50 protein-coding genes and 2 tRNA genes are annotated in these 48,501 nt (G+C 36.0%); 51 read left to right on the forward strand and 1 reads right to left on the reverse strand.

Annotation, left to right across the window (positions count from 1 at the left end):
• Positions 1-256: 256 nt before the first annotated feature.
• The 9 genes from G9F74_RS24565 to rsmI all read left to right on the forward strand — a co-directional run bounded on the left by G9F74_RS24565 (position 257) and on the right by rsmI (position 6,764).
• Positions 257-436 carry a sigma factor G inhibitor Gin gene (locus tag G9F74_RS24565; protein WP_000776275.1) on the forward strand — a complete coding sequence of 60 codons (180 nt, stop codon included), beginning with the start codon at positions 257-259 and terminating at the stop codon, positions 434-436.
• A 78-nt stretch (positions 437-514) separates the two neighbouring features.
• Positions 515-1,936, forward strand: coding sequence for an aminotransferase class I/II-fold pyridoxal phosphate-dependent enzyme (locus tag G9F74_RS24570; protein WP_001072284.1), 1,422 nt, complete (start codon positions 515-517; stop codon positions 1,934-1,936).
• A gap of 1 nt (position 1,937) precedes the next feature.
• Positions 1,938-2,564, forward strand: coding sequence for a dTMP kinase (tmk, locus tag G9F74_RS24575; protein ID WP_000677211.1), 627 nt, complete (start codon positions 1,938-1,940; stop codon positions 2,562-2,564).
• 35 nt (positions 2,565-2,599) lie between these two features.
• On the forward strand, positions 2,600-3,583 hold the full coding sequence (gene holB / locus G9F74_RS24580) for a DNA polymerase III subunit delta' (RefSeq protein ID WP_000754512.1): 984 nt from the start codon (positions 2,600-2,602) through the stop codon (positions 3,581-3,583).
• Positions 3,584-3,588: 5 nt separating this feature from the next.
• Positions 3,589-4,416, forward strand: a complete 828-nt coding sequence (locus tag G9F74_RS24585) for a PSP1 domain-containing protein (protein ID WP_000272428.1) — start codon at positions 3,589-3,591, stop codon at positions 4,414-4,416.
• 14 nt (positions 4,417-4,430) lie between these two features.
• Positions 4,431-4,781 (forward strand): DNA replication initiation control protein YabA, encoded by a 351-nt coding sequence (gene yabA, locus G9F74_RS24590; protein ID WP_016106828.1) that lies wholly within the window; start codon positions 4,431-4,433, stop codon positions 4,779-4,781.
• Between the two features lie 121 nt (positions 4,782-4,902).
• Positions 4,903-5,643, forward strand: a complete 741-nt coding sequence (locus tag G9F74_RS24595) for a tRNA1(Val) (adenine(37)-N6)-methyltransferase (protein ID WP_001055365.1) — start codon at positions 4,903-4,905, stop codon at positions 5,641-5,643.
• Positions 5,630-5,920: a GIY-YIG nuclease family protein gene (locus G9F74_RS24600; protein ID WP_000414346.1), complete on the forward strand. Its 291-nt coding sequence runs from the start codon at positions 5,630-5,632 to the stop codon at positions 5,918-5,920. Before G9F74_RS24595 ends, G9F74_RS24600 begins: the two co-directional genes overlap by 14 nt.
• A complete protein-coding gene (gene rsmI, locus G9F74_RS24605) occupies positions 5,889-6,764 on the forward strand; it encodes a 16S rRNA (cytidine(1402)-2'-O)-methyltransferase (RefSeq protein ID WP_016106829.1) in 876 nt (291 codons plus the stop codon). The genes G9F74_RS24600 and rsmI overlap by 32 nt, the downstream gene beginning before the upstream one ends.
• Positions 6,765-6,784: 20 nt before the next feature.
• Here rsmI and G9F74_RS24610 read toward each other — a convergent pair whose 3' ends face one another.
• Positions 6,785-7,069, reverse strand: a complete 285-nt coding sequence (locus tag G9F74_RS24610) for a transition state genes transcriptional regulator AbrB (RefSeq protein ID WP_000843036.1) — start codon at positions 7,067-7,069, stop codon at positions 6,785-6,787.
• Between the two features lie 507 nt (positions 7,070-7,576).
• Here G9F74_RS24610 and metG point away from each other — a divergent pair.
• The 42 genes from metG to lysS all read left to right on the forward strand — a co-directional run bounded on the left by metG (position 7,577) and on the right by lysS (position 48,123).
• A complete protein-coding gene (metG, locus tag G9F74_RS24615) occupies positions 7,577-9,559 on the forward strand; it encodes a methionine--tRNA ligase (protein WP_000159673.1) in 1,983 nt (660 codons plus the stop codon).
• A gap of 168 nt (positions 9,560-9,727) precedes the next feature.
• Positions 9,728-10,495: a TatD family hydrolase gene (locus G9F74_RS24620; protein WP_016106830.1), complete on the forward strand. Its 768-nt coding sequence runs from the start codon at positions 9,728-9,730 to the stop codon at positions 10,493-10,495.
• Between the two features lie 219 nt (positions 10,496-10,714).
• Entirely contained in the window at positions 10,715-11,272 is a 558-nt protein-coding gene (gene rnmV, locus G9F74_RS24625; RefSeq protein ID WP_000692838.1) for a ribonuclease M5, read from the forward strand.
• Positions 11,269-12,147 carry a 16S rRNA (adenine(1518)-N(6)/adenine(1519)-N(6))-dimethyltransferase RsmA gene (rsmA, locus tag G9F74_RS24630; RefSeq protein WP_000651557.1) on the forward strand — a complete coding sequence of 293 codons (879 nt, stop codon included), beginning with the start codon at positions 11,269-11,271 and terminating at the stop codon, positions 12,145-12,147. The genes rnmV and rsmA overlap by 4 nt, the downstream gene beginning before the upstream one ends.
• A gap of 110 nt (positions 12,148-12,257) precedes the next feature.
• The gene (yabG, locus tag G9F74_RS24635) at positions 12,258-13,121 is read left to right on the forward strand and encodes a sporulation peptidase YabG (protein WP_001173740.1); all 864 of its coding nucleotides are present in this window, start codon (positions 12,258-12,260) and stop codon (positions 13,119-13,121) included.
• Between the two features lie 238 nt (positions 13,122-13,359).
• Entirely contained in the window at positions 13,360-13,620 is a 261-nt protein-coding gene (gene veg, locus G9F74_RS24640) for a biofilm formation stimulator Veg (protein ID WP_000044348.1), read from the forward strand.
• A gap of 91 nt (positions 13,621-13,711) precedes the next feature.
• Positions 13,712-13,891: an acid-soluble spore protein SspF gene (sspF, locus tag G9F74_RS24645; protein WP_001985066.1), complete on the forward strand. Its 180-nt coding sequence runs from the start codon at positions 13,712-13,714 to the stop codon at positions 13,889-13,891.
• 197 nt (positions 13,892-14,088) lie between these two features.
• Positions 14,089-14,958: a 4-(cytidine 5'-diphospho)-2-C-methyl-D-erythritol kinase gene (ispE, locus tag G9F74_RS24650; RefSeq protein WP_000772089.1), complete on the forward strand. Its 870-nt coding sequence runs from the start codon at positions 14,089-14,091 to the stop codon at positions 14,956-14,958.
• Positions 14,959-15,012: 54 nt separating this feature from the next.
• Positions 15,013-15,861, forward strand: a complete 849-nt coding sequence (gene purR / locus G9F74_RS24655; RefSeq protein WP_000702479.1) for a pur operon repressor — start codon at positions 15,013-15,015, stop codon at positions 15,859-15,861.
• A 125-nt stretch (positions 15,862-15,986) separates the two neighbouring features.
• Positions 15,987-16,361 carry a RidA family protein gene (locus G9F74_RS24660; protein ID WP_000869820.1) on the forward strand — a complete coding sequence of 125 codons (375 nt, stop codon included), beginning with the start codon at positions 15,987-15,989 and terminating at the stop codon, positions 16,359-16,361.
• Positions 16,362-16,513: 152 nt separating this feature from the next.
• Positions 16,514-16,807, forward strand: a complete 294-nt coding sequence (gene spoVG / locus G9F74_RS24665; protein ID WP_000454042.1) for a septation regulator SpoVG — start codon at positions 16,514-16,516, stop codon at positions 16,805-16,807.
• Between the two features lie 323 nt (positions 16,808-17,130).
• Positions 17,131-18,510, forward strand: a complete 1,380-nt coding sequence (gene glmU / locus G9F74_RS24670) for a bifunctional UDP-N-acetylglucosamine diphosphorylase/glucosamine-1-phosphate N-acetyltransferase GlmU (RefSeq protein ID WP_000071045.1) — start codon at positions 17,131-17,133, stop codon at positions 18,508-18,510.
• A gap of 18 nt (positions 18,511-18,528) precedes the next feature.
• Positions 18,529-19,482 (forward strand): ribose-phosphate diphosphokinase, encoded by a 954-nt coding sequence (locus tag G9F74_RS24675; protein WP_000107420.1) that lies wholly within the window; start codon positions 18,529-18,531, stop codon positions 19,480-19,482.
• A gap of 72 nt (positions 19,483-19,554) precedes the next feature.
• A complete protein-coding gene (gene pth, locus G9F74_RS24680; protein ID WP_080119586.1) occupies positions 19,555-20,115 on the forward strand; it encodes an aminoacyl-tRNA hydrolase in 561 nt (186 codons plus the stop codon).
• Positions 20,116-20,185: 70 nt separating this feature from the next.
• Positions 20,186-20,410 (forward strand): anti-sigma-F factor Fin, encoded by a 225-nt coding sequence (locus G9F74_RS24685; RefSeq protein WP_000399440.1) that lies wholly within the window; start codon positions 20,186-20,188, stop codon positions 20,408-20,410.
• A 105-nt stretch (positions 20,411-20,515) separates the two neighbouring features.
• Positions 20,516-24,046, forward strand: a complete 3,531-nt coding sequence (gene mfd / locus G9F74_RS24690) for a transcription-repair coupling factor (RefSeq protein ID WP_000579697.1) — start codon at positions 20,516-20,518, stop codon at positions 24,044-24,046.
• 136 nt (positions 24,047-24,182) lie between these two features.
• On the forward strand, positions 24,183-24,719 hold the full coding sequence (gene spoVT, locus G9F74_RS24695; RefSeq protein WP_000648310.1) for a stage V sporulation protein T: 537 nt from the start codon (positions 24,183-24,185) through the stop codon (positions 24,717-24,719).
• Between the two features lie 228 nt (positions 24,720-24,947).
• Complete coding sequence (locus G9F74_RS24700) at positions 24,948-26,549, forward strand: putative polysaccharide biosynthesis protein (protein WP_016106832.1); 1,602 nt, start codon at positions 24,948-24,950, stop codon at positions 26,547-26,549.
• Positions 26,550-26,561: 12 nt separating this feature from the next.
• Positions 26,562-28,022 (forward strand): bifunctional methyltransferase/pyrophosphohydrolase YabN, encoded by a 1,461-nt coding sequence (gene yabN / locus G9F74_RS24705; protein ID WP_000014272.1) that lies wholly within the window; start codon positions 26,562-26,564, stop codon positions 28,020-28,022.
• Positions 28,023-28,036: 14 nt separating this feature from the next.
• Positions 28,037-28,312: an RNA-binding S4 domain-containing protein gene (locus G9F74_RS24710; RefSeq protein WP_001234879.1), complete on the forward strand. Its 276-nt coding sequence runs from the start codon at positions 28,037-28,039 to the stop codon at positions 28,310-28,312.
• 58 nt (positions 28,313-28,370) lie between these two features.
• Positions 28,371-28,679, forward strand: a complete 309-nt coding sequence (yabP, locus tag G9F74_RS24715) for a sporulation protein YabP (protein ID WP_001059100.1) — start codon at positions 28,371-28,373, stop codon at positions 28,677-28,679.
• The gene (gene yabQ / locus G9F74_RS24720; protein ID WP_016106833.1) at positions 28,676-29,329 is read left to right on the forward strand and encodes a spore cortex biosynthesis protein YabQ; all 654 of its coding nucleotides are present in this window, start codon (positions 28,676-28,678) and stop codon (positions 29,327-29,329) included. Before yabP ends, yabQ begins: the two co-directional genes overlap by 4 nt.
• On the forward strand, positions 29,326-29,685 hold the full coding sequence (divIC, locus tag G9F74_RS24725) for a cell division protein DivIC (protein ID WP_001208736.1): 360 nt from the start codon (positions 29,326-29,328) through the stop codon (positions 29,683-29,685). Before yabQ ends, divIC begins: the two co-directional genes overlap by 4 nt.
• A gap of 87 nt (positions 29,686-29,772) precedes the next feature.
• Positions 29,773-30,258, forward strand: coding sequence for a S1 domain-containing RNA-binding protein (locus G9F74_RS24730; protein ID WP_000021451.1), 486 nt, complete (start codon positions 29,773-29,775; stop codon positions 30,256-30,258).
• Positions 30,259-30,419: 161 nt separating this feature from the next.
• A tRNA-Met gene (locus G9F74_RS24735) sits at positions 30,420-30,493 on the forward strand.
• A gap of 13 nt (positions 30,494-30,506) precedes the next feature.
• Positions 30,507-30,578, forward strand: a tRNA-Glu gene (locus G9F74_RS24740).
• 262 nt (positions 30,579-30,840) lie between these two features.
• Entirely contained in the window at positions 30,841-33,312 is a 2,472-nt protein-coding gene (spoIIE, locus tag G9F74_RS24745) for a stage II sporulation protein E (protein ID WP_001123547.1), read from the forward strand.
• Positions 33,313-33,605: 293 nt separating this feature from the next.
• Positions 33,606-35,036, forward strand: coding sequence for a tRNA lysidine(34) synthetase TilS (gene tilS, locus G9F74_RS24750; RefSeq protein WP_000655437.1), 1,431 nt, complete (start codon positions 33,606-33,608; stop codon positions 35,034-35,036).
• Complete coding sequence (gene hpt, locus G9F74_RS24755; protein WP_016106834.1) at positions 35,033-35,575, forward strand: hypoxanthine phosphoribosyltransferase; 543 nt, start codon at positions 35,033-35,035, stop codon at positions 35,573-35,575. The genes tilS and hpt overlap by 4 nt, the downstream gene beginning before the upstream one ends.
• An 85-nt stretch (positions 35,576-35,660) precedes the next feature.
• Positions 35,661-37,562 (forward strand): ATP-dependent zinc metalloprotease FtsH, encoded by a 1,902-nt coding sequence (ftsH, locus tag G9F74_RS24760; protein ID WP_001079666.1) that lies wholly within the window; start codon positions 35,661-35,663, stop codon positions 37,560-37,562.
• 223 nt (positions 37,563-37,785) lie between these two features.
• Positions 37,786-38,574 carry a type III pantothenate kinase gene (locus tag G9F74_RS24765; RefSeq protein ID WP_000578374.1) on the forward strand — a complete coding sequence of 263 codons (789 nt, stop codon included), beginning with the start codon at positions 37,786-37,788 and terminating at the stop codon, positions 38,572-38,574.
• 6 nt (positions 38,575-38,580) lie between these two features.
• Complete coding sequence (hslO, locus tag G9F74_RS24770) at positions 38,581-39,456, forward strand: redox-regulated molecular chaperone HslO (protein WP_000656375.1); 876 nt, start codon at positions 38,581-38,583, stop codon at positions 39,454-39,456.
• A 117-nt stretch (positions 39,457-39,573) separates the two neighbouring features.
• Positions 39,574-40,497, forward strand: coding sequence for a cysteine synthase A (gene cysK, locus G9F74_RS24775; protein WP_001261721.1), 924 nt, complete (start codon positions 39,574-39,576; stop codon positions 40,495-40,497).
• A 222-nt stretch (positions 40,498-40,719) separates the two neighbouring features.
• On the forward strand, positions 40,720-42,117 hold the full coding sequence (gene pabB / locus G9F74_RS24780; RefSeq protein ID WP_016106835.1) for an aminodeoxychorismate synthase component I: 1,398 nt from the start codon (positions 40,720-40,722) through the stop codon (positions 42,115-42,117).
• Between the two features lie 5 nt (positions 42,118-42,122).
• Complete coding sequence (pabA, locus tag G9F74_RS24785) at positions 42,123-42,710, forward strand: aminodeoxychorismate/anthranilate synthase component II (protein ID WP_000602280.1); 588 nt, start codon at positions 42,123-42,125, stop codon at positions 42,708-42,710.
• Entirely contained in the window at positions 42,704-43,576 is an 873-nt protein-coding gene (gene pabC / locus G9F74_RS24790; RefSeq protein ID WP_016106836.1) for an aminodeoxychorismate lyase, read from the forward strand. The genes pabA and pabC overlap by 7 nt, the downstream gene beginning before the upstream one ends.
• Entirely contained in the window at positions 43,551-44,411 is an 861-nt protein-coding gene (gene folP, locus G9F74_RS24795; RefSeq protein WP_002176114.1) for a dihydropteroate synthase, read from the forward strand. The genes pabC and folP overlap by 26 nt, the downstream gene beginning before the upstream one ends.
• Positions 44,412-44,774: a dihydroneopterin aldolase gene (folB, locus tag G9F74_RS24800; RefSeq protein ID WP_000358065.1), complete on the forward strand. Its 363-nt coding sequence runs from the start codon at positions 44,412-44,414 to the stop codon at positions 44,772-44,774.
• On the forward strand, positions 44,771-45,286 hold the full coding sequence (gene folK / locus G9F74_RS24805; protein ID WP_001059455.1) for a 2-amino-4-hydroxy-6-hydroxymethyldihydropteridine diphosphokinase: 516 nt from the start codon (positions 44,771-44,773) through the stop codon (positions 45,284-45,286). The genes folB and folK overlap by 4 nt, the downstream gene beginning before the upstream one ends.
• Entirely contained in the window at positions 45,238-45,441 is a 204-nt protein-coding gene (locus G9F74_RS24810) for a helix-turn-helix domain-containing protein (protein WP_000387028.1), read from the forward strand. The genes folK and G9F74_RS24810 overlap by 49 nt, the downstream gene beginning before the upstream one ends.
• A gap of 23 nt (positions 45,442-45,464) precedes the next feature.
• Complete coding sequence (gene dusB, locus G9F74_RS24815) at positions 45,465-46,463, forward strand: tRNA dihydrouridine synthase DusB (protein ID WP_000912241.1); 999 nt, start codon at positions 45,465-45,467, stop codon at positions 46,461-46,463.
• Positions 46,464-46,623: 160 nt separating this feature from the next.
• Positions 46,624-48,123: a lysine--tRNA ligase gene (gene lysS / locus G9F74_RS24820; RefSeq protein ID WP_000369685.1), complete on the forward strand. Its 1,500-nt coding sequence runs from the start codon at positions 46,624-46,626 to the stop codon at positions 48,121-48,123.
• Positions 48,124-48,501: the final 378 nt, after the last annotated feature.

The following is a 48,501-nucleotide window of genomic DNA, read 5'->3' on the forward strand; positions in this document are numbered from 1 at the left end:
AGTTAAGCTCTCTAGCGCCGATGGTAGTTGGGACCTTGTCCCTGTGAGAGTAGGACGTCGCCAAGCAACTAAAACACAAGTCTTTTGACTTGTGTTTTTTTGTATTGTTAAACAGTGCATAAAAGAAGTAATGGCAATACAAACACGTTGCCCAAGAGTAAATCATATTATATAAGAGATGGATGTATATTTTTCTGTAAATTGTTAAGGAATAGAGGTATCAAATATGTTTATTTAAATACAGGGAGGGAAGGTTATGAAATTACAAAGTGAAATTTGCATTGTTTGTGAGACAAAAAGAGAAGAAGGTATATATGTTTATAATAATTTGATATGTCATGAATGTGAAAAAGATATGGTGAGTACTGAGACAGATGATCCAAAATATATACATTATTTAAAACAGCTTCGGAAGTTAGAAGTATCATATTTATAAATAGGCATCTGCCTATTATTTTTTTTGCCTTAATATCTGTATAATAGATACAGAATGAATAATAAGGAAGAGATAGATATGAATCAAAAGCGTATGCCTTTATATGAGGCGTTAATAGAGTTTAAAGAAAGAGAACCACTGTCCTTTCATGTTCCAGGTCATAAGAATGGTGTAAACTTCCCTCAGGAAGCCATTGGGGAGTTTAAAGATATACTATCCATTGATGTAACCGAACTAACAGGGTTAGACGATTTACATAGTCCGTTTGAATGTATAGATGAAGCACAAAAATTATTAGCTGATGTATATGGTGCGGAAAAAAGTTATTTTTTAATTAATGGTTCAACGGTCGGAAATCTAGCAATGATTTTATCTTGCTGCGGTGAGCGTGATATTGTCCTTGTACAAAGAAATTGTCATAAATCAATCATTAATGGATTAAAACTAGCGGGTGCGAATCCAATTTTTCTAGACCCATGGATTGATGAGGCATATAACGTACCAGTAGGAATTGGTGATGAAGTTATTAAAGGGGCAATTAAAAGATATCCTAATGCTAAAGCCCTCATTTTAACGCATCCTAATTATTATGGTATGGGGATAGATTTAGAAGCAAGTATTGCTTATGCACATGCACATAAAATCCCTGTTTTAGTAGACGAAGCTCATGGAGCACACTTTTGCTTAGGGGAACCATTTCCAAAGTCAGCATTAGCATATGGTGCAGATATTGTGGTTCATTCTGCACATAAAACATTACCTGCGATGACAATGGGATCTTATTTACATATAAATAGTCATTTAGTGAATGAAGAAAGAGTTTCTGCTTATTTGAGTATGCTACAATCTAGTAGTCCGTCATATCCAATTATGGCTTCACTTGATATAGCGCGCTTTACACTAGCAAGTATAAAGGAAAAAGGTCATGATGAAATTGTCGAGTTTTTATGGAGATTTAAAAAAGGATTGTGTTCCATTTCGCAAATAGCTGTTTTACAATATCCGTTGCAAGATGATTTAAAGATTACTGTACAAACTCGTTGTCAGTTATCAGGATATGAATTACAGTCTGTATTTGAAAGGGCCGGAATATATACAGAAATGGCAGATCCATATAATGTCCTACTTATTTTACCTCTACAAGCAAAAGAGGAGTACATGAGGGCTATAGAGATAATTCGAGTTGCGTTGGAACATTATGAGGTGAAAGACAAGAACGAATCTATTCGTTATACTTATAAAAGAGAATCCTCTCCTTTACCGTATACATATAAACAATTAGAAGGATACAAAACAAAAGTAGTACCTATAGAAGAAGCGGTAGGGATGATAGCGGCGGAAATGATAATTCCATATCCGCCTGGAATTCCATTGATTATGTATGGAGAGAGAATTACTTCAGAACATAAAGAACAAATTATGTATTTAGAGAAAACAGGAGCTCGTTTTCAAGGTAGCACGAAAGATATGAAAGTGTATGATATAGAAAGTAGGTTTTAGGATGAAGGGATTATTTGTAACAATTGAGGGGCCAGAAGGTTCGGGTAAAACAACGTTAATTAAAAAATTATTACCATACTTTGAGCAAAAAGAACAAAAGGTAATGGCGACGAGAGAACCAGGTGGTATAGCAATTTCTGAAGATATTAGAACAATTCTACATAAACAAGAATATACGATGATGGAAGCACGTACAGAGGCGCTTCTTTATGCTGCTGCACGTAGACAACATTTAGTAGAAAAAGTTATGCCAGCGCTTAATGAGAACTATCTTGTATTATGTGATCGTTTTATAGATAGCTCTTTAGCGTATCAAGGATATGCAAGAGGCTTAGGAATGGATAAAGTATTTGAAATAAATCGCTTCGCAACAGAAGACTGTATGCCTAGTGTAACGATTTACTTAGACATTGAACCAGAGATTGGTTTAGCTCGCATTGAAAAAGATGCGGGGCGCGAAGTGAATCGATTAGATATGGAAGATATCTCTTTCCATAAACGTGTACGTGAAGGGTATTTAGAAGTTGTAGAACGTTTTTCTGATCGTATTGTATTAGTAAATGCTGATCAACCAATGGAAAAACTTATAGAAGAAGTTGTTCAGATTATAGAAGATAAATTGTTATAATAGAAGGAAAGAATGAAATAAGTGAGGTATGCATTATGAAGAAGACGTGGGAGCAGCTTTCTGCTATACAGCCCATCGGTGTAAAAATGTTGATGAATAGCATTGCAAAAGAGCGTATATCCCACGCTTACTTGTTAGAAGGAGGGAAAGGAACAGGGAAGTTTGCAACAGCGATTCAAATGGCAAAGAGTTTCCTCTGCTCTCAAAGGAATGAGGTAGAACCATGTCATGTATGTACAAATTGTAAACGAATTGACTCAGGTAACCACCCTAACCTACATATTGTAAAACCAGATGGATTATCTATTAAAAAGCAACAAATTCATGATTTACAGGAAGAATTTTCAAAAACAGGATTAGAGGCAAATAAAAAAGTTTATATTATCGAGCATGCAGATCGTATGACAGCAAATGCGGCAAATACACTATTGAAATTTCTAGAGGAACCGAGTAGTGATACAACAGCTATTTTACTTACTGAACAAAGTCATCAAATTTTAAATACGATTTTATCTCGCTGTCAAGTTGTTACATTTAGACCGTTACCTACGGAGTCTTTAAGTAGAAGATTACAGGATGAAGGCATTACATCCTCTTTATCAACTCTAGCTGCACAGCTTACGAATAGTTTTGATGAAGCTTTAGCTTTATGTAATGATGAATGGTTTGCACAAGCACGAACTTTAGTGATAAAATTATGTGAAGCGCTCGAAAAAGATAAAGCCTCTATTTTTTTTGTACAAGAAAAATGGGGAAAACACTTTGGAGAGAAAGAACAGTTACAGCAAGGTTTAGATATGTTGCTCCTTATTTATAAGGATTTATTATATGTTCAACTTGGAGAAGAAGATCGTCTTGTTTTTCATGAGCAGAAAGAGATGTTTGAATCTTTTTCCTATGCTCAGAAGCGCATTGTATCAGCTCTCTTTAATATATTAGAGGCAAAAAATAGAATCAACGCTAATGTAAATGCGCAGCTTGTGTTCGAACAGTTAGTGTTGCGGTTGCAGGAGGGATGACCGTTTTGTATGATGTAGTAGGTGTTCGCTTTAAGAAGGCCGGCAAGGTATATTACTTTGATCCGAATCAGTTCGATATCTCTGAGAATGAGTTTGTAATTGTAGAAACGGTAAGAGGTATTGAATACGGAAAAGTAGTTATTACCAAAAAGCAAGTTGATGAAAACGATGTTGTGTTACCGTTAAAAAAGGTTATTCGTATCGCAAATGAAAATGATCGTACCATTGTTGACGAGAACAAACATGCTGCGAAAGAGGCATATCAAGTTTGTCAACAAAAGGTAGTAGAGCATAATCTAGATATGAAACTTGTAGATGTAGAGTATACGTTCGATCGTAATAAGATTATTTTCTACTTTACTGCAGATGGTCGGATTGATTTCCGCGAACTAGTGAAAGACTTAGCGGCAATTTTTAGGACGAGAATTGAACTAAGACAAATTGGTGTTCGTGATGAAGCGAAGATGCTTGGTGGTATTGGTCCATGTGGTCGTATGCTTTGTTGTTCTACTTTTTTAGGAGATTTTGAACCTGTATCCATTAAAATGGCAAAGGATCAAAATTTATCATTAAATCCTGCAAAAATTTCTGGTTTATGTGGTCGCTTAATGTGTTGCTTAAAATATGAGAATGATGAATATGAGGCAGCAAAGGAACAACTTCCTGATTTAGATCAACGTATACAAACACCACATGGTACTGGCCGTGTTATCGGATTAAATATTTTAGAAAGATTAATTCAAGTGGAGCTAGTAGACAAGGAACGGATAGTAGAATATACGTTAGATGAGTTAGTGAATAAAGGGGTCGTTTCGAGTCAAACCACAGATTAATGAGGTGGGTGCTTGTGGAGAAAAAAGATATTTTTGCATCGGTTTCTAGTATGGAAGAGCAAATTGGACATTTATATAAACAGTTGGGTGAATTAAAACAACATCTTGCAGAGTTGTTGGAAGAAAATCAACATATAAAAATGGAAAATGAAAATTTGCGACACCGTTTTGAAGAAGTGCAGAATAAAGAAAAACAAAAAGCTCAAAAACGTAAAGAAGTGAAGACGAAGACGGATATTGGTGAAGGCTATGACAATTTAGCAAGACTATATCAAGAAGGTTTCCATATTTGCAATCTACATTATGGAAGTGTACGTAAAGAGGGAGATTGTTTATTCTGTCTGTCATTTTTAAATAAAAAGTGAAATTACCTTTCCAATTATAATTGGAAAGGTAATTTTTTATACATGAGAATAGAACAAAATGTATTTGTATATTAGTAGAAGATGAAATAGGGTAGGTTAAGTGTAAGAAAAGGAGTAATATATGAATTTATACGAAGATGAACGTTTAGATTATTTATTAGCGCAAGATATGAAGATTATACAAAGTCCATCGGTGTTTAATTTCTCTTTAGATGCCGTTTTACTTGCAGATTTTGCTTGGGTGCCAATTCAAAAAGGAAATTTACTTGATTTGTGCACAGGTAATGCGGTTGTGCCCCTTCTATTAAGCACGAGAACAAAAGGGAATATTACAGGTGTGGAAATTCAAGAACGTTTATATGATATGGGAATAAGAAGTGTTCAATACAATAAGTTAGAAGAAAGAATTCAACTCATACATGGAGATTTGAAAGATATGCCAGAGAAACTTGGGCGCCATCAATATGATGTTGTTACATGTAACCCTCCTTATTTTCAAACACCTCAAACGTCTGAGAAAAATATGAATGAACATTTAGCAATAGCTCGTCATGAAATTATGTGTACGTTAGAAGATGTTGTATCTGCAAGTAGTCAGCTAGTAAAACAAGGTGGGAAAGTAGCGTTTGTACATCGCCCAGGTCGTTTACTCGACATTGTTACATTAATGCGTAAATACAAAATTGAACCAAAGCGTGTGCGATTTGTTTATCCTAAGGCAGGTAAAGAAGCAAATACATTGTTAATTGAAGGAATTAAGGATGGGAACGCAGATTTGAAAATCCTACCACCTCTTTTTGTATACGAAGAAAATAACGAATATACAAAGGAGATTCGTTCAATTTTATATGGAGAAGAATAAGCATTGTTTTTATGTGGTGGAATGTTCTGATGGAAGTTATTATGCTGGATATACAAATCATATAGAAAAACGGATTCAGACTCATAATAGTGGAAAAGGTGCTAGATATACACGTGCTAGACTTCCAGTTGTTTTAAGGTATGTAGAGAATCATGAGGATAAACGAACAGCTATGCAGGCTGAATATCATTTTAAGCAGTTAACGAGAAAACAAAAAGAAGAATATATGCAAAAAGGAGAACGCTATGTGGCAGCAAAAAAGCTTTCAACAAAATGAAAAGGGGATGTTATATCTAGTACCTACTCCAATTGGAAATTTAGAAGATATGACATTTCGTGCAATTCGGATTTTAAAAGAGGTAGATGTTATTGCAGCGGAAGATACAAGACAAACAAAAAAACTTTGTAATTATTTCGAAATTGAAACACCTGTCATGAGTTACCATGAGCATAATAAAGAAGTAAGTGGAAAGAAAATATTAGAGAAGCTAGAGGAAGGGAAGAATATAGCACTTGTTAGTGATGCTGGTATGCCGTGTATTTCCGATCCAGGCTACGATATTGTTGTCGAGGCCGTAGCTGAGCAATATCATGTGGTTCCGCTTCCTGGGGCAAATGCAGCCCTTACAGCGTTAATTGCATCCGGTCTTAAAACAAAGCAGTTTTATTTCTATGGATTTTTACAAAGAAATAAAAAGGAAAGAAAAATGGAATTAGAAAAACTTCGCTATGTGCAAACTACAATGATGTTTTATGAAGCACCTCATCGTCTAGATGACACTTTAATCTCGATGCAAGAAGTGTTAGGCAATAGAGAAATTGTATTATGTCGAGAGTTAACGAAAAAGTTTGAGGAATTTATTCGAGGAACAATCGAAGAAACAATTGAATGGACGAAGCAAAATGAAGTTCGTGGTGAGTTTTGCATTTTAGTAGCTGGTTCAACGGAAGAACCTGCTCCAGAAGAACAATGGTGGGAATCTATTTCAGTATATGATCATATTGAACATTATATAAATGAAAGAGGCATGAATTCAAAAGAGGCGATAAAAACAGTCGCTAAAGATCGGGATTTGTCGAAACGCGATGTATATCAAATCTATCATGTCGATAAAAAATAAGCTTCTCATAATTGAGAAGCTTATTTTGCTGTTTCGATATAATCTTGAAGTTCGTTTAAGATTTGCTCAGCGCCTTCTTTGCTTAAGATAATTTTACCTTCAGCTAAAGATAGGTTACCATCAGATACTTCACCAGTTACTTGGCAAGTCATGTTTGGTTTATATTTTTTTAAGATGATTTTTTCGTCATCAACATAGATTTCAAGTGCATCCTTTTCTGCAATACCTAAAGTACGGCGTAATTCGATTGGAATTACAACACGACCTAATTCATCAACTTTACGAACAATACCAGTAGATTTCATAATTCTTTTCCTCCTAAATAAATAGTTTATAAGTTTCGAGTCTATTTTTTTGATTCGTCATTTTTCGACAAAATACCCTATGGACATATGATACCAATCATTTACATTTCCGTCAATTCTTAAATTCTATATTTTTTAAAAAGATTTATAGATTTCTTACTTCTTATATATAATAGAATGGGAGTAATTTTTGCAATTATTTTCTGAAAAATATATTTATTTAAAAGTAGGGTTGTATATTTTGTTTGAATATGAGTAATAGATGATAAAGATATGTAGCATTAACTGGTGTTTATCCCGCGTTAACGAGCAATAAGATTCCCGCTTTAAAATGCGGTTGGAGCAAAGAAGTTAAGTTGGAGTCGGGCTGCTCGTAAAAGCTTGATTAGTGAGAGTTAATAATTTGTGGGGGATAAACACCCCTACGGATTAAAGTTTCACTTTATATATGAGTTTTTGATATACTATTTATAAATACATATGAGGTTATTCGGGAGGTCCAAAACAATGACAAAGGAAAATAAGTCCTTTTATATTACTACCCCAATTTATTATCCAAGTGGAAAGTTACACATTGGACATGCTTATACGACAGTAGCAGGAGATGCAATGGCACGATATAAGCGTATGCAAGGCTACAATGTTCATTATCTAACAGGAACTGATGAGCATGGGCAGAAGATCCAAAAGAAAGCAGAAGAGTTAAATGTGACACCACAAGCATACGTGGATAATATTGTTGCAGGAATTAAAGAGCTTTGGGAGAAAATGGATATCTCTTATGATGATTTTATTCGCACAACTGAAGATCGTCACAAAGATGTTGTCGAAAAGATCTTCAAGCAACTAGTAGACCAAGGTGATATTTATCTTGATGAATATGAAGGTTGGTATTCTGTACAAGATGAAACATTCTATACAGCGCATCAATTAGTAGATCCAATTATGGAAGGTGACAAAGTAGTTGGAGGAAAAAGTCCAGATAGTGGTCATGATGTAGAACTTGTTCGTGAAGAATCATATTTCTTTAGAATGGGTAAATATGTCGACAGACTATTAAAGTTCTATGAAGATAATCCACATTTTATTCAGCCAGAGTCTCGTAAAAATGAAATGATTAATAACTTCATTAAACCAGGATTAGAAGATTTAGCAGTTTCTCGTACTTCATTTGATTGGGGAGTTCGTGTTCCAGGCAACCCAAAACATGTTATTTACGTATGGGTTGATGCATTATCTAACTACATTACAGCATTAGGTTATGGAACAGAAAATGAAGAGATGTATAAGAAATTCTGGCCGGCAGATGTGCATTTAGTCGGAAAAGAAATTGTTCGTTTCCATACAATTTATTGGCCAATCATTTTAATGGCATTAGATTTACCTCTTCCGAAAAAGGTCTTTGCTCATGGCTGGATTTTAATGAAGGATGGAAAAATGAGTAAGTCAAAAGGAAACGTAGTAGATCCAGTTACATTAATTGATCGTTACGGATTAGATGCATTACGTTATTACTTACTTCGAGAAGTTCCGTTCGGATCTGATGGTGTATTCACACCAGAAGGATTTGTTGAACGTATCAACTTCGATTTAGCAAATGACTTAGGTAACTTATTAAATCGTACAGTAGCTATGATTGATAAGTACTTTAACGGAGAAATACCTGCATTTAAAGCAAATGTAACGGAATTCGATGAAACGTTAGTAACGTTTGCAAAAGATACATTGCAAAAAGTAGAAGACGCAATGGAAAATATGGAATTCTCTGTAGCGCTAAGCTCAATTTGGCAATTGGTTAGCCGTACGAATAAATATATTGATGAAACACAACCGTGGGTATTAGCGAAGGATGAAAATGATCGTGAAAAGTTAGCTTCTGTAATGGCTCATTTAGCAGAAGTACTTCGTCAAACAGGTATTATGCTTATGCCATTCTTAACAGTAGCACCAAGCAAGATGTTTGCTCAACTTGGTCTTACTGAAGAAGCACATAAATCTTGGGAAAGCCTATCTACAATTGGATGTATTCCAGGTGGAACAAAAGTAGAAAAAGGAAACCCAATTTTCCCTCGTTTGGAAATGGAAGTAGAAGTAGAGTATATTAAAGAACAAATGAAGAGCTCTGCGCCTAAAGTAGAAGAGAAAAAAGAAGAAGAACCGCAGGCAGAAGAAATTACAATTGATGATTTCTTTAAAGTAGAATTACGAGTAGCTGAAGTAATATCGGCTGAACCTGTAAAAAAAGCAGATAAGCTGTTAAAAATCCAGCTTGATTTAGGTACAGAAAAGCGCCAGGTTGTTTCAGGTATCGCAAAATTCTATTCTCCGGAAGACTTACAAGGTAAAAAAGTTATTTGTGTAACAAACTTAAAACCTGTAAAATTACGCGGTGAATTATCACAAGGTATGATTTTAGCGGGTGAAGAGAATGGAGTATTGTCATTAGCAACAATCGACCAAAATCTTCCGAATGGTACAAAAATCAAGTAATTAAGGCAAGAAAAGAGATGTTTCACGTGTAACATGTGTGAAGCGTCTTTTTTCTTTTTAAATTTCCTTTTTTTGCATTAAAATTGTAGTATTGTTATCGTTGAGTTAGAAAGAAAATCGTTTTTCTCTATGATAGAATTGATTTCAATATAAAAGGAGTTATTTATTATGTTGTTTGATACACATTCACATTTAAATGCAGAGCAGTTTGAAGAAGATTTACAAGAAGTTATTGCACGAATGAAAGAAGCTGGAGTTACATATACAGTTGTTGTTGGATTTGATGAAGTAACGATAAAAAAAGCGATTGAATTAGCTGAGGCTTATGATTTTATTTACGCTGCAGTTGGATGGCATCCTGTAGATGCTATCGACATGAAAGAAGGACATTTAGCTTGGTTAGAAGAATTAGCTTCACATCCTAAAGTCGTTGCAATTGGAGAAATGGGACTAGATTATCACTGGGATAAGTCTCCTAAAGAAATACAGAAGGAAGTATTCCGTAAACAAATTGCATTAGCTAAAAAAGTGAAATTACCAATCATTATACATAACCGTGATGCAACTCAAGATATTGTTGATATTCTAGAGGAAGAGAATGCGGCTGAAGTAGGAGGTATTATGCATTGCTTTAGTGGTAGTGTCGAAGTAGCACAGCGATGTGTTGATATGAACTTTTTAATTTCATTAGGTGGACCGGTTACATTTAAAAATGCTAAGAAACCGAAAGAAGTTGCAGTAGAGATTCCCTTAGAGAAATTGTTAATAGAGACGGATTGTCCATATTTAACACCACATCCATTTCGAGGGAAGCGAAATGAACCGAGTTATGTAAAGCTTGTAGCAGAAGAAATTGCGAATTTAAAAGGGATTTCTTATGAGGAAGTAGCAGAAGTTACAACAAAAAATGCAAAGGCTTTATTTGGTGTTGAATAAAAAAGGAATGGGAGAACCCATTCTTTTTTATTTTTTGAGAAAAGAAATAGTAGAAGCGAAAGAGAAGATAAGGGGAAATTAGGAAGTGTTACAATAAGGAGAGAGAACAAAGTTTGTACCAGTCTATTTTTTAAAATGTAAGAATGGGGAAAATAATAATGGAAAAGTCGTCATTTTTTTGTTTTACTAAGTAGAGACGAAATGAGTGTGGAGGCAAGCATGAAAATTAAAGAGATTATCGTTGTAGAAGGTAAAGATGATACAGTTGCAATTAAGCGTGCTGTTGATGCGGATACAATTGAAACGAACGGTTCAGCAATCGGTGATCATGTTATTGAGCAAGTTAAATTAGCGCAGCAAAAACGAGGCGTTATTATTTTTACAGATCCGGATTATCCAGGAGAGCGTATTCGAAAAATTATTTCTGACAAGGTACCTGGATGTAAGCATGCTTTCTTACCGAAGGAAGAAGCGCTTGCTAAAAGAAAAAAAGGTGTTGGAATTGAACACGCTTCTAATGAATCGATTCGCCGTGCTTTAGAGAATATACATGAAGAAATGGAAGCTTACACAAGTGAAATTAGTTGGAGTGATCTAGTCGATGCAGGCTTAGTGGGCGGAGAAATGGCAAAGAGTCGCAGAGAAAGAATGGGTAAGCTATTAAAGATTGGTTATACAAATGCAAAACAGTTACATAAACGTTTACAGATGTTTCAAGTTTCAAAAGAGACGTTTGCAGAAGCTTATAAACAAGTAATACAGGAGGAAAAGAAATGAAAGATATCGCAACGCCGAATCGTACGAAAGACATTGTTGAAAAGTATGGATTCTCATTCAAAAAAAGTTTAGGACAAAATTTCTTAATTGATACAAATGTATTAAATCGTATTGTTGATCACGCAGAAATCGGTTCAGAAAGTGGTGCAATTGAGATTGGACCAGGTATCGGTGCGTTAACAGAGCAGTTAGCGAAGCGTGCTAAAAAAGTGGTGGCTTTTGAAATTGATCAAAGATTATTACCAATTTTAGACGAGACGTTAGCTCCATATAGTAACGTTACAGTTATAAATAAAGATGTACTAAAGGCAGATGTACACGAAGTGTTTAGTGAGCAATTTGAAGAAGGACAAGATGTAATGGTAGTAGCTAATTTACCATACTATATTACAACGCCAATTTTATTTAAATTGCTTGAAGAAAAATTACCGGTTCGTGGATTTGTTGTTATGATGCAAAAAGAAGTTGGAGATCGTTTAGCTGCTAAACCTGGAACGAAAGAATATGGTTCTTTATCAATTGCTATTCAGTATTATACAGAGGTAGAAACAGTTATGACTGTACCGCGTACAGTGTTTGTACCACAACCAAATGTTGATTCTGCGATTATCCGTCTTCTAAAGCGTCCGAAACCAGTTGTAGAAGTGACAAATGAGACTTTCTTCTTTGAAGTAGTAAGAGCAAGTTTCGCACAGCGCCGTAAAACTTTAATGAATAATTTATCGAATAATTTAAATGGTTTCCCGAAAGATAAAGAGCTGTTGGATCGAATTTTAACAGAAGTAGGAATTGATCCAAAGCGAAGAGGCGAAACGCTATCTATCGAAGAGTTTGCAACATTAAGTAACGCATTAGTTCTTCATAAGTTATCATAAGGATATGAAAGGGACAGTTCAATTTGAGCTGTCCCTTTTGTCACCTTTCCTTTCCTAAATTCATACTTTAAAAACAGGTAAGATGGCCTAACGAGTTTGGAGGTAGGAGAATGGCTTTACATGTTGGAGAATTAGTGGAACGATATTCTCATAATAGGGATATCCTTTTTCGTATTATAGAAATAAAAGGCGAGATAGCTATATTGTTTGGGGAGGAAATTAGACTTGTGGCAGATGCGCCGCTTGAAGATTTAATTAGTATAGATCAACGAGAACATAAAAAAAGAGTGAAGCGTGAAAAAGAAACAATGGAGCGCACGTACCGTTTATTTCAACAAGATTATGTATTGATGAAACAAAGGCATGAACACACTTCAACTGGTGGATACACAAGTGAAGTGAATTACTTTCAAATGCCAGGACGCGTATTGCATATAGATGGGGACCCTTTGTATTTGCGCAAGTGTTTAGACCTATATAATAAAATTGGTGTTCCTGTACAAGGTGTTCATTGTAAGGAAACAGAGATGCACGAAAAGGTAGTAGACTTAATAGATCATTTCCGCCCAGACATTTTAGTTATTACAGGACACGATGCCTATACAAAATCCAAAGGGGTAAAGGGAGATTTAGCAGCATATAGGCATTCAAGGCATTTTGTACAGGCTGTCCGAGAAGTACGAAAAAAATATCCATCATTGGATCAACTCGTTATTTTTGCTGGGGCGTGTCAATCGCATTTCGAGGCGTTAATTCGAGCGGGTGCTAACTTTGCTAGTTCTCCGTCTAGGATTAACATTCATGCACTAGACCCTGTGTATGTGGTTGGTAAAATTAGCTTCACTTCATTTATGGAGAGAGTAAATGTATGGGATGTTGTACGTAATACGATTACTGGTGAAAAAGGACTGGGTGGAATTGAAACGAGAGGGATTTTACGAACAGGATTACCCTTCCAACATTATGAAGAATAAGCAAGGTACATACGTATCTTGCTTTTTTATGCGTAAGAGAATGAAATGAATTTGGATAAAAAGTGGTAAGAGCGTAAAGACTATACAATGATACTTTTACAATATAGTATTTCTTCTATCTATTCGAACGCATGATGCTTTTATAATGATATAGTCTGTGAATTGCGGTTAATAATTGGGATAGATATATCGTGTTTTAAGTGTTCAATCTAAATTACAGCGAGGTGTAGCAAGGTATATGTCAAAACGTTTAGATGAAATTAAAAGCGAATTAGATCACCATCTTGGACAGCGACTTATGTTAAAGGCGAATAGCGGAAGAAGAAAAACAGTGGAGCAATCAGGTGTACTTGCAGAAACTTATCGTTCTGTGTTTGTTGTACAGTTAGACCAACAAGAAGATGCATTGCAACGTGTATCTTATAGTTATGCAGATGTTTTAACAGAGACGGTAGAGTTAACATTTTATGGTGAACCCCATAATGAAATTATTTTATAACTCATGTGTCGTTACATATATTCCCACAAATGAAAAGTTATATTATTTTGCATACTAATTATACCGTAGCAAAATAAGGGGGGACTCTGCATTGAGTAGACGAAGAGGTGTCATGTCAAACCAGTTTAAAGAAGAGCTAGCAAAAGAGCTGGGCTTTTATGATGTTGTTCAGAAAGAAGGATGGGGCGGAATTCGTGCGAAAGATGCTGGTAATATGGTGAAACGCGCTATAGAAATTGCAGAACAGCAATTAATGAAACAAAACCAGTAGTTGTAAGATTACTTTCTATGCTACGGTAGCCGAGGAGAGATTCCTCGGCTTTTTGTACTCTGAAAGGTGCCATCATTTTACATAAGTAGTTTCATTCTGAATGCTTTTCGTTATAATTAGGGAAGTGTCATCGTCTTACTATAAATTTATGGTAAAATAAACGATAAAAGATTGAGTACATAGAGTGGGTGAATAGATTGAAGCTACTAGTGAAAGCACCAGCAAAGATTAATCTGTCGTTAGATGTACTGGGAAAAAGACAAGACGGATATCATGAAGTGAAAATGATTATGACAACAATTGATTTAGCGGATCGTTTAGAACTAATGGAATTAGCAGAAGACCGTATTGAAATTTTATCCCATAATCGGTATGTCCCAGACGACCAACGAAATTTAGCTTATCAAGCAGCGAAATTATTAAAAGAGAAGTTTAATGTGAAAAAAGGTGTATCTATTACTATTGAAAAAACGATTCCAGTAGCAGCTGGATTAGCAGGTGGAAGTAGTGATGCAGCAGCGACATTACGTGGTCTTAATAAATTATGGAATTTAGGGCTTACAATTGACGAATTAGCAGAGCTTGGCTCAGAAATTGGATCAGATGTATCGTTCTGTGTATATGGAGGGACAGCAATTGCCACTGGAAGAGGAGAGCGAATTGAGCATATAAAAACGCCACCTTCTTGTTGGGTTATTTTAGCGAAGCCACATATTGGTGTATCTACTGCTGACGTGTATGGAAATTTAAAACTAAATCGAGTTACACATCCAAATGTAGATAAAATGGTTGATGTCATCAATGCTGGGGATTACAAAGGGATTTGTGATACTGTTGGTAACGTCTTAGAAGATGTAACATTTAAGATGCATCCCGAAGTTGCTCGTATTAAAGCACAGATGAAACGATTTGGAGCAGATGCTGTATTAATGAGTGGAAGTGGTCCAACTGTATTCGGACTTGTACACCATGATTCGCGAATGCATCGCATTTATAACGGATTAAAAGGATTTTGTGAACAAGTATATGCGGTACGTTTATTAGGAGAGCGAGAAACGCTTGAATAAAGACGTATAATACGTTATGATTTGTTTAGAATATTCGTGATTTGAGGTGGGCGTATGAAAATTAGACGAAGTACAAGATTAGTCGATATGACATATTACTTGTTACAAAACCCTCGTCAGCTAGTTTCTCTCACTTTTTTTGCTGAAAGGTATCAATCGGCTAAATCCTCTATTAGTGAAGATTTAGTTATTATTAAGCAAACGTTTGAACAACAAGGGGTCGGCACATTGCAAACGGTACCAGGAGCAGCAGGAGGAGTGAAATATATACCATATATAAGTGAAGAAGAGGCAGATCTAATTATTGATGAGCTTTGTAGCTTATTTGAAAATCCAGATCGTATTTTGCCTGGCGGTTACTTATACATGACAGATCTTTTAAGTAACCCTCGTCATATTAATGGTGCAGGTCGTTTGTTTGCTTCTGTCTTTGCTAGGCAACCAATCGATGCAGTTATGACGGTAGCAACAAAAGGGATTCCACTTGCTTATGCAGTGGCAAACTACTTAGATGTACCGGTAGTAATTGCGAGGAAAGATAATAAGGTAACAGAAGGTCCAACTGTTAGTATTAACTATGTATCAGGTTCTTCTAAACGAATACAAACAATGACGTTGGCAAAGCGTAGTCTTCCAGAGGGATCAAACGTTTTAATTATTGATGATTTCATGAAAGCTGGCGGAACAATTCAAGGTATGATGAGTATGCTAGAAGAGTTTAAGGCTAATGTTGTTGGTATCGGTGTATTAGTAGAATCCACAGATATCGAAGAACGACTTATTAATAACTTTGTATCATTAATTCGCCTTTCAGAAGTTGATGTGAAAGAAAAATCGATTCAAGTGGAGAAGGGGAATTATTCACTTACACCATTTGATGAAGGACTTGTAGAGGTTGAATAAAAAAGGTAAAGCAAATGGCTTTATCTTTTTTTTATTCTATTTATAAATTATAAAATAGATGGACAAACTGCTTTTCGTGCACTATTTTTAAAGAGTAAAAATAAATAATAAAAGGGTGAAAAAATATGAAAGTTGTTCAAACAAGCAAGGCACCACAAGCAATTGGACCTTATTCACAAGGGATTATTGTAAATAATATGTTTTACAGTTCAGGACAAATTCCATTAACAGCAAGTGGAGAGCTTGTAACGGGAGATGTAACAGTACAAACAGAACAAGTATTTGAAAATTTACAAGCAGTATTAGAAGAAGCAGGTGCTTCATTTGATACGGTAATAAAAACAACAGTATTCTTAAAAGATATGGATGATTTTAATGCTGTTAATGAAGTATACGGTTCTTATTTCTCTACTCATAAACCAGCACGTTCTTGTGTACAGGTAGCAAAATTACCGAAAGATGTTTCAGTTGAAATCGAAGTAATCGCCCTAGTTAAGTAACCTTTTGTAAGCGATAACCTCTACTAATCCTTATATTCAATTGCAATAAAAATTTTTATCTTAAAAATTTTTAAAAAATTAAAGGGAAAATAGAAAATTTGTGGAATTTATACAAATATATCGCTTATTTAGAAAAGGGTGGTGAACACAAGATGGAAGTGACTGACGTAAGATTACGCCGCGTAAACACAGAAGGCCGCATGAGAGCAATTGCCTCTATTACTCTAGACCATGAATTTGTTGTTCATGATATTCGTGTAATTGATGGTAATAATGGATTATTTGTAGCAATGCCAAGTAAACGTACTCCAGATGGAGAATTCCGTGACATTGCACATCCGATTAATTCTAATACACGCTCTAAAATTCAAGATGCGGTTTTAACGGAGTATCATCGTTTAGGCGAGTTAGAAGAGGTTGAGTTTGAAGAAGCAGGTGCTTCGTAAAATTCGAATGAAAAGGCTTTTGAAAGAAAGTCTTATAATTTTGTAGCAAACTCCTGTAAGCATTTACAGGAGTTTGTTTTTTTTTTGACTTTATATAATTTATATTTAAAACATTCATCGTTTATTAAAATGAAGAGAAGAAACTACTAATTTTTTCAAAATCATTTTAAATAGTATAGCTTATTTCTTAAAAAAGATACTAAAGAGTAAAACATCTTATAAGAATTATGGTAAAATTTAATAGTTAAAATGTGTTTCTTGAAATATATGATGATTTAGGATAATATCGTTAATGGATAAATAGGTTGCGATGGAGGGTCTATATGTCAAACAGATTTGCAGTGATTCTAGCTGCAGGTAAAGGCACACGTATGAAGTCTAAGCTATACAAAGTGCTGCATCCTGTATGTGGAAAACCTATGGTACAACACGTAGTCGATCAAGTAACTCAATTAGGATTGCAGAAACTTGTAACGGTCGTTGGACATGGTGCTGAAATGGTACAAGAACAGCTAGGAAACGTAAGTGAGTTTGCATTACAAGCAGAACAACTTGGTACAGCGCATGCTGTAGATCAAGCTGCTAGCGTACTTGCAAATGAAGAAGGAACAACTTTAGTTATTTGTGGTGATACACCTTTAATAACTGCTGAAACGATGGAAGCATTACTTCAGCAACACAAAGAAGCAGGAGCAATGGCAACTGTGCTAACAGCATACATAGAAGAGCCTGCTGGATATGGTCGTATCGTTCGTAACGAAAATGGTCATGTTGAAAAGATCGTTGAGCATAAGGATGCAAATGAAAAAGAATTAGCTATTAAAGAAATCAATACAGGTACGTATTGTTTTGATAATAAAGCTTTATTCGCTTCACTTTCTAAAGTTTCAAATGATAACGTACAAGGTGAATATTACCTTCCAGATGTTATTGAGATTTTAAAAAATGAAGGTCATATCGTATCAGCTTATCAAACAGAGCACTTCGATGAAACGTTAGGTGTTAACGACAGAGTCGCTCTATCGCAAGCGGAAATTATTATGAAAAATCGTATCAACCGAAAGAACATGGTAAATGGTGTTACAATTATTGATCCAAGTAACACGTATATTTCTGCTGATGCAATTATCGGTAGTGATACAGTTCTTCATCCAGGAACAATTATTGAGGGAAACACTGTAATTGGTTCTGATTGTGAAATTGGACCGCATACAGTAATTCGCGATAGTGAAATTGGAGATCGTACGACAATTCGTCAATCTACTGTACATGATAGTAAGCTTGGTACAGAAGTATCGGTTGGTCCATTTGCACATATTCGCCCAGATTCAGTTATTGGAGACGAAGTACGCGTTGGAAACTTCGTGGAAATCAAAAAAACTGTTTTTGGTAATAGAAGTAAAGCTTCACACTTAAGTTATATCGGGGATGCACAAGTTGGAGAAGACGTGAATCTTGGTTGTGGTTCAATTACGGTGAACTATGACGGCAAGAATAAATTTAAAACTGTGATTGGTAACGGGGTATTTATTGGATGTAATTCAAATCTTGTTGCTCCTGTAACAGTTGAAGATGGTGCTTATGTGGCAGCAGGCTCTACAATTACAGAGAATGTCCCATCAAAAGCATTATCGGTAGCACGTGCACGTCAAGTTAACAAAGAAGACTATGTTGATCAATTGCTGAATAAGAAAAAATCATAATGTGGAGGGTTAATCTAGATGTCGACTCAATATCTAAATTCTAATTTGAAAGTATTCTCTTTAAACTCTAATAAGGAACTTGCTGAGCAAATCGCAAAGCATATTGGAGTAGGACTAGGAAAATGTTCTGTTGATCGTTTTAGTGATGGAGAAGTTCAAATTAACATTGAAGAAAGTATCCGTGGTTGCGATGTATTCATTATTCAATCTACAAGCTTCCCAGTAAACGAACATATCATGGAATTACTTATTATGATCGATGCATTAAAGCGTGCATCTGCAAAAACAATTAATATTGTTATTCCTTACTATGGTTATGCGCGTCAAGACCGTAAAGCGCGTTCTCGTGAACCAATTACATCGAAACTTGTAGCAAACTTGCTTGAAACAGCAGGTGCAACTCGTGTAATCACTCTAGATTTACATGCTCCACAAATTCAAGGATTCTTTGATATCCCAATCGACCACTTAATGGGTGTACCGATTCTTTCAGATTACTTTGAAACAAAAGGTCTTAAAGACATCGTAATCGTATCACCTGACCATGGTGGTGTAACTCGTGCTAGAAAAATGGCAGATCGCCTAAAAGCGCCAATCGCTATTATTGATAAACGTCGTCCTCGTCCGAATGTATCAGAGGTAATGAACATTATCGGTAACATCGAAGGCAAAACAGCAATTTTAATTGATGACATCATTGATACAGCTGGTACAATTACATTAGCAGCAAACGCTCTTGTTGAGAACGGTGCTTCTGAGGTATATGCTTGCTGTACACACCCAGTATTATCTGGCCCAGCAATTGAACGTATTCAAAATTCGAATATTAAAGAGTTAGTTGTAACGAACTCTATCGTATTACCAGAAGAAAAGAAAATCGACAAAGTACATGAACTTTCAGTTGCTCCATTAATTGGAGAAGCAATCATTCGTGTATACGAAGAAGAATCTGTAAGTGTATTATTCAATTAATTGGATAGAATGAGACGTAACCAAGCTTGGTTACGTCTTTTCGTATCGAAAAAAGAAAGTAGTGGTACAAGAATGAAATTGATAGTAGGACTTGGGAACCCAGGTAGAGAATATGAATTAACAAGGCATAATATTGGATTTATGGCAATTGATGAACTTGCAAAGCGTTGGAACATTTCTTTGAATGAACAGAAGTTTAAAGGAGTATTTGGTGCAGGATTTGTTAATGGAGAAAAAGTAATCTTATTAAAGCCACTTACATATATGAATTTATCTGGGGAAAGTATTCGTCCACTTATGGATTACTATAAAATTGATGTTGATGATTTCGTTGTTATGTATGATGATTTAGATATCCCGGTAGGTAAATTACGCCTTCGTATGAAAGGGAGTGCCGGTGGACATAATGGCGTGAAATCAACAATTTCGCATTTAGGAACGCAAGAGTTTCAACGTATCCGTATGGGAATTGATCGCCCGAAAAATGGGGTGAAGGTAGTAGATTACGTATTAGGACGTTTTACATCCGAAGAGATTCCTGATGTCAATCATTCCATTGAAAAAGCAGCGGATGCATGTGAAGAGTGGTTAAATAAGCCTTTTCTCCAAATCATGAATACTTTCAACAGTTAAGGTTATGATTGGGAATATTTTATTTTATTTTTACCCATACTAGTAGTAACTGGATATTTAGGAGGCTAGTATGGAAGGGTATTATTATTGTAGGCATTGCGGGAGTAATGTAGGCTCCGTTACCGCAGAAAAAGTATATAGCGACGTTTTATTTCAACTAACAGAGCAAGAGGTAGTAGAGATGATTCATTTTCATGAGAATGGAAATATATATATAAAAACGATTTGTGAATTGTGCCAAGAAACGCTCGCATCTTATCCTGAGTATTATGAATATGAAAAATTTCTACAATAAAATGTTGTCGCTTTGGCATGTCCAAAGCATTTTTCTGTTTTCTTTTTCCAAAATATTTGCATAAAATATGGTGACTTGCTCTTTATGTTGAGAGGAGTTTTGATAATGATAGGTTTATTAGAGCAATTTTATAAAAATGAAGAAATACAATCGGTTATTAATGGGTTAGAAGATGGTTTAAAAGAACAACTTATATCAGGTATGGCAACATCTTCTCGTTCATTATTAATGGCAGCTTTATATAAAAAAACAAAGAAATCGCAACTTATTGTCACACACAATCTATATCAAGCACAAAAGGTACATGAAGATTTAGTGGCATTACTTGGTGAAAAAGATGTATGGCTGTACCCAGTAAACGAATTAATTGCATCAGAAATCGGTGTTGCAAGTCCAGAATTAAAAGCGCAACGCATTGAGGTGCTAAATCGTTTAGCGGCAGGAGAGAATGGGGTTATTGTAGCGCCAGTCGCAGGATTACGTAGATTTTTACCGATAAAAGAATTATGGAAGCAAAAGCAAATTGAAATTAATCTAGGGCAAGAGATTGATTTAGAGGCGCTCTTGCATACATTACATCATATTGGCTACGAACGTAAGTCGATGGTAGAAGCTCCGGGGGAGTTCAGTTTGCGCGGGGGCATATTAGATATTTACCCATTAACTGAAGAATTACCATTCCGTATTGAATTCTTCGATACAGAAGTCGATTCTATTCGATTATTTGATGTGGATGAACAGCGTTCTCAAGATAAAAAGGAAAGTGTTAAGTTTGGTCCGGCAACAGAGTTTTTATTTTCACAGGAAGAATTGAAATCGGGAATTAAGCATCTTGAAGAAGGTTTGACTAAGACGATGCAAAAACTTTCCGATGACAAATTAAAGACTGCAGTGCTTGAGACAGTAAGTCATGAAATTGAAATGTTGAAAAATGGCCAAAGTATAGAACAGATGTTTAAATATTTATCTATTTTCTATAAAGAACCTGCTAGTCTGATAGATTATTTACCAGAAGATGGTGTTGTAATTTTAGATGAAATCTCTCGTATTCAAGAAACAGCATCACATCTTGAAACGGAAGAAGCGGAATGGTATATATCACTTCTTGGTGAAGGAACAATAATTCAGGATTTATCTTTCTCCCACTCATTTGAGGGATTTCTTCATCATAAAAAAAGAAGTTTTGTATATTTAACGTTATTCTTACGCCATATAGCACATACGCATCCGCAAAACATTGTGAATGTGACATGTAAAACAATGCAAGATTTCCATGGGCAGATGCAGTTATTAAAAACTGAAATTGATAGATGGAATGAAGGGCACTTTACGACTGTTGTGCTTGGAACAGATGATGAACGTGTAAAAAAACTACAACATATTTTAAGTGATTATGATATTGAAGCGGATATTGTAGAGGGCACAGATATTTTATTGCCTGGAAGGTTACAGATTGCTGTAGGTGATTTACATGCAGGATTTGAAATGCCGATGCAAAAGCTCGTTGTCATTACTGAAAAGGAGCTTTTTCATAAGAAAGTTAAAAAATCACAACGTAAGCAAAAGTTATCTAATGCTGAGCGTATTAAAAGTTATTCGGAATTAAAAGTTGGAGATTATGTAGTTCATGTAAATCATGGTATAGGTAAATTTTTAGGTATTGAGACATTAGAGATTAATGGTGTTCATAAAGATTATTTAAATATTAAATATCAAGGTAACGATAAGCTATATGTTCCAATTGAACAAATCGATCAAGTGCAAAAATATGTGGGTTCTGAAGGGAAGGATCCGAAAGTTTATAAATTAGGCGGGAACGATTGGAAGAAGGTCAAAACGAAGGTTGAAAAATCTGTACAAGACATTGCAGATGACCTAATTAAATTATACGCTGAGCGCGAAGCTTCAAAAGGCTATGCATATACACCAGATACGGCAGAACAACAAGAATTTGAATCTTCCTTCCCGTATCAAGAGACAGATGACCAATTACGTTCTATTGAAGAAATTAAGAAAGATATGGAACGCGGACGTCCGATGGATAGGCTTCTTTGTGGTGATGTAGGATATGGAAAGACCGAAGTAGCTATTCGTGCAGCATTTAAAGCAATCATGGATGAAAAACAAGTTGCGATTTTAGTACCGACAACAATTCTGGCACAACAACACTATGAAACAATTCGAGAGCGTTTTCAAGATTACCCGATTAATATAGGGTTACTAAGTAGATTCCGCACGCGGAAACAACAAAACGAAACGCTTAAGGGGTTAAAAGATGGCACAGTAGATATTGTAATCGGAACGCATCGTATTTTATCTAAAGATGTTACTTATAAAGATTTAGGACTTCTTATTATTGATGAAGAACAAAGATTTGGTGTGACGCATAAAGAAAAAATTAAACAATTAAAAGCAAATGTTGATGTGTTAACCCTAACGGCAACGCCAATTCCACGTACACTTCACATGTCTATGCTTGGTGTGCGTGACTTATCTGTCATTGAAACGCCACCAGAAAATCGTTTCCCAGTCCAAACGTATGTGGTGGAATATAATCCAGCGTTAATGAGAGAAGCGATAGAGCGAGAGCTTGCAAGAGGTGGGCAAATTTACTTCTTATATAACCGCGTAGAGGATATCGAAAGAAAAGCAGATGAAATTTCGATGCTAGTTCCAGACGCTCGTGTAACATACGCACATGGGAAAATGAACGAAAGTGAATTAGAGTCTGTTATGCTATCTTTTTTAGAGGGACAGCATGATGTTCTTGTAAGTACAACAATTATTGAAACAGGTGTAGATATCCCGAACGTTAATACGTTAATTGTATTTGATGCAGATCGTATGGGACTATCGCAGTTGTATCAGCTTCGTGGGCGTGTTGGGCGTTCTAATCGCGTTGCATATGCATACTTTGCATACAAACGTGATAAAGTGCTATCAGAAGTTGCAGAGAGACGTCTACAAGCAATTAAAGAGTTCACAGAGCTTGGATCTGGTTTCAAAATTGCGATGAGAGATTTATCAATTCGTGGTGCGGGTAACTTGTTAGGGGCAGAACAACACGGGTTTATTGATTCTGTCGGATTTGATCTATATTCTCAAATGTTAAAAGATGCAATTGAACAGCGCAGAGGAACCGATGGAGTTGAAAATACAGTTAATGTTGAAATTGATTTAGAAGTAGATGCGTATTTACCAGATGCTTATATTTCAGATAGTAAACAAAAGATTATGATGTATAAACAATTTAGAGGTGTTTCTACAATTGAGGATATTGAAGAATTACAGGAAGAGATGATCGATAGATTTGGTGATTACCCACAAGAAGTTGGTTATTTATTACAAATTGCAAATATTAAAGTATTGGCAATGAAAGAACAAATCGAATTAATTAAGCAAAATAAATTTGAAGTAACAATTCTGTTCTCAGAACAAGCAAGCCAAAATATTGATGGTGGAAAATTATTCATGCTTGGAAATAGTTTTGGGCGTATGATCGGTCTTGGAATGGAAGGATCACAATTGAAAATCGTTATGAAAACGAATGGATTAGAGACATCGAAGTGGTTAACAATTGCTGAAAATTTATTAAAAGGCTTACCAGATGTAAAAAAAGAAGTAATAAATGCCTAATATTAGATAAAAAAATACAATTCGACGTGCATAGAAGAACTAATGTGTAAAATACTATGTCTAACAGTTGGTGATTTTTACATGAACAGGTAAATTCACCACTTTGATCATCAGTAGAAAGTGAGGCAGCATTAGAATGAAAGCAACTGGAATCGTACGTCGAATTGATGATTTAGGCAGGGTAGTAATCCCGAAGGAAATTCGTAGAACTTTACGTATTCGAGAAGGAGACCCACTAGAAATATTTGTTGATCGCGATGGAGAAGTAATTTTGAAGAAATATTCTCCGATTAGTGAATTAGGGGATTTTGCAAAAGAATATACGGAAGCTTTATACGATAGCTTAGGACATAATGTGCTTGTATGTGATCGTGATTCTATTATCGCAGTAGCAGGCATATCTAAAAAAGAATACTTAAATAAAAGTGTTGGCGATTTAATTGAGAAGACAATGGAAGAGCGTAAGTCTGTAATTATGACGGACGAAAGCGAAATTTCAATTATTGATGGAGTAACAGAAAAAGTTAGCTCCTATACAATTGGCCCGATTGTTGCGAATGGGGATCCAATTGGAGCTGTTATTATCTTCTCTAAAGAGGCTATTATAAGTGAAGTAGAGCATAAGTCAGTAAATACAGCAGCGAGCTTCTTAGCGAAGCAAATGGAGCAGTAAAGATATATAATTTTAGAAGTTGCAATCTTTCCTAATTATGATATTTCTTTTGAAAAATCAATTATTTGGAGATATAGGTATATTGAATGAAGGTAGCGCTTTGCTACCTTTTTTCGTTGAACATTTTTAGTTTTGTAAGAACTCTTTATTACTCGTGGGTGTAAGGGAGCCTGTTTTTTCTTTGTGATATAATACGAAAGGTGAGAATAGAAAAAGGAGTTTTCTTGTATGGAAGCGAAGAAGTATCAAGCCTTTTGGCGTGGGGCTATTATATTAACGATCGCAAGTTTTATTACAAAAGTATTAAGCGCTTTTTACCGTATTCCATATCAAAACATAGCGGGAGATGTTGGTTTTTATATTTACCAACAAATTTATCCGTTTTATGGATTTTGTTTAATTTTAGCTACTTATGGATTCCCTATTATAATTTCAAAAATGGTTGCAGAAAGATTAGAAAGAGGAAAACAAAAAGAAGCAGAAGAAATAATTTGTGTATCTTTTTGGTTTTTATTAGGAATTGGCTTTATAGGGTTTTTCACATTGTTCTTTGGTGCCGAAACGATTGCATCGGCTATGGGTGATGTACACTTATATAAGTTATTACGTGTTATTTCATTTTCATCCATATTAATGCCATTCTTATCCGTAGCGAGAGGATATTTTCAAGGATTTAATAATATGATGCCGACGGCTGTTTCACAAGTAATTGAACAAACGATTCGTGTATCTATTATTGTCTTTTTATCACTATTCCTTATTGCTCACGGATTTGATCTATATACAGTCGGTGCAGGTGCTATGTTAGGTTCGATTGCAGGCGGGCTTATTGGGATTATCGTACTTTTACTTTATATGCGTCATGATTTTCGCGCCATTTTCTTTAAAAGCTTGAAGAGAGTTGGGGGAAAAAGAAGAATTGTTAAAATCCTTTTTTGGCAAGGAATAGCTATTTGTGTTAGTAATTTAGTCCTTATTTTTATACAAATGGCAGATTCGGTTTCCTTCTATACTTTACTCATTGGGGCAGGGGAACAGGCTGAAAGTGCAAAGGTACTAAAAGGTGTTTATGACAGAAGTATCCCTCTCATGCAATTAGGTACTGTCGTGACAACGTCTTTCTCATTGTCACTTATTCCGATTATTACAGCGGCAAAGGAAAGAGGAGATCTTGCTTTTATTCAAGAAAAGGTAAAGTTAGCGATGAAAATAACACTTGTTATTGGATTTGCAGCAGCCATCGGATTAACTTGCATTATTCAGCCTACAAATATTATGTTATTTGAGAATAGTGATGGGTCAGATGTGTTATCGATTTTATCTTTATCTATTTTATTTAGTTCATTGTCAATTACAACTGCTTCTATTTTACAAGGGCTGGGACAAACGTTAAAACCAGCAATATTCGTTGTATTTGGAGGTTGTTTGAAGTTAGTTTTAAACTATATGTTAATGCCGCATTTTGGAGTTAAAGGAGCTGCGATTGCAACTTTAATTGCGCTTGTTGTAATTGCCTTGTTAAATAGTGTATTACTTATGCAATCTGTATCGGGGTCGCTTATTAATAAGCAGAAGATGTTCGGTATAGTTATTAGTGGTATCAGTATGGGATTTGTATTAATAATGTTTATTCGTGTGTTACAAATGTCTGGGTTGGTAATTGATGGGAATCATAGAGGAATCGCGACATTTGAAGCGTTGTTAGGTGTAGCTATTGGCGGATTGACATACATGTTTTTAATTTTAAAATTACGTGTATTTACAAAAGAAGAATTAGGATCCGTTATGAAAAAAGAGAAAAAAGAAGGTTCATTGAAGAAGAGTGGATAGAGGTGACAGGTTGTGAGTGGAATCATTACTATTTTAGGATTAGGTGCTGGTGAATTAGATCAGCTGACGATGGGCGTATACCGAAAGATAAAAGTAGCAGACCATATGTTTGTTAGAACGAAGGAGCACCCGGTTATAGAAGAGTTGGAGAAAGAAGGTATAAAATATACGGCTTTCGACAATATATATGAAGCGCATGATACATTTGAAATTGTATATGAAACAATTGCGAATACATTGCTAGAACAAGCTGAAGGTGCAGAAATTATTTATGCTGTTCCAGGTCATCCGCTAGTAGCAGAAAGAACAGTTCAGCTACTTTTAGAAAAAGGAGAAGTAGCAAATGTTGAAGTGCGAATTGAAGGTGGACAAAGTTTCCTTGATCCAATGTTCGCAAGTTTAAAAATCGATCCGATTGAAGGATTCCAATTAATTGATGCTACATCATTTGAAAGAGGGCAATTAGAATTACGTCAACATTTAATCTTTTGCCAAGTGTATGATGCGTTCGTTGCTTCAGATGTGAAGTTAACATTAATGGAAATATTGCCAGATGATTATGAAGTGTATATCGTAACAGCTGCAGGAACTTCGTTTGAACAAGTCAAAAAGGTACCGTTGTACATGTTAGATCATGAAACAGAATTGAATAATTTAACGAGTGTGTATGTACCACCAGTTCAGGAACGTGCATCCTTGTATCAACAGTTTGATGTACTGAGAGAAATTATTGCAGACCTTCGTGGACCGAATGGTTGTCCGTGGGATAAAAAGCAAACACATCAATCTTTAAAGAAGTATTTAATTGAGGAAGCTTATGAAGTATTGGAAGCAATTGATGAAGAGGACGATGATCACTTAGTAGAAGAGCTAGGTGATATATTATTACAAGTCATGCTTCATGCCCAAATTGGAGAGGATGAAGGTTGGTTCTCCATCGATGATATTATTCGAACTTTATCGGAGAAAATGGTTCGTCGTCATCCACATGTGTTTGGAAATACAGATGTAAATAATGCTGAAGAAGTGATTGCGAATTGGGAAGAAATTAAAAAACAAGAAAAGGGATTCGTAAAAGAATCTGTTTTAACTGGAATTCCAAAAAGTTTGCCGCAATTAATGCGTGCCTATGAAATTCAGAAGAAAGCTGGAAAGGTTGGATTTGATTGGGTTGATGTACAGCCAATGATAGAGAAAGCCCTAGAAGAATGGCAAGAATTCCAGCAAGAAGTTATAAATATGGATGAGGAAAAGATGCTAGGTGAATTTGGCGATTTACTATTTGCATTTGTTAACATAGCTCGTCATTATAAATTAGATCCAGAAGAAGCATTACGTTCAACTAATGAGAAATTTATGGGGCGTTTTTTATACATGGAAGCAAAAGTAGCTGAAATGAATAAAGAAATGCAAGATCTGTCATTAGAACAGTTGGATGTTTTATGGGAAGAGGCAAAGCAAACAGAGCGTTAATAGGGGGATTTGATATGCGTCTAGATAAATTTTTGAAAGTGTCACGTTTAATTAAAAGAAGAACATTAGCAAAAGAAGTATCTGATCAAGGAAGAATATCTATCAATGGTCAAGTCGCAAAAGCGAGTTCAGATGTGAAAGTGGCTGATGAATTAACAATTCGTTTCGGTCAAAAAATAGTAACGGTGAAAGTAAATGAATTGAAAGAAACAACAAAAAAAGAAGATGCAGCAAATATGTATAGCCTAGTTCGCGAAGAAAAAGTAAAAGCAGAAGAGGGCTTGTTCTAAAATATGCTATCCCTTCATACATTACTATTAGCTAGTATAAAGCTATGGGGGGATTTTCGTGAATAATGGTTACTCACCTATGTCTTCTAATCAACAAAATGTTTCTGTAGAGCATGATATTATTATGCGTGGTAGGCGTGTGATCGATATTACTGGTGTAAAACAAGTAGAGAGTTTTGATAGCGAAGAATTTTTACTCGAGACTGTGATGGGTTTTTTAACAATTCGTGGACAAAATTTGCAAATGAAGAATTTAGATGTGGAAAAAGGTGTTGTATCGATTAAAGGCAAGATTCATGAGATGTTGTATATTGATGAGAATCAAGGGGAGAAAACTAAAGGCTTCTTTAGTAAGTTGTTTAAATGAGTCTAACAATTCAGTTGTATACAATGCTTTCGATGATCGGAATGGGTGCTTGGATTGGAGCATCATTAGATACATACCAACGTTTTTTAAAGCGTCAGGAACGTAAACGTTGGCTTGTATTTATACATGATATACTATTTTGGGTTGTCCAAGCATTATTCGTTTTTTATGTATTACTTCTCGTAAATGAAGCTGAACTACGTATATATGTATTTTTGGCATTATTATGTGGTTTTGCGGCATATCAAAGCTTATTGAAAGCACTATACATGAGGTTGTTAAATTTTCTCATCTATATTTTTGTGCAAACAACACATTTTTTTGTTCGAATTATACAGCTACTCATGATAAAACCTGTTATTATTATAGCGCAGCTATTTATTGCATTTATATTATTCTTATTTCGTATACTGCTTTCAATTGGACGTGTGTTATGGAAAATGGTGATTTGGATATTACTTTTCATATGGAAAGTTTTTTTCTGGCCTGTTCGATTTATTGCTTTGCTCATATGGAAACTTCTCCCTAATCGTGTTAAACTTTTTATAATGAAACATGTAGGGTTCCTGCAATATATAGCAAAATTGAAGGGACACATCTTCCAACTATGGGAGCGTATAAAAAAGAAGTTAGGGGGACCTCGGAAATGAGGGAACTGAGACAAAGAACAATCGAAAAACAGAGTCCAAATCCTGTTAAAGAGCATATAATACAAACGGATGAGAACAGGAAGCGACTTTATCGCCGTTTAGCGGTTTTTCTTGTCTTTGCTTTTACAATTATTGCGAGTATTAGTGTAACTTTTTATCAACAAAACAGTTCCATTAAAGCAAAAGAAGCAAAAGTTAAGGACATGAAAAAAGAACTAGATTCATTAACGAATAAAGAAAAAAGTCTAAAAGACGAAGTTCAAAAGTTAAATGATGAAGAGTACGTATTAAAGATTGCTAGAAGGGATTATTTCTTCTCCGGAAAAGGGGAGATAATTTTTCCTGTTTCTAAGTAGAGTATGTCTTATTGACACTATATTTTAGGATTATATATAATAAAGTAAAATTTGACTTTTTAATCACTAAGGAGGAGCATTTTTTTTATGTCAATCGAGGTAGGCAGCAAGTTACAGGGTAAAGTAACAGGTATTACAAATTTTGGGGCTTTTGTGGAGCTGCCAGAAGGCTTAACGGGTCTTGTTCATATTAGTGAAGTTGCTGATAATTATGTGAAAGATATTAACGATCACTTAAAAGTGGGCGACCAAGTAGAAGTAAAAGTTATTAATGTTGAAAAAGATGGGAAAATTGGTCTATCTATTAAAAAAGCGAAAGAACGTGAAAAAACAGAAGGAGATCGTCCACGCGGTGAATACCAACGCGGTGGTGATCAACAACGTTCTGGACGTCCACAACGTAATAATCGCTCTTTCAACAGAGATAATCGCGGTGGCGGTAACGACCGAGCTCCAAAAGAAACATTTGAGCAAAAGATGGCACGCTTCTTAAAGGATAGCGAAGATCGTTTAACTTCTTTAAAGCGTAACACAGAGTCTAAACGTGGTGGCCGTGGCGCACGTCGCGGATAATAAGAACGTTTAGTTTTTAACATATAGAGAGGTACCCAGAGTGATGGCTCAGGGTGCTTTTTTATATGCGAAAATATATTTTTTTAAAAAGTTTTTGAGATGTGTTGACTTTAAATGATATCTGATGTAAGATACTAATTGTCCGTTAAATAAGACGACATGGCGGTGTAGCTCAGCTGGCTAGAGCGTACGGTTCATACCCGTGAGGTCGGGGGTTCGATCCCCTCCGCCGCTATATTTAATTTAACGGCCCGTTGGTCAAGTGGTTAAGACACCGCCCTTTCACGGCGGTAACACGGGTTCGAATCCCGTACGGGTCATCTAAAAAGATCATGCAAACTTGCATGATCTTTTTTTGTTAAATAAAAAAGTAAGACATACAATACTTCTACAAAATCACCTTAAATTTTCTGAATCTTCAATATAATAAAGGGAGATAAATTACATACTATGTATATATGTAGAGTTATTTCGAATAAAAAGTCGAACGATTATAAAAGTGAAAACTGTTGTTTTGACAAAAATCCCAATAAGCATCTTTTATAATGACAGTAATTAAACTATGCAGGTGGTGTTAAAAATATGCCTAAAGCAGGAAGGAATACTATGAATACAAGTGCATTGGCAATGAATGAAAGTCAGCTTGGAGGAATAAAGTGGACGAGTAAGTTGCGAATGAAGTTTGAACAAGTTTTCTTTAGATGGGGATTTATTATTGTTGTTATTGGTTTTCTTTTGGGAAGAGCATATATATTAACAAACATTTTACCGTTTGCATTACCGTTTTTCGCTGCCGTTTATGTTATGAAGCGAGATAAAATGCCGCTCGCATTCCTAGCTTTAATGGGAGGAGCACTTTCAGTTTCGATAGATAATTTATTTTTTACTTTCGCGTCTATCTTTACTTTCTTCATTTATAATATCTTCTTTAGTCGGTTTACACGTAAAACTGTTGGACTTGTACCATTCCAAGTATTTATCTCCGCATTAACCGCACATTTAGTTGTTGTATATTTTGCACAGCAAACTATCACCATGTACGATTTGCTCGTTAGCACGATTGAAGCGGGGCTTAGTTTCGTATTAACGATGATATTTTTACAAAGTGTTCCGCTCTTAGTAGAAAGGAAAGGGAAACAACAAGCATTAGAGACAGAAGAAATTGTTTGTTTAATTATATTACTAGCATCTGTTTTAACAGGTACGACGGATTGGTTTGTATATGACGCTTCTATTCAACATATTTTCACTAGATATTTAGTGTTAGTATTTGCCTTCATCGCCGGCGCTGCTACAGGATCCACAGTTGGGGTTGTCACCGGCTTAATATTAAGTTTAGCGAATGTGTCCAGTTTGTCTCAGCTTAGCCTTCTTGCTTTTTCTGGATTGCTTGGAGGGTTATTGAAAGAAGGGAAGCGTCTAGGCGTTAGTTTAGGTTTGTTAATTGGGACAAGCTTAATTACATTATATGTAGATAAGCAAACGAACATTGTAACAACTTTAATTGAATCAGGTGTGGCAATTGTTTTCTTTTTATTAACACCGAAACTTGTTCTGGATCGCATTGCTAAATTTATGCCGGGAACACAAGAGCATTCACAAGATCAACAACAATATTTAAGAAGAATGCGCGATGTTACAGCGAACAAAATTAATCAATTTGCAAATGTGTTTGCGGCTTTATCTAATAGCTTTTCTGTATATGGTTATGTGGAAGAGGAAGATAAAGAAACAGAGGCAGATTTATTTTTAAGTACAATTACTGCGAAAACATGTCAAACGTGCTTTAAAAAGGATCAATGCTGGGTGGTTAATTTCGACAAAACGTATGATTATATGAAACAAATAATGAGTGAAACGGAAGAAGGAACACTGCAGCATAATCGGAAGTTAGTTCGTGAATGGGACAAGCATTGTGTGAGAGGTAAGAAAGTAACAGATTTAGTAGCCGGTGAATTAGATCACTTTTATGAGGGACAAAAATTACGAAAACAAATGAAAGAAAATCGCAGAATAGTAGCGGAGCAATTATTAGGCGTATCAAAAGTTATGGAGGATTTCGCACAGGAAATACAAAGAGAGCGAGAAAATCATCAAGTACAGGAAGAACAAATTTTGCAAGCGTTTCGTGATTTTGGCGTCGAAGTGGAGCATGTTGATATTTATTGTTTAGATAGAGGGAGCATTGATATTGAGATGTTAATTCCGGCTGCATCTAATGAGCATGGTGAGTGCGAAAAATTAGTTGCGCCGATGCTTTCGGATATTCTAAAAGAAAATATTGTCGTTAAACATGAAGAAAAGTCTTCTTATCCAAATGGTCACAGTTTAATATCATTTGGTTCAGCAAAGACGTATTCTCTTGATACGGGATTGGCTACAGCTGCAAAAGGCGGTGGGTTTGTTTCGGGGGATTCTTATGCGATGATGGATTTGAGTGTGGGTAAATATGCACTTGCGATTAGTGACGGTATGGGAAATGGGCAACGAGCTCATATGGAGAGTAAGGAAACGGTAAAATTATTACAAAAGATACTTCAATCAGGTATTGATGAGGAAATAGCAATTAAATCGATCAATTCAATTCTTTCTTTAAGAACGACAGAAGAGATGTTTACAACGCTGGATTTGGCGATGGTAGATTTACGGGATGCGAATGCGAAATTTTTAAAGATCGGATCGACGCCGAGTTTTGTTAAACGCGCAAATAATATTTTGAAAATTGAAGCAAGTAATTTGCCAATGGGGATCATTGAAGATGTTGAGGTTGATGTAGTGGGTGAGCAATTAAAAACGGGCGATATTCTTATTATGATGAGCGATGGTATTTTTGAAGGAGCGCAGCATGTGGAGAACCATGAATTATGGATGAAACGAAAAATTAAGGAACTGCAAACCGAGGACCCGCAAGAAATTGCTGATATCATTATGGAAGAAGTGATTCGTTCTTGTGATGGTTATATAAATGACGATATGACAATTGTTGTGGCGAAAGTAAAGAAGAATATGCCGAAGTGGGCTACGATTCCAATTGTAGGAATGCAGGCGCAATAAAGTGAAACTTTAATCAGTGGGGGGTCTCCATCCCCGCAGATAAAAAGCCCGTACCAATCGGGCTTTTTATCTGCTACTGATTCATATAGTCTATTCTGAAAAACCTAGGCGAATTCCTAGGTTTTTTTGCTTTAAAAGGTAATGTTATTATTTTTTTGAATATGTGCGGAGGATGTAAGATAAAAATGTAATTTTTGTATATCTTTTTTTTGCACAATGTTTGTAAAAGTTGTACCATTATAGACAAGGTAACTAACGTTGCTGTTCTTGTTTAATGAAAGGTGATTACGAAGTTGAAAGATACATTTGTTGAAAAGGTAGATGACTTTGTAAAGCAGCATGATGTATTAAAGGAATGTTCAACAATTGTTGTAGGAGTTTCGGGTGGCCCTGACTCTTTAGCTCTTCTATATTATTTGTTAGAAAAAAGGGCAGAAAAACAGTTGGAAATTGTAGTAGCGCATGTGGATCATATGTTTAGAGGCGATGAATCTCATGAGGATCTACAGTTTGTGCAGGATCTTTGCAAAGGACTGGGAGTTACTTGCGAAACGATAAGGGTTAACGTGTCGCAATATCAACAGCAATACGGAATGAATGCGCAGGTTGCTGCTAGAGAATGCAGATATGCATTTTTGGAAAGAATAATGAAGAAATATGATGCGAGATATGTAGCTCTTGGGCATCATGGAGATGATCAAGTAGAAACGATTTTAATGCGCCTTGTACGAGGGAGTACTCCGAAAGGGTATGCAGGAATTGCAGTGAAGCGTCCTTTTCATAATGGATATTTAATTAGGCCTTTACTTGGAGTAACGAAGGAAGAAATTGTTAATTACTGTAATGAGCTAAATTTAATTCCCCGTATAGATCCGAGTAATAAAAAGGAAGTATATACAAGGAATCGATTACGTAAATATGTCCTTCCTCATTTGAAAGAAGAAAATCCACAAGTGCATGAGAAATTTCAAAAATTTAGCGTGCAGATGCAAGAGGATGAGGCTTATTTGCAGGAATTAGCTTTTGAGAAAATGAATAAAGTAATTACAAAAAAAAGTGATAAACAAATTAGCTTATCAATTCCTGCCTTTGAATCCATGTCTATGCCTTTACAAAGAAGAGGGATTCAACTAATATTAAACTATCTTTATGAATATAAGATTCCATCTTCTCTTTCCTCTATACATATTGACAAAGTGATTGAGTTTTTTAAGCGGACACAACCTTCGGGTTCACTTGATTTCCCAGGTGATTTAAAAATTGTTCGCACATACGAGGAGTGTAGCTTTGGATTTAAACAAGAAATTGTTTCTCCTTTTTCGCAAGATTTATCAGTACCCGGGACAATTACGCTATCGAACGGGGATGAACTTGTAATAGAGGTGAGCGAAGATATACCAAGTAACATGAATGAAACAGTATTTGTTGCTAAGTATAATGATATATCATATCCACTTCGTATTCGTTCTAGGGAAAATGGAGATCGCATGTCAATACAAGGTATGAATGGCACAAAAAAGATAAAAACTATTTTTATCGAAGCAAAAGTACCAAGAGAAAAAAGAGAAGCATGGCCGGTCGTTTGTGATGCAAGTGGGAATATTATTTGGATACCCTTGTTGAAGCGATCTGCATTTGCTGTTTCGAAAGAGATGGCAAAGAAGGATAAATATATGATTATTCACTACAAAAGCAAGGAGTCTTCCGGGAGGATAATGAAATGATGAATCAAGATATCGAAAAAGTATTAATTTCTGAAGAACAAATACAAGAAAAGGTGCGCGAATTAGGTGCAATTATTGCAGAGGATTATAAAAACACAGTACCTCTTGCAATTGGTGTATTAAAAGGCGCAATGCCATTCATGGCAGATTTATTAAAGAGAACAGATACATATCTTGAAATGGATTTTATGGCTGTATCTAGTTACGGTCACTCTACTGTTTCAACAGGCGAAGTGAAAATTTTAAAAGATCTTGATACTTCTGTAGAAGGTCGCGATATTTTAATCGTTGAGGATATTATTGATAGCGGTCTTACGCTAAGTTACTTAGTGGACCTATTTAAATATCGTAAAGCGAAGTCTGTAAAAATTGTTACGTTATTAGACAAACCAACAGGCCGCAAGGTAGCTTTGAAAGCGGATTATGTTGGATTTACTGTCCCACATGAGTTTGTTGTAGGATATGGATTAGATTATAAAGAGCAGTACCGTAATCTTCCTTATGTAGGAGTATTAAAACCAAGCGTTTACTCAAATTAATTAAATACAGGCGTTACAATTGTATAGGAAAGTTTTTCTATGTTACGATTTACAATAGTGTTTATGCCGTGAGAGGAGGTTAGGAATGAATCGTATCTTCCGTAATACCATCTTTTATTTACTGATATTCCTAGTAGTAATTGGAATCGTGAGCTATTTTAATGGTTCAACGCAAAAAACGACATCAGTTAGCTACGATAAATTCATTACTAAACTAGAAAAAGGTGAAGTGCGCAATGTGCAACTTCAACCGAAAAATGGTGTGTTTGAGGTAAAAGGACAATTTAATACTTCTAGCCAAGGAGAACAATTTGTTACTTATGCACCAAATACTGAGGAATTACAAAAGAAAATTAATGATAAAGCGCAAGGTGCTGAAGTTAAGTATCAACCAGCAGAAGAAACAAGTGCTTGGGTAACCTTCTTTACTTCTATCATTCCGTTTGTCATTATCTTCATTTTATTCTTCTTCTTATTAAACCAAGCTCAAGGCGGCGGTAGCCGTGTTATGAACTTCGGGAAAAGTAAGGCGAAGTTATATAATGACGAAAAGAAAAAAGTTCGTTTCAGAGATGTTGCTGGAGCGGATGAAGAGAAACAAGAGCTTGTTGAGGTAGTTGAATTCTTGAAAGATCCTCGTAAGTTTGCTGAAGTTGGTGCCCGTATTCCTAAGGGTGTTCTGTTAGTGGGACCTCCAGGTACAGGTAAAACTTTATTAGCACGTGCTGTTGCAGGTGAAGCTGGCGTTCCGTTCTTCTCTATCAGTGGTTCTGACTTCGTAGAGATGTTTGTCGGTGTCGGTGCATCCCGTGTACGTGATTTGTTCGAAAATGCAAAGAAAAATGCTCCTTGTATCATTTTCATTGATGAAATTGATGCAGTAGGACGTCAACGTGGCGCAGGTCTTGGTGGTGGCCATGATGAGCGTGAGCAAACGCTGAACCAATTACTTGTTGAAATGGATGGATTCGGTGCAAACGAAGGTATTATTATCATCGCTGCAACAAACCGTCCCGATATTCTTGATCCAGCATTATTACGTCCAGGTCGTTTTGACCGTCAAATTACAGTAGATCGTCCAGATGTAAATGGTCGTGAAGCTGTACTTAAAGTACATGCTCGTAATAAACCGCTTGATGATCATATCAACTTAAGAGCAATTGCAACTCGTACACCAGGGTTCTCTGGTGCCGATCTTGAAAACTTATTAAACGAAGCTGCTTTAGTAGCTGCGCGTCAAGATAAGAAGAAAATTGATATGAGTGACATTGATGAAGCGACGGATCGTGTTATTGCAGGTCCAGCTAAGAAAAGTCGTGTTATCTCTGAAAAAGAACGTAATATCGTTGCATTCCATGAAGCTGGCCATACTGTAATTGGTGTTGTCCTTGATGAAGCAGATATCGTTCATAAAGTAACAATTGTCCCTCGTGGTCAAGCTGGTGGATATGCAGTAATGCTTCCGAAAGAAGATCGTTACTTCATGACAAAACCAGAGTTACTTGATAAAATCACTGGTTTACTTGGTGGTCGAGTAGCTGAAGAGATTGTGTTTGGTGAAGCAAGCACAGGTGCTCACAACGACTTCCAACGTGCGACTGGTATTGCAAGACGTATGGTTACGGAGTTCGGTATGAGTGATAAGCTTGGACCGATGCAATTCGGTAGCTCGCAAGGTGGTCAAGTGTTCTTAGGAAGAGACTTCCATTCAGAACAAAACTACAGTGATGCAATTGCACATGAAATCGATGTGGAAATGCAAACGATTATAAAAGAATGTTATGCCCGCGCGAAACAAATTCTTACTGAAAAACGTGATAAGCTAGATATTATTGCGAAAACGTTACTTGAAGTAGAAACGTTAGATGCAGAGCAAATCAATCATTTATATGATTACGGCAGATTGCCAGAGCGTCCAACATCTTCAGATGATGTAAAAGTAAACATCAATATGAAGAAGGACGATGAAGACGTAGAAGATAAGTAAGAGATAAAGGAGTGACAATTGTCACTCCTTTTTTATTTGTAGAAAAATACTAAGTCGGAAAAATTTTTAATAAAATTAGTATTAAAAATTGAAATAGAGAGTAATCTTTTTGTAAAATGATGAGGATAGAAAAGCTGATTATATAAGTATGTGTGATATGATGTTTTTATAAGTTTTATACATACTACATAAATATAGATTAAATAAGATAAGTGGTGAGAATATGATTTTTGTATTGGATGTAGGGAACACAAATGCTGTACTAGGCGTATTTCAAGATGGGGAACTTCGTCAGCATTGGCGTATGGAAACAGATCGTCACAAGACGGAAGATGAATATGGAATGCTTGTAAAGCAGTTACTTGAGCATGAGGGTCTTTCATTTGAAGATGTGAAAGGTATTATTGTGTCTTCAGTTGTACCACCAATTATGTTTGCTTTAGAGCGCATGTGTGAAAAGTATTTTAAAATTAAACCGCTTGTAGTAGGGCCCGGGATAAAAACAGGGCTAAATATTAAATATGAAAATCCGCGTGAAGTAGGCGCAGACCGAATTGTAAATGCAGTAGCGGGAATCCATTTATATGGAAGTCCGCTTATTATTGTCGATTTCGGTACGGCTACCACATATTGTTATATTAACGAAGAGAAGCATTACATGGGTGGAGTTATTACACCGGGAATTATGATTTCAGCGGAAGCCTTATATAGTAGAGCGGCAAAACTTCCTCGTATTGAAATTACAAAACCAAGTAGTGTTATTGGGAAGAATACAGTAAGTGCGATGCAATCTGGTATTCTTTACGGATATGTTGGACAAGTGGAAGGTATTGTTAAGCGTATGAAAGAGGAAGCTAAACAGGAACCAAAAGTTATTGCAACAGGTGGATTAGCGAAATTAATTTCAGAAGAATCAAATGTAATTGATATCGTAGATCCGTTTTTAACGTTAAAAGGTTTGTATATGTTATATGAACGTAATGCAAATTTACAGTATGAGAAAGGTGAATAAATAAGTATGAAAGATTATTTAGTAAAAGCTTTAGCATTTGATGGAGAAGTACGTGCGTATAGTGTGCGTACAACAAATACAGTAAGTGAAGCGCAAAGACGTCACGACACGTGGAGAACTGCTTCAGCAGCGCTTGGCCGTTCTTTAACTGCGGGTACAATGATGGGTGCGATGTTAAAAGGTAATCAAAAGTTAACAATTAAGGTAGAGGGTAACGGTCCGATTGGTCCAATCTTAGTGGATGCTCATGCAAATGGGGATGTACGTGGTTATGTAACGAATCCGCATGTTGATTTTGAAGGAACAGAACAAGGAAAACTACGTGTATATCAAGCGGTGGGAACAGAAGGATTTGTAACTGTAATTAAAGATATTGGTATGCGCGAGCCGTTTATTGGTCAATCTCCAATTGTTTCAGGTGAATTAGGAGAAGACTTCACGTACTATTTTGCAGTTTCTGAACAGACGCCTTCTTCTGTTGGTGTTGGTGTTCTTGTAAATGGAGATGACAGCGTATTAGCGGCGGGTGGATTTATCCTTCAAATTATGCCGGGCGCACAGGAAGAAACAATTTCATTCATTGAAGATCGTTTGCAAAAAATCCCTCCTGTATCAACATTGATCGAACAAGGTCTTTCTCCAGAAGAGCTACTATATGCAGTTCTTGGGGAAGATAAAGTAAAAGTATTAGAAACTATGGATGTTCAATTTAATTGCACTTGCTCACGTGAACGTATTGAGAGTGTGTTAATTAGTTTAGGTAAAACAGAATTAGAGCAAATTCGTGAAGAAGAAGAAGAGACGGAAGTGCACTGTCATTTCTGTAATGAACGATATAAATTCTCTAAAGAAGATATTACAAGCATAATTGTGAACTTGTAATAAGGAAGTTTGGGTGGAGAATTGTTCGCTCGGATAGATTGACAAACAGGGAATTTTCTGACAAAATCTAAATATAGATAAAACCAATAAAAATACTCGGTGTTAGGAGTGACAGGAATGCGAGTGGCACAATCAGTTTCAGAATTAATCGGGAAAACGCCGATCGTTAAGTTGAACCGCATCGTAGAATCAGACAGCGCAGATGTATACTTAAAATTAGAATTTATGAATCCTGGGAGCAGTGTTAAAGATCGTATTGCATTAGCTATGATTGAAGATGCTGAAAAGAAAGGATTATTAAAAGAAGGCGATACAATCATTGAGCCAACAAGTGGTAACACAGGAATTGGTTTAGCGATGGTAGCGGCCGCTAAAGGATATAAGGCGATTTTAGTAATGCCAGAAACAATGAGTATTGAGCGTCGTAATTTATTACGTGCTTACGGTGCTGAATTAGTATTGACTCCAGGTCCTGAAGGAATGGGTGGGGCAATTCGTAAAGCGACTGAATTAGCGAAAGAGCATGGCTACTTTATACCGCAACAGTTCCAAAATCAATCAAATCCAGAAATTCATCGTTTAACAACAGGTCCAGAAATTGTTGAACAAATGGGTGATCAATTAGATGCGTTTATTGCAGGTATTGGTACAGGTGGAACAATTACTGGTGCTGGTGAAGTGCTGAAGGAAGCGTATAAAGATATTAAAATTTATGCAGTAGAACCTGCGGACTCACCAGTATTATCTGGTGGGAAGCCGGGTCCACATAAAATCCAAGGAATTGGGGCGGGATTCATCCCAGAGACATTGGATGTAAAGGTATATGATGAAATTATTCAAGTAAAAACAGAGCAAGCGTTTGAATATGCGAGAAGAGTGGCTAAAGAGGAAGGTATTTTAGTTGGTATCTCTTCAGGAGCAGTTATTTATGCAGCGACAGAAGTTGCGAAAAAATTAGGTAAAGGGAAAAAAGTACTTGTTATTATTCCAAGTAACGGTGAACGTTATTTAAGTACACCGCTTTATCAATTTGAATCATAATTGAATGTGATTGAAAAGCATCCTTGAAAAAGGATGCTTTTTTCTTTTTGGATTGGAAATAGGAAAAGAGTGATTGACTAGAAAACTTCATGTAAAATAAGAGGTAGTATAATTAATTTATTTTCACTAACCTTCGAGTATAATCATTTTCTATATAAAGAGCTTATGTAGTTTGAGGTGGTTAATCTAAGAGGGTGGGATAAAAGAAGACGGGGTGTTGATATGCAACGAAGAAAATCTTTAGCGCTTTCTATTCCATATCAGTTAGATTTCTTTAAGCAATATAAATTTCTTTCTCAGGATAAGCCGCAACATATTTTGCTAGAAAGCGGACGTGGCGGTCGTTATAACATAGTGGGGTTAAACCCAGTAGCGGTAATCCAAGGGAAGGGTGAAACGTTACATATTAGCGAAAGTGGTAAGGAAACAATAAAGCGAGGGAATCCATTAGATTTAATGCAAGAATATATGGAAAAATGGAAAACAGACTACAATCCAGAGTACACGCCGTTTCAAGGTGGTGCGATTGGCTACTTTAGTTATGATTGTATCCGTTATATCGAAAAACTCCCTTCTCTTGCAGAGGATGATCTGAATATACCCGATATATTCTTTTTATTATTTGACGATGTGTTTGTCTATGATCAAGAAGAAAAAGTATTGTGGATTATTACACATTATGTAGATAAGCATGCAGAGGCGGAAGAACGATTACATGAATGGAAGAATCTTTGGGCGGCAGAAGTACCTGAAGTGACTATGCCGTTTGAACGTCCTGAAAAGAAAAATGAAGCGGTTGCTTTTACAGAAGAAGGCTTTATGAAGGCTGTTGAACGTATTCAAGAATATATTGGAAATGGTGATGTGTTTCAAGTAAACTTGTCGACAAGGCAAGAAAGAACTTTACAAACGCATCCGCTAGAAATTTATACAAGTCTTCGTAAAATTAATCCATCTCCATATATGGGATACTTGGAGCTTGGGGATTTTCAAATTGTTAGTGCTTCGCCTGAATTGCTAATTAAAAAACAAGGGCAAGAAGTAAGTACAAGACCAATTGCTGGTACAAGATCCCGCGGTGCGAATGAACAAGAGGATGAAGAATTAGCGAGGGAATTAATTGAGAACGAAAAGGAACGAGCGGAGCATGTAATGCTTGTAGATTTAGAACGAAATGATTTAGGGCGCGTTTGTAAATATGGCACTGTAGAAGTAGATGAATTTATGGTAATTGAAAAGTACTCACATGTTATGCATATCGTTTCTAATGTGCGTGGTGAGGTGGAAGAAGATAAGGATGCTTTCGATTTAGTGAAAGCTGTATTCCCTGGTGGAACAATTACCGGTGCCCCGAAAATACGTACGATGGAAATTATTGAAGAATTAGAACCTGTTCGACGAGGGATTTATACAGGTTCAATTGGTTGGATTGGTTATTCTGGAGATACGGAATTGAATATTGTAATTAGAACGCTTCTTGCTAAAGATGGGCAAGCGCATGTGCAAGCAGGAGCGGGAATTGTAATTGATTCAAATCCGAAAAATGAATATAAAGAGTCGTTAAAAAAGGCAATTGCTTTATGGCGTGCAAAAGAAAGTAGCGAAGAAACGGTTAGGTGAGAGAAATGATATTAATGATTGATAATTATGATTCTTTTACATTTAATTTAGTGCAATTTCTTGGAGAACTTGGACAAGAGCTTGTTATTAAGCGTAATGATGAAGTGACTATTGCAGATATTGAGAATATGAAACCAGATTTCTTAATGATTTCACCAGGTCCATGTAGTCCGAATGAAGCGGGAATTAGTATGGAAGCTATTAAATACTTTGCAGGAAAGCTTCCGATTTTTGGAGTTTGTCTTGGGCATCAATCTATTGCGCAAGTCTTTGGTGGAGAAGTTGTTCGAGCAGAGCGATTAATGCATGGGAAAACGTCGCCTATGCATCATGATGGAAAGACGATTTTCTCGGACATTCCTAATCCATTTACTGCAACGCGTTATCATTCCCTTATTGTTAAGAAAGAGACGTTACCTGATTGCTTAGAGGTAACATCTTGGACAGAGGAAGGGGAAATTATGGCGCTTCGTCATACAACATTACCGATTGAAGGTGTGCAGTTCCATCCGGAATCTATTATGACTTCTCATGGGAAAGAATTATTACAGAATTTCATTCGCAAATATAGTCCAAGCGTGGCATCATGTTAATTTACGTAAATGGTGAATATGTAGAAGCGAATGAAGCGAAAATTTCTCCTTATGACCATGGTTATTTATACGGACTTGGAGTTTTTGAGACGTTTCGTATTTATAATGGTCATCCTTTCTTGTTGGATGATCATTATAAACGTTTAATAGATGCGCTAGATACATTGCAAATCAAATGGACAATGACAAAAGATGATGTAATGCTTATTTTGAAAAATCTCCTCGTTAAGAATGAATTGGAGCATGCATATGTTCGTTTCAATGTATCGGCGGGTGTAGATGAAATAGGATTGCAAACGGAAATGTATGAAGAGCCGTCGGTTATTGTTTTTATAAAACCTTTACCAGCCCCAGGGGATATAGTGGAAAAAGAAGGGGTTGTTTTAAAACAAGTGCGAAATACACCAGAGGGTGCGTTTCGCTTGAAGTCTCATCATTATTTAAATAACATTTTAGGGAAACGCGAAATTGGAAATGTTGTGGATAAGGAAGGTGTTTTCCTTACTGAAGCAGGTTATGTTGCAGAGGGTATTGTTTCGAATCTCTTTTTTGTGAAAGACAATGTTTTGTATACGCCTTCGCTAAAAACAGGGATTTTAAATGGTATCACTCGTGCATTTATTATAAAGGTTGCAGAGGAGCTTCGTATAGAAATAAAGGAAGGTTTCTTTACGAAAGATGAATTGCTTTCAGCAGATGAAGTTTTTGTAACGAATTCCATTCAAGAAATTGTTCCGCTTTATCATATAGAGGGACGAGATTTCCCGGGTAAAGTCGGAATGATTACAAAAAGGTTTATGCATCTTTATGAAATGCAGAGAGAGAAATTGTGGAGTAGAAATGAATTGCGAAGAGGAGATGTGTAATTTGAAGTGGGATTATGATTTGCGCTGCGGCGAATATACATTGAATTTAAATGAAAAGACATTAATTATGGGGATTTTAAATGTAACGCCAGATTCATTTTCTGATGGTGGGAGTTACAACGAAGTGGATGCTGCGGTGCGCCATGCGAAAGAAATGAAAAATGAAGGTGCTCATATTATTGATATTGGTGGTGAATCTACTCGCCCAGGTTTCGCTAAAGTTTCGGTGGAAGAAGAAATTAAACGAGTTGTTCCGATGATCCAGACGGTTTCGAAGGAAGTGGAATTGCCTATTTCTATCGATACGTATAAAGCAGAAGTTGCGAAACAAGCAATTGAAGCTGGTGCTCACATTATTAATGATATTTGGGGGGCGAAGGCGGAACCGGAAATTGCTGAAGTTGCAGCTCATTATGATGTACCTATCATCTTAATGCATAACCGTGACAATATGAGTTATCGTAATTTAATGGCGGATATGATTGCTGATTTGTATGACAGTATTAAAATTGCTAAAGCTGCTGGTGTACGAGATGAGAATATTATTTTAGACCCAGGTATTGGTTTTGCTAAGACGCCTGAACAAAATTTGGAAGCGATGCGTAATTTAGAACAGTTAAATGTACTAGGTTATCCAGTTCTTTTAGGCACTTCAAGAAAGTCCTTTATTGGACATGTACTAGATTTACCGGTAGAGGAACGTCTTGAGGGAACTGGAGCTACCGTTTGTCTCGGTATTGAAAAGGGCTGTGAATTTGTTCGTGTTCATGATGTGAAAGAAATGGCGCGTATGGCTAAAATGATGGATGCGATGATTGGTAAGGGGGTAAAGTAATTGGATAAAATTTATATCCATGATATGGAGTTTTACGGTTATCATGGTGTATTCCCAGAGGAAAATAAATTAGGTCAGAGGTTTAAAGTTGATTTAACGGTAGAATTGGATTTGAAACGTGCAGGAGAAAGTGATGACTTAGAGCATTCTGTCAATTATGGAGAGCTTTTTGAATTGTGTAGGAAAGTTGTCGAAGATAGAACGTATAAGCTTGTAGAGAGCATCGCTGAAAATATCGCTACAAATATATTGAAACAATATGAGAGTATTTCACGATGTACAATTAAGGTAATTAAACCAGATCCGCCGATACCAGGGCATTATCGAGCTGTAGCGGTAGAAATTACGAGAGAACGTTCATGAATAATATAGCGTACATTGCATTAGGTTCGAATATTGGAGAGCGTTATACGTATTTAACTGAAGCGATTCAGTTTTTAAATAAAAGTCCGTATATCCAAGTTGATGATGTTTCATCAGTGTATGAAACTGATCCAGTTGGCTATACTGACCAAAGTTGCTTTTTAAATTTAGTTATAAAAATTTCTACCAATTTATCACCACAAGAATTATTGAAAGTAACGCAAAAAGTAGAGAATGACCTAGGAAGAAAAAGGGAAATTAGATGGGGTCCGAGAACCATCGACCTTGACATCTTACTCTATAATCAAGAAAATATTGAAGCAGAGAATCTTATTGTTCCGCATCCGCGGATGTTCGAAAGAGCTTTTGTTATCGTTCCGTTGTTAGAAATTAATCAAGATATAAAACAAGACATTTCACGTTCACAAGTAGAAGAAATGAAAAGGCGAGAGGGAGTAACGGTATGGAAGCAGAAAAATGGGGAAGACGCATTCGTGCTTTTCGAAAGCTGAAAGGCTATACACAAGAAGGTTTTGCTAAAGAATTAGGGGTATCTGTATCTGTTTTAGGTGAAGTTGAGAGAGGGAATCGATCGCCTTCCCAAGATTTTGTAGTAGAAGTTGCTAAAGCATTAAAGGTCTCGATAGAGGAACTAATGCCAAAGTAATTATGAAGGAAGGAGTAAATCGAGTGTTAAAGATTGCAAATATTGAGATGAAAAATCCGGTTGTACTAGCACCGATGGCGGGAGTGTGTAACTCTGCATTCCGTTTAACAGTAAAAGAATTTGGTGCAGGCTTAGTTTGTGCTGAAATGGTAAGTGATAAGGCGATATTACTTAATAATAAGAGAACGTTAGATATGTTATATATCGACGAGAGAGAAAAGCCATTAAGTTTACAAATTTTTGGTGGAGAGAAAGAAACGCTTGTAGATGCTGCGAAATATGTAGATAAATATACGACAGCAGACATTATTGATATTAATATGGGTTGTCCAGTACCGAAAATCACTAAGTGTGATGCAGGAGCAAAATGGCTTTTAGATCCAAATAAAATATATGAAATGGTAGCGGCAGTTGTAGATGCTGTTGAAAAGCCAGTTACAGTTAAAATGCGTATTGGTTGGGATGAAGAACATATTTTCGCAATAGAAAATGCTAGAGCTGTTGAGCGTGCTGGTGGACAGGCAGTGGCAGTTCATGGACGTACACGAGTGCAAATGTATGAAGGAAAAGCAGATTGGGATATTATTAAACAAGTAAAGCAAGCTGTGAATATCCCGGTTATTGGAAATGGTGATGTTGAAACACCGCAAGATGCGAAGCGTATGCTTGATGAAATTGGTGTAGATGGTGTTATGATTGGTCGTGCTGCTCTTGGGGATCCGTGGATGATTTATCGTACGGTAAAGTATTTAGAGACGGGTGAATTAATGCCGGAACCAACAGTGCGCGAGAAAATTGATGTATGTATGTTGCATCTAGATCGTCTTATCGATTTAAAGAATGAAAATGTTGCTGTAAGAGAGATGAGAAAGCATGCGGCTTGGTATTTAAAAGGTGTTCGTGGTAATGCGAGTGTGCGTAATGGCATCAATACTTGCAACACACGTCAAGACCTTGCGAATGTATTAGGTGCATTTGTAGAAGAAGTAGAAGCGAAACAACAAACAATTTATGTTGGTTAATAAGGGAATGTAGAAGATTGACATTCTTCTACACACTTCCTATAATTACGTGAAAGAAAGAAGAACTGCCAGTTAGTTGCTGGCAGTTTTTCTAGTTGAGTAGAAAATGCTATACTGTATATATTGTAAAAATTAATAGAGCTGGAGTGATATCAATATCATGGATAACATGAACCACGAAGAATTAAACGACCAATTGCTTGTTCGTCGTGAAAAGCTACATAATTTACGTGAGCAAGGAATCGATCCGTTCGGTAAACGATTTGAACGCACAAATTCAACAACGGACTTAGTAAGTCTATATGGAGAATTCTCTAAAGAAGAATTAGAAGAGAAAGAAATCACTGTTTCTATCGCTGGTCGTATTATGACAAAACGCGGTAAAGGAAAAGCTGGATTCGCGCACATTCAAGATTTACACGGACAAGTTCAAATTTACGTTCGTAAAGATACTGTTGGAGATGAAGAGTACGAATTATTTACGACAGCAGATTTAGGTGACTTAGTAGGTATTGAAGGTAAAGTGTTCAAAACGAACGTTGGAGAACTTTCAGTAAAAGCAACAGGATTTACACTTTTAACGAAATCCCTTCGTCCATTACCGGATAAATACCATGGATTAAAAGATGTTGAACAACGTTACCGTCAACGTTACTTAGACTTAATTACAAGTATGGAAAGTCGTGAAACATTTGTTACTCGTAGTAAAATCATTCGTGAGATGAGAAGATATTTAGATGACAACGGTTATCTTGAAGTAGAAACGCCTATGATGCACGCGATTGCAGGTGGAGCATCTGCTCGTCCTTTCACAACGCACCATAATGCGTTAGATATGGAATTATATATGCGTATCGCAATTGAACTTCATTTAAAACGTCTTATTGTGGGTGGATTAGAAAAAGTTTATGAGATCGGCCGTGTATTCCGTAATGAGGGTGTATCAACTCGTCATAACCCTGAGTTTACGATGATTGAATTATATGAAGCATATGCTGATTATAATGATATTATGAAACTAACAGAAAATATGGTTGCTCATATTGCGAAAAAAGTATTGGGTACAACAACGATCCAATATGGTGATTATGAAATTAATCTAGAACCAGAATGGACACGTCTTCATATGGTAGATGCAATTAAGCAACACTCTGGAGCAGATTTCTGGAATCCAATGAGTGTAGAAGAAGCGCGTGAACTTGCAAAAGAACATAATGTAGAAATTAAGGATACAATGGAAGTTGGTCATATTATTAATGAGTTCTTCGAACAAAAAGTAGAAGATAAATTAATCCAACCAACATTTATTTATGGTCATCCGGTAGAAATTTCGCCACTTGCGAAAAAGAATGACGAGGATCCACGATTCACAGATCGTTTCGAGTTATTTATCGTTGCACGTGAACATGCAAATGCATTCACTGAGTTAAACGATCCAATCGATCAAAAAGAACGTTTTGAAGCTCAATTAAAAGAGCGCGAGCAAGGTAATGATGAAGCTCACATGATGGATGATGATTATATCGAAGCTCTTGAGTACGGTATGCCTCCTACGGGCGGATTAGGAATCGGTATTGATCGTTTAGTTATGTTATTAACAAATGCACCATCTATTCGCGATGTACTATTATTCCCTGCTATGCGTCATAAGCAAGACTAAGCTTTGGAGATTTCTCCAAAGCTTTTTTTATTTTACTATGAGTGATTTGAAGGAAGTGGGTTTTGATAGGGATCGTTTAGAAATTATATTTATATAGAAGAAACATGCTATTTTTATGCTTTTTTACTAAGTTAAAAATTTTATTAGAAAAACTATTGCATTTTAATAAGCGAACTGGTATATTTATATTCGTTGCCACGAGAGGTAACAAAAGAAACAAACGAAAAACAACTTATTTAAAAAAAGTTGTTGACGAAAATATGACAAAATGTTATATTGATAAAGTCGCTTCTGAGCGACGAAGTAGTTCTTTGAAAACTGAACGAAACAAACAACGTGAAACGTCAATTTTTATTTTTAGATGCTAGACAAACTAAC

Origin of the sequence: Bacillus sp. EKM202B, from assembly GCF_011066025.1 — a bacterium.
GTDB lineage: Bacteria > Bacillota > Bacilli > Bacillales > Bacillaceae_G > Bacillus_A > Bacillus_A toyonensis.

Excerpts from the sequence above, each read along its gene's own strand:
- ftsH (WP_001079666.1), top strand. The coding sequence starts at position 35,661 with ATGAATCGTATCTTCCGTAATACCATCTTTTATTTACTGATATTCCTA.
- G9F74_RS24730 (WP_000021451.1), top strand. The coding sequence starts at position 29,773 with ATGTCAATCGAGGTAGGCAGCAAGTTACAGGGTAAAGTAACAGGTATT.
- G9F74_RS24620 (WP_016106830.1), top strand. The coding sequence starts at position 9,728 with ATGTTGTTTGATACACATTCACATTTAAATGCAGAGCAGTTTGAAGAA.
- G9F74_RS24685 (WP_000399440.1), top strand. The coding sequence starts at position 20,186 with ATGGAAGGGTATTATTATTGTAGGCATTGCGGGAGTAATGTAGGCTCC.
- rsmI (WP_016106829.1), top strand. The coding sequence starts at position 5,889 with ATGTGGCAGCAAAAAAGCTTTCAACAAAATGAAAAGGGGATGTTATAT.
- G9F74_RS24565 (WP_000776275.1), top strand. The coding sequence starts at position 257 with ATGAAATTACAAAGTGAAATTTGCATTGTTTGTGAGACAAAAAGAGAA.
- G9F74_RS24595 (WP_001055365.1), top strand. The coding sequence starts at position 4,903 with ATGAATTTATACGAAGATGAACGTTTAGATTATTTATTAGCGCAAGAT.
- spoIIE (WP_001123547.1), top strand. The coding sequence starts at position 30,841 with ATGCCTAAAGCAGGAAGGAATACTATGAATACAAGTGCATTGGCAATG.
- spoVG (WP_000454042.1), top strand. The coding sequence starts at position 16,514 with ATGGAAGTGACTGACGTAAGATTACGCCGCGTAAACACAGAAGGCCGC.
- glmU (WP_000071045.1), top strand. The coding sequence starts at position 17,131 with ATGTCAAACAGATTTGCAGTGATTCTAGCTGCAGGTAAAGGCACACGT.
- pth (WP_080119586.1), top strand. The coding sequence starts at position 19,555 with ATGAAATTGATAGTAGGACTTGGGAACCCAGGTAGAGAATATGAATTA.
- pabB (WP_016106835.1), top strand. The coding sequence starts at position 40,720 with ATGCAACGAAGAAAATCTTTAGCGCTTTCTATTCCATATCAGTTAGAT.
- lysS (WP_000369685.1), top strand. The coding sequence starts at position 46,624 with ATGGATAACATGAACCACGAAGAATTAAACGACCAATTGCTTGTTCGT.
- holB (WP_000754512.1), top strand. The coding sequence starts at position 2,600 with ATGAAGAAGACGTGGGAGCAGCTTTCTGCTATACAGCCCATCGGTGTA.
- purR (WP_000702479.1), top strand. The coding sequence starts at position 15,013 with ATGAAAATTAGACGAAGTACAAGATTAGTCGATATGACATATTACTTG.
- G9F74_RS24810 (WP_000387028.1), top strand. The coding sequence starts at position 45,238 with ATGGAAGCAGAAAAATGGGGAAGACGCATTCGTGCTTTTCGAAAGCTG.
- spoVT (WP_000648310.1), top strand. The coding sequence starts at position 24,183 with ATGAAAGCAACTGGAATCGTACGTCGAATTGATGATTTAGGCAGGGTA.
- G9F74_RS24610 (WP_000843036.1), bottom strand. The coding sequence starts at position 7,069 with ATGAAATCTACTGGTATTGTTCGTAAAGTTGATGAATTAGGTCGTGTT.
- hslO (WP_000656375.1), top strand. The coding sequence starts at position 38,581 with ATGAAAGATTATTTAGTAAAAGCTTTAGCATTTGATGGAGAAGTACGT.
- folP (WP_002176114.1), top strand. The coding sequence starts at position 43,551 with ATGAATTGCGAAGAGGAGATGTGTAATTTGAAGTGGGATTATGATTTG.
- G9F74_RS24765 (WP_000578374.1), top strand. The coding sequence starts at position 37,786 with ATGATTTTTGTATTGGATGTAGGGAACACAAATGCTGTACTAGGCGTA.
- yabG (WP_001173740.1), top strand. The coding sequence starts at position 12,258 with ATGGCTTTACATGTTGGAGAATTAGTGGAACGATATTCTCATAATAGG.
- veg (WP_000044348.1), top strand. The coding sequence starts at position 13,360 with ATGTCAAAACGTTTAGATGAAATTAAAAGCGAATTAGATCACCATCTT.
- pabC (WP_016106836.1), top strand. The coding sequence starts at position 42,704 with ATGTTAATTTACGTAAATGGTGAATATGTAGAAGCGAATGAAGCGAAA.
- G9F74_RS24700 (WP_016106832.1), top strand. The coding sequence starts at position 24,948 with ATGGAAGCGAAGAAGTATCAAGCCTTTTGGCGTGGGGCTATTATATTA.
- hpt (WP_016106834.1), top strand. The coding sequence starts at position 35,033 with ATGATGAATCAAGATATCGAAAAAGTATTAATTTCTGAAGAACAAATA.
- G9F74_RS24570 (WP_001072284.1), top strand. The coding sequence starts at position 515 with ATGAATCAAAAGCGTATGCCTTTATATGAGGCGTTAATAGAGTTTAAA.
- cysK (WP_001261721.1), top strand. The coding sequence starts at position 39,574 with ATGCGAGTGGCACAATCAGTTTCAGAATTAATCGGGAAAACGCCGATC.
- metG (WP_000159673.1), top strand. The coding sequence starts at position 7,577 with ATGACAAAGGAAAATAAGTCCTTTTATATTACTACCCCAATTTATTAT.
- pabA (WP_000602280.1), top strand. The coding sequence starts at position 42,123 with ATGATATTAATGATTGATAATTATGATTCTTTTACATTTAATTTAGTG.
- rsmA (WP_000651557.1), top strand. The coding sequence starts at position 11,269 with ATGAAAGATATCGCAACGCCGAATCGTACGAAAGACATTGTTGAAAAG.
- tmk (WP_000677211.1), top strand. The coding sequence starts at position 1,938 with ATGAAGGGATTATTTGTAACAATTGAGGGGCCAGAAGGTTCGGGTAAA.
- G9F74_RS24710 (WP_001234879.1), top strand. The coding sequence starts at position 28,037 with ATGCGTCTAGATAAATTTTTGAAAGTGTCACGTTTAATTAAAAGAAGA.
- divIC (WP_001208736.1), top strand. The coding sequence starts at position 29,326 with ATGAGGGAACTGAGACAAAGAACAATCGAAAAACAGAGTCCAAATCCT.
- rnmV (WP_000692838.1), top strand. The coding sequence starts at position 10,715 with ATGAAAATTAAAGAGATTATCGTTGTAGAAGGTAAAGATGATACAGTT.
- yabQ (WP_016106833.1), top strand. The coding sequence starts at position 28,676 with ATGAGTCTAACAATTCAGTTGTATACAATGCTTTCGATGATCGGAATG.
- G9F74_RS24675 (WP_000107420.1), top strand. The coding sequence starts at position 18,529 with ATGTCGACTCAATATCTAAATTCTAATTTGAAAGTATTCTCTTTAAAC.
- G9F74_RS24660 (WP_000869820.1), top strand. The coding sequence starts at position 15,987 with ATGAAAGTTGTTCAAACAAGCAAGGCACCACAAGCAATTGGACCTTAT.
- folK (WP_001059455.1), top strand. The coding sequence starts at position 44,771 with ATGAATAATATAGCGTACATTGCATTAGGTTCGAATATTGGAGAGCGT.
- mfd (WP_000579697.1), top strand. The coding sequence starts at position 20,516 with ATGATAGGTTTATTAGAGCAATTTTATAAAAATGAAGAAATACAATCG.
- G9F74_RS24600 (WP_000414346.1), top strand. The coding sequence starts at position 5,630 with ATGGAGAAGAATAAGCATTGTTTTTATGTGGTGGAATGTTCTGATGGA.